The organism is Arthrobacter sp. TMP15, from assembly GCF_039529835.1.
Taxonomy (GTDB): domain Bacteria; phylum Actinomycetota; class Actinomycetes; order Actinomycetales; family Micrococcaceae; genus Specibacter.
This window is the reverse complement of the sequence record NZ_CP154262.1, coordinates 1,667,659-1,725,170: the sequence shown is the minus strand read 5'-3', so window position 1 is coordinate 1,725,170 and position 57,512 is coordinate 1,667,659. Positions and strand designations below refer to the sequence as shown.

Below are 57,512 nucleotides of genomic sequence, written 5' to 3'. Positions count from 1 at the left end.
CCACTTCAGCGGCCTGTTATCCATGGCGGAGGGTAGCCGGAAACCATGGTCCACCAAGGTTCGTTTGCGGGACATATCGCCCTCATACATTGCACCAATTTGTGGAACTGTCACATGGGATTCGTCGATGACAAGCAAGAAGTCATCCGGGAAGTAATCGATCAGACAGTGTGGGGCGCTGCCTTGGGACCTCCCGTCGATGTGCCGGGAGTAGTTTTCGATGCCGTTGCAGAAGCCCATCTGCTCCATCATCTCCAAGTCATAGGTGGTGCGCATGCGCAACCGCTGTGCCTCGAGAAGTTTGTTTTGGCTTTCCAGCTCTTGGGTGCGGATCGCTAATTCGTCTTCGATTTGTTTGACGGCGCGCGCCATCCGTTCCGGTCCCGCTACGTAATGGGAGGCAGGGAAAACATACATTTCATTTTCTTCCCGGATGATCTCTCCGGTTAGCGGGTGCAGCGTATGGATGTTCTCAATTTCATCACCGAAGAACTCAATCCTGATGGCCTGCTCTTCGTACATGGGGATGATCTCAACTGTGTCCCCACGGACCCGGAACGTTCCACGGTGGAAGTCAATGTCGTTGCGGGCATACTGCATGCTCACAAATTTTCGCAGTAGATCGTCGCGGTTCATTTGATCGCCGCGTGTCAGGGTTACCATCCCCGCCACGTACTCTTCTGGAGTGCCCAGACCGTAGATGCAGGAAACGGTGGCAACAACTATCACGTCTCGACGAGTCAGCAGGGCATTGGTGGCCGAGTGTCTGAGCCGTTCAACTTCTTCGTTGACGGAAGAGTCTTTTTCAATGAAGGTGTCAGACTGGGGCACATAAGCTTCAGGCTGGTAGTAGTCGTAGTAAGACACGAAGTACTCAACCGCATTGTTGGGCAATAGTTCACGGAATTCGTTGGCAAGCTGAGCTGCCAGTGTTTTGTTTTGAACCATGACAAGGGTGGGTCGTTGAACTTGTTCGATCAGCCATGCTGTTGTTGCCGACTTACCTGTTCCAGTGGCACCCAAGAGCACCACGTCTTTTTCACCGTTGTTGATGCGCTCAGTAAGTTCTTTAATGGCAGCCGGCTGATCACCGGCAGGCTTAAAATCACTGATGACTTCAAATGGTGCAACTATACGATTGATCTCTTGCGCAAGGCTCATGAGCTTAACGCTACCCCTGGTTGCCATAGTTGGTACACAACTTTTACATCAGTGGGTAGCACTCCCCATGCAACAATGGCGCAAACACGGCCGAGGCATGGCAAACTGTTACGGATAGATCATCACAAAGAACCAACAGAGGAACACATGTCTTCGAATACACCCGAAAAACCCATTCAACCCTCAGCTGCACAGCAGAGTCCTGTTGCACCTCCCGCTTACGGCCAGGCACCCTACGGTCAGCCTGCACCGTACGGTCAGGCACCCGCCCAGGACCCGGGCAAGACAATGGCCATCATCTCCATTATTCTTCCCTTTGTTGGCTTCAGCCTTGTTGGTTTGATCTTGGCAATTGTGGCCAAGGTGAAGTCCAAAAAGGCTGGTCACAAGAACACGTTGGCTTTCGTCTCCATCATTGTCAATGCCTTGATCATGGTCCTGACAATTATCGGCATCATCGTAGCCGTAACCTACTTCGCTGGTTTGGCTAACGAAATCACACAGGCCTGCCAGGATGGCGCGCAGTCTGTCACGATCAACGGGGAAACCATTCCTTGCCCAACCAACAGTTCGTACTAATTTTCTCAACACAAAATGTAGTTCGCTGTTAAACCGTGTTGGCCCGTACCAGGTGGTGCGGGCCAACACTGTTTAATGGGCAACTACTCGCTTGAGTGTCTTTTACCCGAACGTTTTATGCCTGGCCAACCACGCAGCCATGTCAGGCACCACTTCAGCAAAGTAGGGCTCCTTTGCCGTAGCGTAGGCGGCACTTGAAGTATCTTCGGAGTGCTTTCTGGCAAGAGCGCGCTTGAGGGACTCATACTGGCTCGTGGCCTCGGGTGAAGCGTGGAGCCAGTCACGAAATGTCACAGCAAAGACCGCAGCCGGTGAGCCGTCAACCCGAATATGCAGGTTTACCGGGCGGCCAGGGTCGGCCGAGTTGTGGAACCGCTTCTCCCACCGCTGGCCTTTACTCCCCCCAGCAAAGTCATGGCCCGTATCCCACCATTCACCGTTCCGAGACGGATAGCCCGCCTCCGCTAGTGGTTGGGCCAAGGCGTCAGCAACATCGAGACTGCGGACCCTAATTTGTAGGTCTAGAACATCTTTGGCGGCCAGTCCGGGCACGGCCGTGGAACCAATATGGTCTATACCCACGGCATTCTCCCCCGTAGCCTTGGCCAGCCGTGCCATGATCCTTGCCCCCTGGTACGCCCAGTTCGGATCGCTCGGTACAATCATTGCCGAGCCGGGACCAGGTGCGCTGACTCCGCTAGCCAGGTTGGCGGCGAAGGGAAGCAGGCGAAGATGCCACAGTGCATCCAGTTCAGCTAAGGCCTGCTCTGGTGCGCCTTCATTGACTATCACCACATCTGCTGCGGCAGCCCGCTGATCGTCAGTGGCTTGAGCCGCGATTCTGGCCAGTGCGTCTTCGGGGGACATGCCACGCTCACGCACCATCCGTGCCACCCGAACATCCGTGGCCGCCTGCGCCACCACCACGAGGTGAAAGTTGGCACCCTGCCCTGTCTCCACGAGCAGTGGAATGTCCTGAACCACAATGGTGCCGGCTCCCGCCGCACGCTTGAGCGACTCCGCTTCTGCTCGCACAAGAGGATGAATGATGGAGTTAAGCGATTCCCGGGCTGCTTTGTCGGAAAACACAAGAGAACCAAGTCGTGCGCGATCAAGTGAACCGTCGGCAAGGCGCAGCGAAAGCCCAAACTGATTCACCACGGCGTCAAGGCCTGGAGTCCCGGGCGCCACTACTTCGCGGGCCAATTTATCAGCATCTATGACGTGGGCGCCCAGCTCACGGAACCGGGCGCTGAGCAGTGATTTGCCGGCGGCGATGCCGCCGGTGAGACCTAAGGAGAGCATGAGTCCAGACTAGACTGAAATGGTGAGCCAGACACCCGAATCTCAGCGTGCCACGCCCGGCCGCAACACTTACACCACCTTGGCGGCCGGTCCCGATTTCCGCCACGAGCTCAGCATCAAACGTTCCCGTTTCATCACTGTCCTGCGCCGGGTGGAGAATGAGTCCGCAGCGCGTGACCTCGTAGCTGAGCTGCGGCGTGAATTTCATGATGCGAGGCATCACTGTTCAGCGTTTGTGATTGGCGCAGAGCGTGGGGTGCAACGATCAAATGACGATGGTGAGCCCTCTGGGACAGCGGGCATGCCAATGTTGGAGGCATTGCTTAAGCGCCAGACGCGTCCCGGCGGCACCCCGGCGGGAGCCGCCGCTGATCTAAGCGATGTGTGCGCCGTCGTCGTACGTTATTTTGGCGGGATCCTGTTGGGCGCAGGGGGCTTAGTGAGGGCCTACTCAGAATCTGTCAGCTCGGCAGTTAGCAAAGCCCCGCTTGTACGGCGCGAACGGCTGAGCCTGTTCCAAATTGCCCTGCCGCATGCGGAGGCTGGTCGGTTGGAGAACGAGTTGCGCAGTGCGGGTTATACGATGACGGGTAATGAGTACCATGCCGTTGCCACTCATGTGGGCCTGGCGATGCCCGACGATGCCGCAGTGATAGCTTCTGCCACCGCGCGTTTGGCATCGTTAACTGCCGGTCGCTATATTTTAGCCGCTGCTGGTACGCAGTGGGTGGATACCTCAGTTAGCCCTCACCGCTAGGTCAGCTAAGTTACTCCCACAATATTCTTGGTTCCCAACACTGTGGTTTTATCAGCTGTTAACAAGTGTGGGTCCCCCACCCGAAGGTGGAGGACCCGCACAACGCCACTGCGTTGGCTAAAGCTCTAGCGCAACTAGTTTGAGCAAATTACTGTACCGAAATTAGTTTCCGGTCAGCTTTTCGCGCAGCGCAGCAAGTGCCTCATCGGATGCCAAGGTGCCGGCACCTGATTCGGTAACAACAGGCTCGGAGGAGTAGCTGGTCCCTGCGGACTCGCCACCTTCACCGGCGCCGTCAGCAGCTGCATCTTCTGCGGCGTGCTCGGCGACCTGCTTCTTGTGTGCTTCCCAGCGAGTCTGAGCGTCAGCGTACTGCTGCTCCCATACTGCGCGCTGGTCTTCGTAGCCTTCAAGCCACTCGTTGGTTTCGGAATCGAAGCCAGCCGGGTACTTGTAGTTGCCTTCTTCGTCGTACTCAGCAACCATGCCGTAGAGCGCTGGATCGAACTCGGTGGAGTCGACGTCAACACCCTCATTGGCCTGCTTGAGGGACAGCGAGATGCGGCGACGTTCCAGATCGATGTCGATGACCTTGACGAACAGTTCATCACCAACGGAGACAACCTGCTCGGCCAACTCCACGTGGCGTACTGCCAACTCGGAGATGTGGACGAGGCCTTCGATGCCGTCTTCAACGCGAACGAACGCGCCGAACGGAACCAGCTTGGTGACCTTACCCGGTACAACCTGCCCGAGGGCGTGGGTGCGGGCGAAGGTCTGCCACGGATCTTCCTGCGTAGCCTTGAGCGAGAGCGATACACGCTCGCGGTCCAGATCCACTTCGAGAACCTCGACGGTGACTTCCTGGCCAACTTCGACAACCTCGGACGGGTGGTCGATGTGCTTCCAGGACAGCTCGGAAACGTGCACGAGCCCGTCTACGCCGCCAAGGTCCACGAATGCACCGAAGTTGACGATGGAGGAGACAACGCCGGGACGAACCTGGCCCTTTTCCAGCTTGTTAAGGAACGTGGAACGTACCTCGGACTGGGTCTGCTCAAGCCAGGCACGGCGAGACAGAACCACGTTGTTGCGGTTCTTGTCCAGCTCGATGATTTTGGCTTCGATCTGCTGACCGATGTAGGGCGCGAGGTCGCGCACACGGCGCATCTCGACCAGTGATGCGGGCAGGAAGCCGCGCAAACCGATGTCGAGGATAAGTCCACCCTTGACCACTTCGATGACGGTACCGGTAACGACACCATCTTCTTCCTTGACCTTCTCGATGTCGCCCCAGGCGCGCTCGTACTGTGCGCGCTTCTTGGAGAGAATCAGGCGGCCTTCTTTATCTTCCTTCGTGAGGACCAAAGCTTCGACCTGATCGCCAACGGAGACAACGTCTCCGGGATCAACGTCATGCTTGATGGACAGCTCACGGGAGGGGATGACACCTTCGGTCTTGTAACCGATGTCGAGCAGAACTTCGTCGCGATCAACCTTGACAACTACTCCTTCGACGAGGTCTCCGTCGTTGAAGTACTTGATGGTTGCGTCTACTGCGGCGAGGAATTCTTCAGCAGTACCAATGTCGTTGATGGCAACAACGGGAGTGGTACTAGTCTTCTCGGGGGTCGTGATGGTCATGTAGTAGGGGCTCCGATGTGGATAGTTGGTTTCGCCGAACCCGGCAGCAAGGCCGCGAGGTATCGCGTTCTCACCGAAAATGGGTCCGGAATTATTATGGTTGCAGGGGTTCCTGCGGATAGTTCATGCACATAGTTCATGCAAGGTGCGTAGGTGGCCAAGCCAGCATTGCTGACCAAGTAACCCACATATTGCACGACATGCCCATTTAGTCTAGTTGCTTGTGGGTGGGAGCGCAAAAGTGCAGCAAATTGGTCGGTCATCTCCCCCGACCCAACAGTCTTACCAGTCCCAGCAGGCTTCCCCTACCCAGCAGAAGGACCCGAGGAAAGAACTAGAAGCTTGTCAGGCAATGCGGGGAGGCTGCCGGTGCAAACAAAGCGTCGAAGGTAGTTGCAGCCCCTGGAATACGTTCATGTATCCGACCTGCAGCACTGAGAGTCTGAGCTGAGACTGCCCCCAGATAGAGGCTAGATAATTCTGCCACACCCATATCCAGTGCCGGCTCTGAAACATTTGCGTGAGCGGCCTGCCGCGCACGAGTGCCAGAGGCGAGAAGTGGCTCTGCGCTCTCTGCCATTGAATAGTCCTCGCTCAGACGCTTCACTGTTGCCCTGCCGTGAACCACGTCGATACGAAATATGCCCGAGGCGTGCCCCAGCGGGTCACCAACATGAATAGTGATGCTCCCGTCACGCTGGTAATCACGCGCGGCCAGGGCTGCTGGCACGTCCAGAATTCGCAGCCACAAGTGGTCCTCGGTCTTGGTTCGCTTGTAGTCACGTTTTGACTCCATGGCCCACTCCAGCGGATCAATGAGCGGGGCCTCACGCCATTTAATGACATCGATTAGGTCAAGTGAGCCTAAGAAATGCCATAAGCCCAGGTACGCGTCCTGGTTGGTGGCTAGCAGGTCAACCACCTCAACCATGGACGGGGAGCGGTCCTCCAGAGGTTTGTAAGTGACGTATCCATCAACAGTGCCTGCTGCGTTGTAGTGCAGGGCCGCCCGAATGTTCTTCGTTGACTCCATCGATTCGTAGCTGCCCTGACCGGAAACCATCAGCCGGTACATGTCATGCCGGCCGATTGAGCCATAAGTGCCACTGTGCACTTGGGCAAAGATTTCGTTGTGTAGATCCCTGACTACGCAGGCCTCAGCGACTTCCACGTAGCCTTGTGCCGCCGCAGCAGGATTGTGGAACGCTATGCCACCCTTAACAGATACCTCCACTTCGCATTCATGCGTTGCCACACCGAAACCGAAACGTCCATAAATGGTGGCTTCTGACGCCGTCAACGCCGCAATCGGTATCCCTGCTGCTTTGGCTTGGGCCAGGTCGGAGCCCATCATGGCCCGCAGTAACCCACGACGACGATGACTGGGCCGCACTGTCACGGCAGTTATCTGGTGGACAGGAAGTAACGTACCGGCACCAACGTTCAACGTTTTGCGGTGATATGCATAAGTAGCAACAGGGTATTCCACACCCCAGGCCCCGGCAGGAGCGGAGGAGTTACAGAGGTAGGCGCCGATTGCCATGCGTTCATCAACCTGTTCGCATGCTACATATTTCTTTTCTAATTCTGAGGTAGGCGCGTTTCCGTAGAAGCCCATGGCTACCGCCTGAATCCACGAAGAGATCTCATTTGAGACCTCCTCATCCTCGAACCGGATGGGGAATGAGCGCAGCTCGTAGGGAAAAGATCGACTCTGGCGGGTGTTGGCCGGCTCATAACTCTGCTGCTTATAATTCTGCGGCTCAAAACTCTGCGGCATTGACTTACCTTTCATAAACGTTCCAAGTATCAACTTGTGGCGCGCAAAATTTAGTGTCCGGCGTCATTCCAACTGGCGCCAAGGCCCACTTGGACTTCCAAGGGGACAGTTAGTTCCGCGGCTGCGCCCATCTGCTTGATGACGAGTGCTTTCACCGATTCAAGCTCTCCTGGCCAAACCTCAAGAATCAATTCATCATGAACCTGCAACAGCATCCGTGATTTGAGTCCCTGCGATGTGAGTTCTTTGCTGACACCTAGCATGGCGTGCTTGATGATGTCCGCAGCCGAGCCCTGGATGGGCGAGTTCAACGCAATCCGTTCAGCTAGCTCACGCAGCTGCCTGTCGGTGCTTGAGAGATCAGGCAGGTAGCGGCGCCGGCCCTCAATGGTTGAGGTGTACCCATCGACGCGTGCTTGTTCAACAACACCGCGCAAATAATCGCGTACACCACCGAACCTGTCAAAGTAGTCCTTGATTAGCGTGCGAGCCTCGTCTACCGAAATTTCAAGCTGTTTGGAAAGTCCGAAGCTGGTTAGACCATAGGCCAAACCGTAGGACATGGCCTTGACTTTGGAGCGCATGGCGGAGGTTACTTCCTCGGGTGCCACTTCAAACACGTGCGAGCCAACGTACCTGTGCAGATCCTCACCTTCGGCGTAGGCCTGAATCAGTCCGGCATCACCTGAGAGGTGCGCCATGATACGCATTTCAATTTGTGAGTAATCGGCGGCAAGCAGGCATTCGTAGCCCTCGCTGACAACAAAGATATCCCGGACCCGCCGACCTTCCTCAGTGCGGATCGGGATGTTCTGCAGGTTCGGGTTATTTGATGATAAGCGCCCGGTGGCAGCCACGTTTTGCGCGTAGGTCGTGTGAATGCGCCCGTCCTCGGCTACAGATTTTTTCAGGGTCTCAACCATCTGCTTTAGTTTCGACGCTTCACGGTGTGCCATGAGTTGGGCTAAAAATTCATGCCCAGTTTTTTCCAAGAGCGTCTTCAGCGAGGCGGCGTCGGTGGTAAACCCTGTTTTGATCTTCTTGGTTTTGGGCAAACCGAGCTCTTCAAACAGCACTTCTTGAAGCTGCTTGGGCGAGCCGAGGTTAACCTCGTGACCAATCGCGGCAAAGGCACCTTGCTGTGCTGAGTTCATGGCGGCTGTGAAGTCTGCCAGCAGCGTAGCAAGCCGTTCTTGTGAGACATCGATTCCTGTCAGCTCCATCTGAGCCAACACGGCGGCCAGCGGCAACTCCATGTCCCGCAGCAGTTTGGCAGCGCCGCGTTCTTGGAGAATCGGCGCAAAGTGCGCGCTCAGCAGCAGGGCCACGTATCCGCGTTGGACCGCGTCGACAAATTTGGTGTCCTCTTCAAGACCCAGATCAAGTTGACCTGACTCGATGCTGTTGCCGGTGTTAAACCCGGTTTTCAAGTGGACCTGGCTCAATTCAGCCAGTTCGTAGCTGCGCCGATCAGGCTGGATCAGATACCCGGACAGCGCCGTGTCATCAACCACACCAGTTAGCCACAGGCCACGCAGGGACAGCGCCTTCAGTGCATCCTTGTATTCGTGCGCCACCTTGGGGGCATCGGAGACAAGCCATGCGGCGAGAACACACTCAAGCTCATCATCGGCCCCGCTAAGATCAACCACAACAGCTGAATCAGCTCGCACAAGGGCAACTGCTGTGGCTTCCTGAGCCAATCCTGCCTTGTGACTGAGAACTTCTACGGCAACGGATTCTTTCGCCGGTGTTGCAGCAAGCCAAGATTCCAGGGCACTGGCCTCAGCCAGCACTTCATGAGCAGGGATTTGGTGAGCCTCGCCGGCGTCGACCGTCTCCTCCTCACCAAACGTATCGAACAGACGCTTACGCAGCTGGTTAAATTCCAGCGAGTCAAACAATTCCTCTACTGCTTCCCGATCCGGTGACTGCAGGAGCGTATCTTCGATCGCCACGGGCAAGTCCATATCACGCAGGAGATGGTTCAGCCGGCGGTTGCGCTTGACGTCATCAACGTGGGCGCGCAGGGACTCACCCACCTTGCCGCCAATGGCATCCAGGTTCTCAAAAATGCCTTCAAGTCCGCCATACAGGTTGATCCACTTGGCTGCTGTTTTGGGTCCGACGCCGGGTACGCCAGGTAAGTTGTCGGCGGTTTCACCCACCAGAGCGGCAAGGTCAGAATAGCGCTCAGGGGACACGAAATATTTGGCTTCGACGGCCGCAGCATCCATCGGCGGGATATCTGAGATGCCTTTTTTGGGGTAGAGAACCGAAACTTTTTCGGTGATGAGCTGGAACGCGTCGCGGTCCCCCGAAACAACCACAACGTCCCACCCGGCGGCTTCACCCTGGGTGGAGAGGGTGGCGATGATGTCATCCGCTTCAAACCCGTCCACCGAGATGGTGGGAATCTTCATCGCTTCCATGACCTTGATGATCAGGTCGATCTGGCCGTGGAACTCCTCGGGGGTCTTGTTGCGCCCGCCCTTGTATTCGGTGTATTCAAGGGATCTGAACGTTGGAGTGTCAAGGTCAAAGGCCACCACCACGTGCGTTGGCTTTTGCTGACGGATCATTGTCAGCAACATGGCGGTAAACCCATGGACGGCGTTGGTGTATTGGCCAGATTGCGTCACAAACTTATCCACCGGCATGGCGTAGAAAGCCCGGAAAGCCATGGAATGGCCATCGAGAACCAACAAGCGCGGCGTTGGGCATGCATCTAGTCCGGATTTGGACGTGGCAGAGGCTTTGGACAGGGGGGCCGTTTTGGCAGAATCACTCACAAGTGCCAGCCTAGTCATCATGAGCGATAAATCCACACCGCATCCACTGTCCGCCGAACTCCTCGCAGCAGGGGTCCCCGAGAAATACCATCCGATGTTGGGTGGGCATGGCGTGGGAACGCTGGTCGCCAAGATGGGCATTGTGTTCACGCAGATGAGCGTCGAGTCCATGGTTGCCACCATGCCGGTGGAGGGAAACACTCAGGTGACAGGGCTGCTGCACGGAGGTGCACATGTGGTGCTGGCCGAGACGCTGGGATCCTTCGCTGCTGCTTTTCATGCCGGAGTGGGCGGCCGCGTCGTCGGGATTGAGATCAATGCCACACATCATCGCGGGATCGAAACCGGGCTTGTCACAGGATCGGCGACCCCCATCCACCTCGGACGGACACTCACCACGCATGAAGTGGTGATGAGAGATGCACAAGGTCGCCGTCTCTCTACGTGCCGCATCACCAACATGATCTTGGATAGCAAAGGAAAGTAGCCCCTAGCTACTTCGTTAAAGTCCGACGCCGGGCACTCACCTTCCGCAGCTGCGTAACGGTGAGTGCCCGGCGTCGTTGCTTAACAAATTTCTAGAAGAGGTTGCCCAGAATCTTTTCTGCCCCCGCGCTGAATGCGGGCACGATAAGGATAATTCCGGCGGTGACCGCAAGTAAACAAAACCCGAAACACACGTAGGCACCCCACTTGGCTGCGTGGTTGACGCGCCCATGATCGTCCCCGCTGACAGCCGTGAAGCGCACACCCAACGAGTACATGGCCACCACGAATCCGGCGCCAAGCAGTGTTGTCAGTCCGACAATGACAAATCCGAACCAATCAATCATTTCTGCTCCCTAGTGCCAGTACCTGTGCCGGCGTCTTCGGTTGTGCCCAGTCCATCTCCAGGCTCATCACCCTTGGGTCCCTCGGTGTTGGCTACCTTTGCCTTGGGGACACCAGCGGCGGCTAACTTAGCCTTCACTTTAGGTACCACTGCGTTGGCGGACTTGGTTTTGCTCTTGGGCGCTCCAGCACTTGCTGCTGCCTTCGTCATGGCCTTGAGTACGGCCGTGTCCGCCCTGTCCAATGCCACCTGAGCGGCGGCCCTTACAGCATCGGTCTCAGCTGCACGTCGGGCCGCCTTCTCAGCAGCTTTCCGAGCTGCACGAGCCTTGCCAGCCAAACGGTCACGTTCTTTCTTGCTGGGGATGTGCATCGCTTCACCCACTGCGTCAACATCGCTGATCGCGTTGCTGTGATCAACCGTTTCCTGCTGAGAACGATAAAACATAAACAAAATGGAGCCGAGCCCCAGAACGGACACAATAACAATGCCGACGGTCCCCGTACGGATTAGGAGTGCGGCGAGGCCACCCACGATCGCCGCGGCGGGAAGGGTCAGCAGCCATGCGACACCAATCTTGCCGATGGCGCGCCAGCGGACTGTTGAGCCCTTGCGGCCAAGACCCGAACCAATCACGGAACCTGAAGCAACATGGGTGGTTGAGAGCGCGAATCCTAAGTGGCTGGAGGCCAGAATAGCGGCGGCGGTGCTTGTCTCTGCGGCGAACCCCTGTGCGGGCTTTACATCGGTTAGTCCCGAGCCGAGGGTGCGGATAATGCGCCAACCACCAGCGTAGGTGCCACCTGCGATGGCAAGCGCACATGCTGTGATAACCCAGATGTGCGGACCGGTTCCAGCGCTCTGCAGTCCTGATGCGACCAGAACAAGTGTGATCACACCCATTGTCTTCTGGGCATCATTGGTGCCGTGAGCCAGGGCAACCAGAGAAGAGCTGAACACTTGACCGCGGCGGAAACCACCACGTTTCTGCGTGAGCTTGTCGCCAGAGTCTGGATCTGAGCGGCGGGTGATGCTGTACGCCATCTTGGTGCATAAAAAGGCCACCAGCCCGGCAATAGTGGGCGCCAACAACGCGGGCAGCAAGACCTTGGAGACGACGACCATAAAGTTCACGGCACCAAAGGACCACGTGCCAACAATGGCAGCACCGATCAGGCCACCAAAAAGTGCATGAGAGGAGCTTGACGGTAGCCCCAGCAACCAGGTGAACAGGTTCCACAGCACGGCCCCCATCAAACCGGCAAAGATCATCTCCGGAGTGATGGATACCCCGTTGGGACCACCTTCATTGATGATGCCCCCGGAGATAGTTTTTGCCACCTCGGTGGAAAGAAAAGCACCTACCAAGTTCAAGATCGCGGCGAGAGCCACGGCAGTCTTGGGCTTAATGGCACCTGTAGCAATGGGAGTTGCCATGGCATTGGCCGTGTCGTGAAAGCCATTTGTGAAGTCAAAGAAGAGGGCCAGCGCTATAACTAGCACGACCATGAAGGTGAGATCCACCCGCGATCCAATCTTGAGGGGGCAATAAGCGAGACTGCGAAAACGTCTGGTTGGCTACGCGCTGACGGCACACTCTGCACCAAAGGCATCGGTGTACCGGCGAAACCCAACCGCTACGATACTACGACGAAAAGTCACACGTTGTTTGCTCAAAGTTTGCTTTCCTGTTGCCTCATCCTCGAGAAGGCTGAACACGGCGCGGGGCGGAGAGCGTGCTAAGGACAGCAAAGACGTTTGAAACCGTCCAGCGGCGAAGCCCTCAACAGAACAAATACCTCATCAGCTCGGCATTAACGGAGCTGCCAGGTGGCATTTCCGAGCCAGCGAGCTTTCTCTTCGCTAGCACAGAAAAGTTCAGCCTAGGCGGCGTGCCGGAAATCACGCCACAGTCCAGCTCCTAACAACCAACTATTAGCGAGGGCCTACTTTGAGATGAGTGCGGATTTACGCCGATACAGCGCCAAGAAGGACGAGATGCGGCGTATGGCCTCCTCAATGTCATCGATAGAAGGCAGAATCACGAACCTAAAGTGGTCTGGAGTTGGCCAGTGAAATGCTGTGCCGTGCGAGACGAGGATCTTTTGGTCCTGTAGTAGATCAATGACAAACTTTTCATCTGATTCGATCGGGTACATCTGCGCATCAAGTTTCACAAATAAGTACATTGCTCCGGCAGCTGGGACGCAGGAAACACCCGGCAGTGCGTTGAGCAGCTCCGCGGCCCTGTCTCGTTGCTCTCGCAGCCGTCCGCCAGGTTTCGTCAGGTCATTGATGCTTTGGTAGCCACCTAGCGAGGTTTGGATGGCATGTTGGGCCGGCACATTTGAGCACAGGCGCAACGATGCAATCAGCTCAAGGGCTTCCTTGAAGCCGGCCATGGCAGCCCGCGGCCCCGTCAAGGCGACCCAACCGGCACGGTATCCGGGCATCCGGTAGGCCTTTGAGAGACCGCTAAAGGTCAGCACACAAACATCATCGGCAAGGGCTGCCATGTGGATGTGGGAACTACCGTCGTAGATTATTTTCTCGTAGATTTCATCCGAAAAAATAACCAGATCATGTTTTCGCGCCAAATCAATAAACTCATCCAAGATGGCCCGAGGGTAGACGGCCCCGGTGGGGTTGTTTGGGTTAATGATGACAATGGCCCGTGTTTGCGGCGTAATTTTCGCTTCCACATCGGCCATGTTCGGCCACCAATGATTGTCTTCATCGCACAGGTAATGGACGGGAACACCGCCAGTGAGGGTTACCGATGCTGTCCAAAGTGGATAGTCGGGTGCCGGGATGAGGACTTCATCCCCGTTTTCCAGAAAAGCCTGAAGCGTCATGGAGATCAGTTCGCTGACACCGTTCCCGACGAAAATATCGTCCACGCCGATCGTCATCAGCCCTTTGGTCTGGTAATACTGCGAAATCGCGGTTCTGGCTGAGAAGATCCCCTTTGAATCGCTGTATCCCTGCGCGTCACGTAAGTGGTGAATCATATCTGCCACAATGGACTCCGGCGTTTCCAAACCAAACGGGGCTGTGTCGCCTAAATTCATGCGCAAAATCCGGTGGCCTGCGGCCTCCATTTTTTGGGCCGCATGCAAGATGGGTCCACGAAGTTCGTAGCGTACATTGGCTAATTTACTTGAGTGTTGCATGGGGCGCATACCTCCCATCTTCACATAATCAGCCCGCCTTGTTTCCCTTCGTGCTCAATTCAAGAAGGATTCTTGGGCTCAAAATAGGGCGCAAAGTAGGGCAAAGAGAGCTCCTTGACTTGTTTGCGGAGAATCTTGCCAAGCATCGACCGTGGCATGTCCGGGATCGCAATAATGCGGACGGGGACTTTGTATCGCGCCAAAAGTTGTTTGCAGTGGTCGCGGAGCTGGGTCTCATTCAGCAGGGCCCCTGGTTCCAGCTGAACGGCAGCAACAACCATCTCGCCGCCTCGGTCAGAAACTGTGCCAAAAACGGCTGCCTCAACAACGTCTTCGTGCTGACGCAGGACGCTCTCCACCTCTGACGGGGAGACATTGAAACCACCCGTAATGACAAGCTCCTTCACCCTGTCCACGATCGTGGTGAACCCGTCGGCACTGACTGTGACAATATCCCCCGTATGTAGCCAGCCGTCTTCGGTGAGCGTCTTTGCGGTTTCTTCCGGGTTGTTCCAGTAGCCGCTGAACACCTGCGGGCCTTTGAGCAGCAGTTCACCGCGCTCCCCCGGTGCCACAACTGTGACGGAATTTTCCATGTCAACAACTTTCATCTGTGTTGAGGGGAAGGGCACACCTATGGTGCCGTTTTTCCGGCTCGGGTCAAAGGGATTGCCGAGGGCCACAGGCGAGGATTCAGTCATTCCGTAGCCCTCTACCAACAGTCCGCCGGCCACAGATTCCCACAGTTCAACGATGTTCTCTGGCAGGTTCATGGCCCCTGAGATACAAAACTTACAAGAGCGCAGCGAGACACCCTTTTCTTTGGCGGCAAGGGCCGTACGTTCATAAATTGGAGGTACGGCACAGTAGACAGTGGCCGGTGACTTCTTCATCGCGGTCAGGACCAGATCGACGTCGAACTTCGGGAACAACACCAGCAAGCCCTGCTTACGGATGCCGAAGGTGAGGTAAAGGGTCATGCCGAAAGCATGGAACATGGGTAGCACGGCGTACAGAATTTCCTTGCCGACTTGAGCCCCATGCATCCAGGCCTCCCCCTGGAGGGCGTTGGAGTACAAATTGAAGTGACTGAGCATTGCGCCCTTGGGGGCTCCGGTAGTGCCGGAGGTGTAACCAATGACAGCAAGGTCTTGCACATCCGGCCTTGGGTGGGTTGGGTCGATGCTTCCGGTAGACAAGAGTTCCCTCCACGGTGTGGAACCTAGGGCTGGAGCGCTGAGAGCAGCACGACTCTCGCGCATTTTTTTAACCGGAAGTCTGAGCGCAAACCCTTTGAGCACGGGGAATGCACTGAGAATATCTACTGCAATTATGTGCTCAATGGCTACGTCGGCAGGGAATTCGCGGATAGCGCCAACGGCTTTGTCCCAAGCGATCACTACCCGTGCCTGATGATCCTGGAATTGGTGCGCCAACTCCCGGGATGTATACAACGGATTGTGTTCAACCACAACCGCACCCAGCCGCAGGACCGCGTAGAACGCTACGACATGTTGCGGACAGTTGGGCAGGATCAAGGCAACACGGTCCCCGGCCCTCACGCCGCGTCGGCGCAGCCCCTCAGCCGCCCGAGAAACCTGTTCGCCCAGATCGCGATAGCTTGTTTGGCGACCAAAGAACTCCATGGCAGGTTTCTCACCTGCTTCTTTCACCGAGCGTTCGAACATGGCGACCAACGACTCCGTGGGTAGCTCGATCTCTGCTGGAACACCCGGCTGGTACTTCTTTACCCATGGCTGCTGGAGCGGCCCACCGGCTTGACCCTGCTCGCAGGCCTGAGTCGGTGCGGGTTTCTTGAAGTTATCGTTCTCGGAAACTATTTTCGACATGCCCTAATTCTGGTCCCAGGGTTGTCCGGCTGTCGAATGGCATGCCAGCACCGTCTGGGGATGCTCCAATGTCTGGGGAGGCTCCAGGAACGACACGATTCGAACAAGGTGCCCCGAACTCTAGACCTCTTGATCGGATATGAGTACGGTTGATGCATCGGCTCGCATGTGCTTGCGTGGGTCGTCAACAAAAAGAACATGCCAAGTTCATAAACTAGGAGGAACCATGGGTTTCATCGGTTGGATTATTTTGGGACTTATTGTCGGTGCGATCGTCAAGGCGGTCATGCCCGGAAGTGTGGGCGGCGGCTGGGTGACCAGTTTGATTCTTGGTGTCGTAGGAGCAGTAGTTGGCGGCTGGATTGGTGACCTGCTGTTCAACAAGGGTGAAATGAGTTTCTGGAGCCTTGGTTCCTGGATCTTGGCCATTGTTGGTGGGCTCGTTGTCGCCGGTATCTACGGGGCAATCACCGGACGTAATAAGACGGCGGCCTGATCGCTGTGAGCCGCGGCTGCCAACGGAACGCAACGGACAGGAATATCTGTGCCTGATACGGTCGCATCCGTTCCAGCAGCGCGCGGAACTGCAGCAAACAAAGCTGGCGCGCCGGCACCAGATGACGGGCGGAAGCCGCAGAGTCTGGCTGGCGTGCCAGCCATGTCCTGGAAGTATGTAATCAAACGCGCCGTAAACAAGTTCAGCGCCGACGGTTCAACCGATTTGGCTGCATCACTGACTTATTACGGTGTGTTGTCCTTGTTCCCGGCAATTCTTGCACTTGTTTCTATTTTGGGGATAGTGGGTCAGGCCGAGCAGACATCCAAACTCTTGCTGGACATGGTTGAAAACATGACAGACGCGAAGGTGGCTGAAGCCATCAGCGGCCCGGTGCAGCAGCTGACAACGTCCAGGGCAGCCGGTTGGACACTGGCGTTCGGACTTATAACAGCGTTGTGGTCGGCATCGGGCTATGTCGGTGCTTTTAGCCGGGCGATGAACCGAATCTACGGCATCGATGAGGGGCGCCCAGTCTGGAAGTTGCGCCCGGCACTGCTGCTTGTCACGTTGGCCTCAGTGTTAATGGTTGCCACCATGTCACTGCTACTTCTCCTCTCCGGACCCGTAGCCAGAGCGGTTGGGGAAGCCGTTGGCGTTGGCGATCAAGCGATCACCATCTGGAACATTGCCAAGTGGCCTGTTGTTGGCGTCCTTGCGATCGTGTTGATTGCCGTTCTGTACTACTTCACGCCCAACGTCCGCCAACCAAAGTTTCGCTGGATCAGTGTGGGTGCGGCATTCGCCTTGATCGCCTGCATTCTCGCATCAGCGGGTTTCGGTGTGTATGTGGCCAACTTCTCCAAATATGAGAAGACTTACGGGACCATCGCCGGCGTCATAGTTCTGCTCCTCTGGATTTGGATCATGAACCTCGTGTTGCTCTTTGGTGCCCAAATCGACGCAGAGTTGGAGCGTGCCCGGCAACTGCAGGCCGGAATAAAGGCGGAAGCTCAACTGCAGCTGCCACCGCGTGAAACGGCGGCTAGCGTGAAGAAGCGTGACAAAGAGCTGGAGCTGATCGCAGAGGGACGACGGCTCCGGGGGGAACTGCAGGAGGATGACGGGCATCCTGTCATGGGCTCACCCGAAGCAAAAGTGTTTTTGTGGCTTGCCGGGATCGGCGCGGCTGTGGCCGCTGCTGCCGCTTTCCGCAACCGTCGCGGACCCCGGCTCTAAGGCCCGCAGCTCTCACTTCAACATCGAACTTGTGCCAATATAACTGTTGATTTCTGTTGGATTTCTCACAACAACCATCAGAGTGCTCACGTAGCACATACCTGAGCGGCCCAGAGACTCGGGAAGATTGCTATGCTGGAAATTCGGACATACCCCTGCTCGGGAAGCTGCCGCATACACTCTCATCCCTCTAAGGAGATATAAAACTCAATGACATCCGTGGCCACTGAATCACCGCGTGAACAGCTTTGGAATCGCCGTTACGACGAGAACATTGCTCCCATCACCGAACTGTGCGACACCTTGGCGGAAGCCCGGCCGGAGCAACAAGTGGCCTACGTGGATCCGGCTCACGATGTTGATGAGTGCAAGATCATCAGCCTTTTCTCAAACGTTGGTGAGTTGGATGAGTCTGGCTTCATCACAGCTGGCGACGAGCAGGCAGCTACGCGTCTCCTAGGGATTCACTGGCAGATTGGTCTCCGGCCCAGCTATGTCATGCCTTGGAACGTTCACCCGTGGTTCACCCCCGGCCAGCCAAACGGTCGCCTAACGGCACCACAGATTGAGCAAGGGTTGCGCCCCCTGGTTAAGTTCCTGACCCTGGTTCCGCGGGCATCGGCACTGATTGCCCACGGCACAGAAGCACATCGTTTGGCTGATCAGCTCCTGAAGGCGCAAGGTCCCATGTTGTACAAACGCGGTTTCGGTATCTACAAGGTCCGTTCACTGTCCGGGCGCAGCTTTGCCGGTTCCGCAGAACGCCAAGAGCAGTGGCTTCTGGAATCAGCTAACGCCTACTCCGAATCAATGACTCGCAGCGGCATCCTCGTCAAGAGCAACTAACTTCTGACATTCTGCGCCACGTGAGCCAGTTCAAAGGAGAGCCTGAACACCTGGCATGAGAACATCAGCCGCCGTTGCATCCTTTTGATAACTCGAGGTTGAAGGGTGCAACGGCGGTTTTATGTTCTCCTGTGCCGCACGTCACGGAGATGCTGCCAACTAGGGTGCATTCTTGGGAGCCTTGACAGCCCATCCTTCCTGGGTCAGGCTTGACGGACGCTTGAGAACCAGCCCTAGGAAGTGATTCCATGCGCCGTCTTCTAGCATTGACCGTTTGCCTGTCCGGCCCCACAGATACGGCGAGTAGCCCGCCGCCGGACGCAGGAGTTCTTTCCACCGTTCGGGCTGTTGCAGGTAGCGAAGGTCAAGCACCCGAGGTCACTTTTGACACTCCACTAAAGATCCAGGAACAAACTATGGCACTGCTTACCCAAGGTGACGGTGCACAGGTCGCCCCCGGGCAAGAGGTCTCGTTCCGTCACACAGTCATAGACGCTCTCACCGGCAAGACACTCATTCAGACATTCTCCGAGGTAGCCGGTGGAGGGTATGTCCTCAACGATACTTTCAGGCTCCGGTTCCCGAAGATCTTCGACGTTTTTACCAGTGCAAAGGTTGGCGCATACAGTGCTGAAGCAAGTCCCGGCTTCTGACCACTGAAGAGGTTGCTGCCCTGGTGAAGAATGGCCAACTGCCAGTAACCACCTTTGCTGCAAACGGTGAGCCCAGCATCGCGATTCCACCCAATAATGCCCCGCGTGACCTTGCCGTGCAGGTCTTGAGCGAGAGCACAGGGGAAATCATCGGCCCCAATGACACCATCACGGCTTTATATACCGGCTGGACATGGGCCGGGGCCCAACAATTTGATTCGGCCTACGACCGCGGCCAGGCCGCTGACGTTGACCGCCCTGGGGGCCCCTGGTCTACGTCATCAAAATTGTCTCTAAAGTATAGAAACATCCGCATCGTCATTGGCATAGGGTGCCACCAGTTGCCTGTATCGGTCTTTGACACACTCCACCACTTCAGCATGCGGTTGCGCCCATATCTCCTCGTTGAAGATTTCAACTTCAATAACCCCGCTGTAGCCGGCCTCAGCAACCCAGCGTCCAATCGTGGGGAAGTCGATCACGCCGTCGCCCATGAAACCGCGGGACAACAGTGAGTCAGAAGCGATGGGTAGGTTGAAATCGCACACCTGATAGGACGCGATCCGGCCTTCTTGCCCGGCCCGCGCGATCTGTTCTTGAAGGGATGGGTCCCACCACACGTGAAAAGTGTCAATCACCACGCCCACGGCCTCGGCCGGGTACGGCGCGGCCAAATCAAGTGCCTGGCCCAACGTCGAAAGCACGGCGCGGTCCGCTGCGAACATTGGGTGCAGTGGTTCAAGGGCCAACCTGACTCCGTGTTCGATGGCAAAAGGGACAAGCTCACCGAGACGTTCCCCGACACGCTCGCGCGCTGACACCACGTCTTTTCCACCAGCTATTGAACCAGTGGCACCGCCGCCATCAACGGCACCGGGAGCAACGCTGAAGTCAGGTAACCCGCCCACCACCATGATGATTTCTGGCGCCCCAAGGGCTTCCGCCTCCAATATGGCCGCCTTATTATCTGCCAACGCAGCAGCTTGGCCCTGCTCATCTGCAGCTGTCAAGAATCCGCCACGGCACAGGCTTGAGACCTGCAAACCCGACTCACGCACCATTTTTAGTGCGTGTTCTAAACCAACCTCGGCTACTTTGTCCCGCCATAGCCCAATGTGGGACAGTCCAGCGGCTGCAGTGACCTCAAGAGCTTCGGCGAGGGATGCCTTCTTGATAGTTCCTGTGTTGATTGACAGCTTTGCGAAAGTCCTCATTCGCTAACCCCTTCTGAGATCATCGGGGCGCGAGAGAGCTCCGAAGCAACACCCGCAGCGTTTAAGTAACATGCCATTCTGGCGGCGGCTAGTTCAGGTTTGAGAAGGAGGGCTGCCGTGTTGGCCAGTCGGAACAACTTCACCAAGTGGTTCAGGTTGCGTCCGGCATGTAGACCTCCCACCATCTGGAAGCCGGCCTGGTGCCCGTTGAGCCAGGCTAGAAACGCGATGCCCGTCTTGTAGTAATAGGTGGGTGCTTCAAAGATGTGCAAGCCCAAATTTCTTGTGGAATCAAGGATGGCGCGTGCTTCTCTGGGACGCCCTGCATCATATTCCTGTAGAGCGGTTGAGGCGGCAGGGGCAATAGCTGCAAAAATACCCAGCAGTGCGTCCGAGTGGCGAGTGCCATCTCCGTCGATGAGTTCCGGGTAGTTGAAATCATCACCGGTGTACAGACGCACACCCTCTGGAAGGCTCGCCCGCAACGCTACTTCGTGCCCGGCGTCGAGCAATGAAACCTTCACACCATCAACCTTTGTGCTGTGAGCATCGATGAGGGTCTGGAACGTGGCAGTCGCGGAGGCAACATCGCTGCTCCCCCAGTAGCCGGCCAAAGCCGGATCAAACATAGTCCCGAGCCAGTGCAGCACAACAGGTTCCTTCACCTCGCTCAGCAAGGTGCCATAAAGATCTAGGTAATCTTGCGGGCTTGCGGCTACCTTGGCCAGGGCGCGTGAGGCCATAATGATGACCTTGGCCCCTGACGCTTCAACCACTGCGATCTGCTCCCGATAAGCAGCAAGCACGGCGGCTAACCCTTCTTCACCGGGTTCAACGGCGGCCGGATCCAGCTGATCTGTCCCGGCCCCACAGGCAAGAAGATCGCGCACTGTGCGCTCCGGGGTGGCAATGAAAGCGGCCTCAGCAGCACTGCGATTGATCAGTTCCTGCGTTGCAGCCCAGTCCAGGCCCATGCCACGCTGGGCCGTGTCCATGGCGTCGGCAATCCCCACGCCCCAGCTCCATAGCTCACGCCGGAACGCCATGGTGGCGTCCCAATCAATATCTGCGCGGGCTCCGGGAACGTTGTTTCCAAGCACCTTTGGTGTGACATGCGCAGCCGCATAAACTTTGCGGGAGCGCAGTAACTGCGTGGGCTTGCGCCAAGGGCCCGGCGCTTCCAGAGTTAATGCTTCGAGCTGGCCGTTGGCCAGTGGCAACGTGATGGTGATGTTCTCACTGTATTTAGCAGCCATGACTAAAGCTCAATTTCCGGGACGTCGAAGGTGCGGCGTTCAGCAGATGACTGTAGACCAAGCTCGGCCAACTGCACACCGCGTGCGGCCGAAAGGAGCCCGAAGCGGTGTTCACGACCGGCAACAACATCGCGCAGGAACTCTTCCCACTGCAGCTTGAAGCCGTTATCCAACTCTGCGTTCGCGGGAACTTCCTGCCACTGGTCGCGGAACGATTCCGTGACGGGCAGATCCGGGTTCCACACAGGTTTTGGGGTGTGGGCTCGCTGCTGGGCAACACACTTATTCAGACCGGCAACTGCTGAACCAAGGGTGCCGTCAATCTGGAACTCAACTAGTTCATCGCGGTACACGCGCACAGCCCAAGAGGAGTTGATCTGGCCAATGACGGCGTCTCCCTCTGGGGTTTCCAGCTCAAAGATGCCGTACGCTGCGTCGTCGGCTGTTGCCTTGTACTCGTTGCCGGTCTCGTCCCAACGGGCCGGGATGTGAGTGGCTGTCTTGGCATTGACGGACTTAACTTTACCGATAATGCCTTCAAGCACGTAGTTCCAGTGGCAGAACATATCTGTTGTCATGCCACCACCATCTTCCTTGCGGTAGTTCCATGAGGGACGCTGCGCACTCTGGTGGTCCCCTTCGAACACCCAGTAACCGAATTCTCCTCGAATGGAAAGGATACGGCCAAAGAACCCTTCCTCAACTAGGCGGCGCAGTTTTACCAAGCCCGGCAGGTACAACTTGTCATGGACAACCCCTGCGGTGATGCCGGCATCCTTGCCGATCTGTGCCAGTTCAATAGCTTCTTCAAGGGTTTCCGCGGTGGGCTTCTCCGTGTAAATATGTTTGCCATTGGCCATAGCCTTCTTCAGGGTGGCTGCGCGCAGACTTGTCATGGAAGCGTCGAAGACAACATCGACCGTGGGGTCGGCAATGACAGCATCCAGATCAGTTGTCCAGTGCTGAACATTGTGCAGTTCAGCTAGCTCGCGCACCTTCGCTTCGTTACGGCCCACGAGGATGGGCTCAATGGCTACCTTGGTTCCGTCTTCGAGTAGGAGACCAGAATCCCGCAGGGGCAGGATGGAGCGCAATAGGTGCTGACGGTAGCCCATACGGCCGGTTATGCCGTTCATGGCGATACGTATCACCCGCCGGTTGCCCTCGGCATGTGCGCCGGTTTGTTCCGGCGTTGCAGTGGGCTGCTCATTGGCGGTGGTAAGAGTCACTGATTTCTCCTGAATGTTGTGCTCAAGTGTTGTTCTCTGGTGTTGGCACGTACCAGCAAACCCGGCGTGGCCTGAACTTTGGAAAGCGCTTTCCAATATATGCTGAAGTTAGCTCCGGGTCAAGAGATAGCTGTTGACTCATGCATTATTCTTAGAAAAGGACGCCTCTGTGCCGGTAAAACTCACTGAAGTGGCGCGCCAAGCTGGCGTGTCGCTGGCAACTGCCTCGCGGGTACTGAACGGCTCAAGTAGGACTCCTGCGCCCGATATTGCTGAGCGAGTCAAGGCTGCAGCCGAGGAGCTGGGATATGTGGCCAACGCGCAGGCTCAAGCGCTGGCCAGATCAACCACAGGCTTAGTGGGGCTCGTGGTACATGACATAGCCGACCCCTATTTTTCCGCCATTGCCCACGGAGTGCAGCAGGCGGCCCTTGATACCAACCACCAAGTGTTATTGGCCGGAACTGACATAGAACGCGACGGCGACTCCCCCGGCGGTGCCGAACTAGCAGCCGTGAATGCGTTCATTTCATACCGCACTGACGCTATTATTCTAGCCGCATCCCGGCTTTTGGACGAAGATCCACGGCTGATAATGGCCCTGTCTCGATACGTTAGGAACGGCGGGCGTGTTGTGACCTTGGGAGCTTCTGCTATCCACGAAGCACAGGTGGTGCACGTTGAAAACCACGATGGCGCCGCAGCGCTTGCAGGTGCGTTGCTTGATCAAGGAATACGACGCTTTGTCATCTTGGCCGGCCCACACGACCGCAATACTGCACGGATTCGTGTTGAAGGTTTTTCGGATCGTCTGGCACAAGCAAAGCTCCAGCCGCTCGCCGTGGTGCATGGAGCATTTACCAGCCAGGGTGGCTACGACTCCACGTTAGAGTATCTGGATTCTCTGGGTCCGCTAAGTGTTGCCCAAGAATTGAACGCTGCGGTGGAGTTCGGCGATGGCTCCCCGCTGTGCATTATGGCAGCCAACGACGTCATGGCTTTGGGGGCCATGACCGCGTTGAGGTCTAGGGGTTTACGCATTCCCGAAGATGTTCAGGTAACCGGATTTGATGACATCCCTACTTTGCGGGACCATTTTCCCGGCCTTACCACCTACCGTCTACCGCTTGAAAACATAGGGCGCCTTGCCGCGCAAATGGCGCTTGCTCCGCTGGCAAAGCAGCCTCCCAGTGTTACAGGTACTGTTGTTCTGCGTGAGAGTGCTGGTTCTTTACCTGATTTTGGCACTCAGTCTGTTCCATCTAGTTGAGCCAGTAATCCGCCACGCGGCTTGTCCCATGCCATAGCCATAGCGGCCGCCATGAACTGTGGGGCATAATCACAGCATGACTATTGAAGAGCGTCCCGGCGTGAATATGTCCAACGACGATGCATGGCAGTTTCTTGAACACACCCGTTTCGGTCGCCTCGCACTCAGCGTTGCCAATGAGCCTGACATATTTCCCATCAACTATCTTGCGCACGACGGCAAGCTCCTCATTCGAACAAACCCCGGGACAAAACTGGCAGAACTGACTATCAATGATTCAGTGGCTTTCGAAATAGATGGTCTCACCGAGAATGAAGCGTGGAGCATCGTGGTGAAAGGGAAGGCACGCGTCCTTGAATCCCAGTCGGAGATCGATGTAGTGAGCCAGTTGCCGCTCTTCCCCTGGCTACAAACGCTCAAATACACATTCGTGGAGATCGTCCCAAACAGTGTTCGTGGAATTCGCTTTGAGCTGGGTTCTGAACCTGAACGCTACTAGGATTTCATGACCCTGAACGCTGCGATTTCATGACCCCGCATTCTGCTTAGTCGAGGCCGTGTTTAGGTTGTGTTGTGGTGGGCGAGGTAGTGGTTGAGTGTTTGTTCGTTGAGGGTTTCTTCGTCTTCGGCGCAGGGATATGTTCCTGGTGGTGGTGTTGGTAGGGGTGTGGAGTAGGGGTTTGCTTGGTCCATGTTCTGGATGCGTGCTTCTTCGTGGTCCTCTAGGGCGTTGCGGTCTTCGGTCTCGAGGTGTTTTTTCAACCATTTCGGGTAGCTCGGTGCGTGGTCCTCGTGGGTGGCGGGTGGGTAGTACCGTCCACTCGGTGAGGTCCAGGCAATACGGCCCTGTGTGTTCGTGGGTGTCCAGCCGCGAAGTTTCATCGCTTGGCGTTGGGGTGATTGATCGGTGCGGCAAGCACCATTGCGGGTCCGATCGTCCTTGAAGTGTTTCAGGAGATGATGGTGATGACAGAGAGTCTCTAAGTTATTGAAGATAGATCTGCCACCGTGAGCAAATTTCTTGATGTGGTCAATCTGGCAGTTACTTGCTCTGGCTAAACAACCCGGAAATTGGCAGTATTCATCCCTGATCGCCAGCATAGTCCGCATCGCTTTACTGACTCGGTAGCGCTGCGGGGCAGCGTCTAAGGGCTCGTTACTGACCGGGTCTACCAGAACCCGTAACAGGGACTTCGATCCCTGCGTTAGTCGCCGGGCGACTTCCATACTGATAGGACCAGCCCCTTCAAGCCACGCAGGATCCTGTGTAGCGCCCAGCAACGACAACACAGGTATCAGTAACACCGGTGTCACCTGCGGCAACGGCGGCCATACCTCCTCCATAACAACCCCACCACCCACGCCGGCAGCGCCGCTGTGATTGCCCCGACGATGCCCCCGATGACGACCATCGGTAGTCTGTGATGATGAGCCAGGTAGTGGGCCTGATACTGAGCCTGGTGGTGGGGTAAGGGTTGGTGGTCGGGCTGTGGGGTCCCACTGTGGATCATTGCGGATATCAGGGTCTTTGAATCCTGGATCGGTGTAGTGCGGATCATCAAAGACCGGGATTAGCTGAGGATCTACCCGCCATGATCCTTCATCAGCTGTAAGGTCTTCCTGGTCCCTGCCTTCCTGGTCCCTGTCCTCCTGGTCCCTGTGCGGTTCGGAGTCGAGGGTTGAAAACCACGACTCACCACACCCGGATATTTGACCACAGCCGGATATTTCATCACACCCTGGCATTGCCCCATGCTCGGGCATTTCAGCACTATCTTCACTCGCATCGGGTTGCATGGGTGGGGCGGGGCTGTGGATGTGGTTTTGGGCCATGCTTTGATTCAGTAGCAGGGACGCTGCTACATCGGCACGGAGTTGGGTCAGGGTCCGGGTTTCATGGGGGCCTTGGGCGCTTTGAGCAGTGAGGGTGCATTGACTCCAGATTCCTTCCAGAGTTGGTGCTGGGCCATACAGGCTGAGCCAGGACATTCCGTCGTGGCCACGATTGACTCGTAAATACCTATCGCTCAAGGCGCGTCTGGTGCGGGCAGTGATCGTTTCAGGATAGAGACGTTCACGTTGCCGTCTGGCTTTTTCACGGAAGCTAGAGACCGTGCAGTCTTCGGCTTTGCCGAGTAAGACCTGCTCTAGAGAGTCAACCGCAGCCGCAGGGACACCACTTTGACGGACCAAGGCTGTTTCCTGGGCAATAATGACCGCATAGTCCCAGCCTAAAGCGCCCGTACTCATGCATGAGAGAGTGCCTGGCAACTCCCGCACGAGCGTGCGCGAATGAGTCATTAACTCCCCAGCCACACCCTCAGGGATCTGTAAAACCCCGGCTACCTCAGCGCGGAGCCCGGACATGGACCCTTCACGCTGGAACGCATCAAAGGCAAGGATGCTCCCTTCAAGGCCGCCAGCACAAGAAAGACGCTCCATTAAAACGGCCGCAAGAGCTGCACATTGATTTTGATGCACGCGTAGGGCTTCGATAGCCGCGGTGCACTCATCCATTAACGCCCGCACACACCCTAAACGCGAAGTCGGTAACGCTCCACCCACCACAACACCATCAGCCTCAGAAGCAGTAGTCCTGAGATCACCGTTAGGACCCGGGAAGTCTGGCAGTGACACCATCGCAGCAATATCATTGGCCAGCGGCCCGATCACGGGAAGAACTAGCCCAGCAATGAAGTCCGCCACACCCATTGTGGTGGAGGAAACATCCCGACCAGCCGGGAAATTCATTGAACTACCCATACCACAATTATAGTCCCAAGTTACGGGTATTGCTAGTGATTCTTCAAACTGAAGAATATGTATTCTATATTCTCTATGAATCAGGTCTAGAAAGTTGCTTCGGCGCCACCATCAGAACCTGGATCCCAAACGGATGCCCGAGAGGGAAAAGAAGGAGAGGACGAACCAACCAATTGTTGGCATCCGCCCACACGAGATTGTTCCTTTGCCAGCTAGTCAGTTGACCACTAAAAGCTTGTCCCACTATCGTTTGATCCTGCTCTCGTTAGTCCGCTGAAGATGCCGCCGGAGGATACTCTTGAGATAGTCACTTTTCGTTTTGGAGCTCCTCATGACCACCCGTAGTTCATCAAGGCCCGCCCATCAAGGCACTCCGTCCACCAACACTGAAGCAGCTTGCAAAAAGAGCATAGTTGGAGATATTGGAGAAGCTGTTGGTCCCGGAACTGATGGCAAGGACAGCGCACTTGCAGCAAGAGCCACTGGTACCTCTTGGCGCGCCAGAGCTCTTCGTTACTACTCTCTTGCAAAACCCAGAGTCCTCTATGGCAACGTCCTAACCGCGGCGGCAGGTTTTCTTTTCGCCAGTGAGGGCCGTATCAACTGGGTAGTCTTTCTGGCAGTCTGCCTGGGTACCACCCTGGTCATTGCGTCAGCATGCGTGCTCAACAACATCCTTGACCGAGACATCGACACCCTTATGGATCGAACCAAGAAACGGGCATCCGTGACAGGTGGTGTAGGCGTGCGCAACGCCAGCATTTACGCTGCCGTACTTGGCATGCTCGGTATGGCCATCCTTATCCTCTGGACCAACCCCCTCGTCGTAGGAGTGGGACTGGCTGGCTTCCTCATCTACGTGGTCTTTTACGGTATGTTCTCCAAAAGAATGTCACTCCACGGCACGGTAGTAGGGAGCATCTCCGGTGCGGCGCCAATTCTTGGCGGCTACGTTGGTGCCAGCAATTCATTTGATATGGGCGCGGCCGTTGCCTTCATCATGATTTTCCTTTGGCAGTTCCCTGCGTTCTATTCGATCGCTATCTACCGCAGGGCTGAGTACGCCCGAGCCGGCGTACCTGTGATCTCAGTAGTTCGGGGTAATGCTCACACCAAAGTTCAAATTCTTTTTTACACGGTGCTCTTCGTCGCAGTTTCACTCCTCCCCCAACTTTTCGGCTATACCGGATGGATGTATACGGCCGTCATGGCGGTTCTTGGAGTTGGCTGGCTCGTTGCCGCATTGCGCGGTTTCACTGCCCCTGACGACAACGCATGGGCCCACCTAATGTTTCGCTACGCCCTGATAATGATGTGCGCTATTTCCGTCATGCTTGCCATCGGGCCGCGGCTGCTCTAACGGCTCCTGTGAATACGGCTCCTGTGAATGTGCCCCCGAAGCTAGTGTGATGACGGATTGCTCTTGACCTTCCCCGAATTTAGGCCTGCAATGGAGTATGGCCACGAATAGTGTTGGCCCGCTCATTGTCTGCGGCCATCACCGGCCCGACCTTGTGCTAGGAGGTACTGGAAATGGTTGTTATTGTTCTTCTTTTGCTAGTCACCGTGACGGCTGCGGGCACTGTGTGGCTGATCCATACGCGCACGCAACCGGAGAACGATCCCGATTCCACCTTTTGGTATGCGTTCACCGGGCTCTGCGTGTTACTGCCGATGATTATCATTCCGGCCCTAACAAGCAATCTCACATCCATTCTGTTGCTGGTCTTCGCCATGGCAGCGGCTATTACTACTCACAAAATTCTGCAGCGTCAGCAGGCCACCGCCAACCAAGAGAAACGGCGCACCCAGCTCAGTGTGGCTCTGCTTGCGATCACTGCCCAGCACGATGTCTTGATCGCTCAATGGAGCCGGTACGAGCTCGATCCAGGCGCCGCCATCGAATTTCCCAGCATGAGCGATGTCCGAGTTCCGGAAACCTCCGCATTGATCCGCGCCGTAGCCGCAGCTGCTCGCCTCAGACCCAGTGATTTGCTCGCGTGTGGTTTTGGCCCGGTTCGTTTGAACCGACGCGAAATACGCTCCGATGAGCCCCAGTCATCCCAGACGGACCGGTCCCAGACGGCTTTGGGGCAGATAGACAAGGACGACGGCGTTGGCCCCTACCAGCGGGCAGTTACCGATCTGGCGTGGGCTTTGCAAACGGCAGAGGACGCAGCGCAGCGAAGCCACGCTAGCTGCCTCGAAAAACCGGCTTAGTTCAAGTACCAACTAGTTCAAGTAGCAACTAGTCGAGACCCATCTAGCACGGGATGCCACGGGTGGTCCTACGGAACCACCAGTACCGGAACAGTTGCTTGGTTGACTAACGCGCCACTGACCGAGCCAAGGAGCAGGCTCATGAGTCCGCCTTGGCCGCGCCTACCAATAACCAGCATGCGAGCACCCTCTGAGAATGTTGTCAGAGCACCTGCAGCTTGTCCCTTGATTAAGTGTGCAGAAATCGTTGTCGGGACCTGTTCACCAAACGCTTGAAAAAGCGCGTCGCTGAGAACCTTTTGGGCGCCTTCCTCGAAGCTACCAATACCAAGTGCGGCGTAACTTGAATGCTTTGTGGGCATTTCCCACACCGCCACAGCTTCTACAACCCCGCCCAACTCGTCAGCCAATCTGGCGCCTTCCTTGAGCGCGCTGACAGATGCAGTTGAACCATCGACGCCAACAACAATTCGGATCTCTGATGCAGCCTTGACCACGTTATGCTCCTTCGTACAGCGGGCGGTTCCCGTAGGTCTCCATTCTCGCCCAAAGCGGCGCAAAGGAGGAATAGGTGCTCCTTGAGGCTATGAAACTGCGGCAGGTCTAGGGAGCTGCAGGTGGTGCCGTTGGAATCTGCTGAGACGGCGTCGGTGCCGGAGCGGGTTCTACCGGCGCCGGCGGCTGTGGCGCCGGTTTTGGCGCAGGGGCTGGCGCTTGGGTAGGTTGCTCCTGCGGCTTTGCTGGCTCTTCTGTTGCGGGGGGTTGTGCTGGGAGTTGGGCGAAGGCAGGTCTGTCGCCCGGCTTCGGATCAGTTACCCCTGCAATCAGGGGTGCTGTTGGTGCCAACATGTCGGCTGGGGGCTGGGCAAAAGGCACGGGAGCGTAGGACGGGTTTCCGGCCGCTGCGTTCATGATGGCGGCCCATTGGCCACCAGCGAGGTCTGCGCCATCAACACCGGTGAAGTACCTGCCGTTAATGACTATGTCTTGATTTACCCATTCTGGTCCGTTGCCTTGGTAGCTGCCAAACCATGACGCAGTAGCGATGCCTGAGGTTGCTCCGATGGTCCAGGTGTCAATATTTCCATCAGTTGTGCCGGTTTTAGCGAAAGCCATCGATTTATCATTCAGTGGGATGTTGTAGCCCGATCCACGAACCAGCACGCTCTGCAGTGCATAGCTCACTCCGGCTGCTACCTCGGGGGTGATGGCGCGCTGGCAGTCGGGTGCCGGCACCGGAAGTGGTGAACCTGCCGCGTCAGTGATTGATGTCAACGCTATGGGTGTGCATCGAATACCCCCACTGGCAAAGGTGGCAAAAGCCGTCGCCATATCCAGGGGAGCCACATTCTGTGTGCCGATCAAACTGGAAATTTGGGAAACATCATAGGGCTTATTTGTGCGCCCGTCCTTGACTCCGGCAGCCGTTGCAATCTTCTGTATATTACAAAAATCCAGGGTGGTGGCCGTCTGGAAAGTGATGGTATTGATAGAGCTGTAGAGGCCTTGATAAGCGCTCATCGGGTAGTAGTGGTCTGGATCGTCGTTGGGCAAGAGGAACGAGCCCGGAGCGGCTGGATCGTACTCGCCCGCGATGGGTCCACAGCTGTTCTTCCATGGGTAACCGGTTGGATATTTCCGGACCGCACCATTGATCGTTGTCATCATCGAGTGTCCGCTGTTGAGCCACTCCGCGAAAACGAAGGGCTTGAATGTTGACCCAATTTGGAATCCGCCAGCACCGTGCAGCGGCTGTCCGTTCTCATCGTTGACTGGTAAAGCAAAGTTGCCCATATAATTGCCCGGCGCGGCAGCCGGGTCAAAAACGGTGTTCTGGGCCATGGCGAGTACCTTGCCGGTTCCTGGCTGGACACTAACGATGGCGGCGCCTCGTTGGAGTGGGTCTGTGGCGCTCATCGTGGCACTGGCTTGTTCTTGAGCGACTTTTTGAAGAGCCGGATCAAGGGTTGTTTTAATCGTCAGCCCGCCTTGGTACAGGACTTTGGTCCGCTCTTCGGGCGTTGCCCCGAACGCTTTGCTATTGAGGATCAACTGCTGAACGTAGTCGCAGAAGTATGGGGCGGAAGTAGCCGCGGCACAACCCTGCGCTGATTTGGTCACTTGCAGTTCAAGGGGGGTCTTTAGCGCAACGTCGTATTCCTCTTTGCTGATTTTCTTATGTGCCAGCATCTTTGCCAACACATCATCCCGACGTTGCGTAGCATGCTCCGGCTCAGTGATGGGGTCGTAGTAACTGGGCCTATTGACAACGCCGGCCAACACGGCCGCCTGCGCCAGAGTGAGATCTTTTGCGCTGGTATTGAAGTAAAGTTTTGACGCGGCTTCTATACCGTATGCTCCATTGCCAAAGTAGATAATATTCAGATAGCCGGCCAGGATGTCATCCTTGGACATTTTCTTTTCCAGCCCGATAGCCAGCTGGATTTCCTTGACCTTATCTACCACCGTCTTTTCCGCACCCAGTTTGGCCTCGTCGGTTTTTCCGTTGGATACCAACTGCTCGATCAGCATGTTGTTGACATACTGCTGGGTGATGGTGGACGCGCCCTGGCGGCCGCCGTTGATGGTCGCCAGCAGGGCTCGGGCAATTCCCGTGGGATCCACTCCCCCGTGTTCGTAGAATCTGGCATCCTCTATGGAGATGACGCCGTTCTTGATGAACGGGGACATGTCGGTGAGGTCAACAATTTTCCGGTCTTGGGCGTACAGGGTGGCAATTGTTGACCCGTCGGCTGCCAAAACAGTGGTGGCTTGGGAAGGTGCTTCGAAGTTTAAGGACTCTGGAACAACAGAAATGAAGTCATCGGCTCCGCCAACGGCAGCTGTGGCTAGTGCCCCTGCAGGAACAAACAATGCTGCAACTAGGACACCAACTACACCGCAAACAAGAAAAAACCGGCCAAGATTGGCCCACGTGCCATCCGCACCAAGTAAACCAGCCCAAGGGCCGGAGTTCTTTGATCCTGATTGTTTCACTGATTCATTGGCCATTGTGCCGACTTTCCTGTTTCTAGCGTGTGGTGCTGTTCCTGTGTGACCTGCTGCAGCTTTCACGTTTGCGACACAAGTATTTTCAATACTCCTCCTAAAAAATGGGAATTTACTGAAAATGGGGTAACTGAAAGGAAACAAAAGATGTTTCTCCTGCACACATCCCGCGCAAATTCAGGGATAGCGTGCGCAGTAGTCGTATGCTCAGGTCATGGCTAAATTCTTCGACATTCATCCGGACGACCCACAGGCACGCACAGTTGGCCAAGTCGTGGACATCCTCCGCTCAGGTGGCTTGATAGCGTACCCCACCGATTCTTGCTACGCACTTGGGGCTCAGCTTGGCAATCGGGAAGCGCTGGACCGTATCCGTGCCATCAGGGCGCTGGATAGCAAGCACCATTTCACACTTGTGTGCAAGGACTTTGCACAGCTGGGACAGCTTGTCATGGTAGATAATGACATCTTCCGCAGTATCAAGGCAGTCACTCCGGGTCCTTATACCTTTATTCTTCCTGCCACCAAAGAGGTTCCCAAGCGACTCTCGCATCCTAAGAAGAAGACCGTTGGAGTGCGTATTCCAGACAGCCGCCTCATTCAGGCAATCCTTGAGGAACTGGGTGAGCCAATGCTCTCCAGTACGCTACTGCTCCCCAACGAGGAGGAACCACTCACTCAAGGATGGGAGATCAAAGAAGTACTGGATCACGTGGTTGATGCCGTCATAGACTCCGGCGATGTTGGTGCCGAGCCCACAACTGTTGTGGATTTTTCCAGCGGTTACGCTGAGGTTGTCCGTCGCGGGATGGGCGATCCCACCCGTTTCGAGTAGGCGAAGAAATATCTCCCCATTCCCGTGTACGCTCTAGAACTTCTGTCTCAATATGGCTAGCGTGAGAGCACACGTGGATCTGATGCACTGTGCACAGCGTCCACACCGATAACCTGCAATCGCAGCTGACTCGAAGGGGTTCCCATGGCAGTCAAAATACCAGCACAGCCAGGATACACAGTGCCAGGATTGTCAATGAAGGACGGGCACAAAGTGGCCCATCTTTTGCAATCAAGACTCCACGCCTTAAACGATTTGCAGCTCACATTGAAACACGCTCACTGGAATGTTGTGGGCCGAGATTTCATTGGTGTGCATGAAATGCTTGATCCACAGATTGATCTGGTTCGAGCCATGGTGGATGAGACTGCGGAGCGGATGGCCACCCTCGGTGTTTCACCCAATGGTTTGCCCGGCGATCTGGTAGCGAAACGCTCTTGGAATGATTATTCCATTGGCCGCGCCCACACTTCGGCGCATCTTGCGGCCCTGGACATTGTTTATGTTGGTTTCCTCTCCAGCCACCGCAAGACCCTTGAGCAGGTGGGCCAGTTGGATCCCATCACCGAAGACATGATCATTGCTCAATGCGCGCAGCTCGAATTGTTCCAGTGGTTCATGCGCGCTCATCTGGAGGACGACGGCGGAGACCTCGCCAATGCCGGTTCAAAGACAGAGCGTTCAGCAGCTAAAAAAGCCAAGTAACGAAAATGGTTGTCAGGACAAGAGCTACAAGAAAGTATCCATCAACCGCGATCGTGACAGGAGCTGATACTGGGATCGGAAAGGCCACTGCTATTGCTTTGGCCCAGAACGGTTACGATGTTGGCTTTACCTGGCACGACGATGAGGCTGGGGCGGATGATACAACCGCCATAATCCAGAATTTGGGTCAACGGGCCTCATCGTTGTGGTTGGACACTACCGACCTGCACAGCTGCGCGCCAGCCGTGAATACGCTTGCGAAGCAACTGGGATCACTGGGTGTGTTTGTCAATAACGTGGGCGTTGGTTTGCTTAGTTCGGTGATTGATACCACCTATGCCGATTGGCAGCGTATTCTCGACACCAATCTTAACGGGGCGTTCCTGTGCCTGAAAGCCGCAGCGAAACTGTTGGTGGCCGGTGAGTCAGGGGGCCGAATAGTGGTTGTCACCAGCATCCACGCACATCAGCCACGCTTTGGATTTGGTGCATATTGCGCATCTAAGTTTGGCCTTGACGGACTCACCAAAACGCTGGCCGTTGAACTCTCCGAGCATGGAATTACTGTCAACGCCGTGGCTCCGGGCGAAATTGCCACCCATTTGGATGCAACCGAAACGAGGCATCCGCATGAGATTGCACGTCCCGGGATTCCCTTGGGACATGCAGGAACCGCTAAGGAAGTTGCCAGTGTCATCGCCTTCTTAGCCTCGCCTGCCGCCAGTTACGTCACAGGCGCCAGTTGGGAGGTCGACGGCGGAATGGCAGAAGTAGGTGCCCAGGCAAGCTCACATCTGACAAATAATCAGTGGCGTGAGGCAACGCGGGGCGGGACAAGCCACCCTTCGCAGTAAGCACAAGCAGTAAGCACAAGCAGTTCCGCACTAAGGTTCTCTCACATCCGGCTCTTCAGTTTTGCAGTCGCGGGCGCGCTCCACGGGTCTTCCGGCCATGGGTGTTTGGGATAGCGCCCACGCATCTCAGCGCGCACGTGAGCATAAGGTCCGCTCCAAAAGGAGGCAAGGTCGCCGGTGACAGCTAATGGCCGCCTTGCCGGTGAAAGCAAATGAAAAAGTACTGGCACGCGGCCGGCCACCAGATGAGGGGTACTTACCAGGCCAAAGCACTCCTGCAGCTTCACAGCAACAACGGGAGGGCCGCCGTCGGACACGGGCGGGTAGTCAATCATAATCCGTGAACCACTGGGCACAACCAAGGATTCCGGAACCAACTCGCCAAGCTTGGCCGCTTCGGGCCACGGTAGCAGGCGTCGCAAAGGCTCTATCAGAGACAGCGAAGACAAAGACCTACCTGCCGCAACGGATTCAAGTTCGGGCCCCAACCATTCCGGCAGCCGCGCCAGCAGTGCTTCATCACCAACATCAGGCCACGGCTCCCCCAGCTCACGGCGAAGTAGGGCAAGCCTACTTCGCAAAGAACTGGCAGCACGGCTCCACGAAAGCACACATAAGCCCTGCTTAGATATGGCGGCCGCAACCGCGTTCCGTCCCTGGGCAACAGTCGCTTTGATTGGTGTGGAGGAGAGCAGCACAGCACCCAGCCGCCGTTCCCGACGCCCCGCGAGCTTACCGTTGATGAACTCCACAATGACCTCATCGGTATGCATACGAGAGGCGACTTCCACAGCATTTTTCTGGCTCAAAGGACCGGCGGAACGGATAACCGCTCCCGTTCCTGCAGCGTCCCGGCCTTCCGTCCGGGAAACTTCTGCCACCGCCACCCACTCGTGCCCTGCCAGTGAGCTGCCGGCGGGTAGACCCGCACGGGTACCTGAGGAGAATAGGTACTGGTTTCCAGCAGCACCAACAACCAGCCGTGCAACCCTGTCCGGGAAGGCCAGCCCAACAACGTAGCCCACAGCGTCTGCTGCATCAACGCCAATCCGCACCGAATGCTTGAGATTGGCGCTGTCATTAGCGCTCTCATTAGCGCTCTCACGAGTCTTGCGCACTATTCGTTGAAGGCGCCGCACTTCTTGGGCCCAGCGCTGCGCTGCGGGATCGCGTCCGGAGCGCAGCGAAGACAAAGCTGATGTGAGATCGGCTCCGGGGGCCCTGATATCACCGGATACCAGGGCCACAATTTCTGCTGCAGACTTGGAGCCCACCACCTTGGCACCGTCTAGTAGAGCCCGAGCCAAGCGGGGACTGGCGGGTATGAGGGCCAAAGTCTTACCTAGAGCGGTTGCGTGTCCGCCTGAATCCAATGCCCCAAGTTCAGCCAGGACAGTCAACGCCGCTTTCATGGATTGCGCAGGAGGAGTATCGGGCAGCAGGAGGCCCTTGCCGCCCGGCGAACCCCAGCAGGCAAGTGTCAGTGCAGCCGCACTAAGCTCGGCCACGGCTATCTCTGGGGTGGGGTGGGCAGGAGCTGCAGCAAAAGTTTTCTGGTCATAACAGCGCACAACTGTGCCCGGGCCCAATCGTGCCGCGCGTCCTGCCCGTTGGTCAGCGGAGGCACGCGAGGTGGTGACAGTGACCAAGCCTGTCATCTCACGGGTGGCGTCGCGGCGAGGTTCACGCGAGAGGCCGGAATCAATGACCAACCGTACGCCAGGAACTGTCAATGACGATTCGGCCAACGATGTTGACACGATGATGCGGGGCAAGCCGCCGCTTTCACGGGCTGAGACCGCTTTGTCCTGCTCGCGGGCTGGCACTTGCCCGTGCAGTTCAAGTACGTCTGTGCCTTTCACAATCGTGCGCAGACGCGCGGCGATATACCCCACCTCCCATGCGCCCGGGGCAAACACCAGTGCGTCCGTGTCAGCGTTCTGGGCCACGGCATTGGCGTGGGCTGTCGCTGCCGTATCGGCCACATGATTAAGGAACGCTCGGGTTATACCTCGTTGGTCAATCCGAGGTTGCGCTGACGGTGCCCAGAGTGTTTCAAGGGGGTACAGCGCAGACGGGCAGTCAACGATGGGGGCCGGCGGTCCGCCGTCGGCCGCCCCCAAAAGATAGGCAAAGCCTCGTGCGTCCAACGTTGCCGACATAGCCAGCACGGAGAGATCACCGCGTAATGCCCGAACCTCCCCCAGCATGCCCAGGAGCAGGTCAGTGTCAAGACCGCGTTCATGGACTTCATCGAGTACAACGGCGACTACACCTTCCAGCCCAGGATCGCTTAACAAGCGCCGCACGAGGATACCGGGGGTAAGGAACTCGATTAAAGTACCTGCACGGGTGTGACTTTCTCCGCGCACCGTATAGCCAACTTTGGTACCAAGCGCTGTCCCATCCAGCGCGGCCAGACGGCGTGCTGCCGCCCGCACTGTCACCCGGCGGGGCGAGGTGACAAGAATCCTCCTGTCTCCTCCGCCGCTCGCGTTGAGTATGTTAACCAGTAGCGGCGGTACGAGAGTGGTTTTACCAGTGCCCGGAGGTGCCTGGATAACGGCTGCCGTCCCCTCAGGGGGATGCGCGCCGGACTGGGTGAATACTCTTGCCAGCTCGGGCAGTGACGTGGCGAAAACCAGTCCCTGTCCGAGCGTGGCTAGAGTAAATGGGCCGTCGGGAAGTTCCTTGGCAACGGTGTTTGGCAGGTGAATCAGCTGATCTGCAATTCGCCCATGGTGTCCCAGTCGCTGCCGTCAACTTTGCGTGAGACAATCTTCGGAGTCGCCACAAGGACTGGACGCATGGTTTCAAGACCAGCTTTGAAGTGTGCACTGGAGACGTGGCTGCTTGCCGCGTCGTCGTCGCGAAAGGCCTCAATGAGGACAAACTCGTTGGGGTCCTCGACGCTGCGGGACCAATCAAACCATAAGTTCCCCGGCTCAGCGCGCGTGGATTCAGTGTAGTCACCCACCAAACCCATGAATTGTTCGGCAGATTCGGGCAAAACCTGAAATTTCACAACAATAAAGTACATGGACTAAGCGTAGCCGCCGAGGGGCCCCAAGCGTGCGTAGCGGGTTTGGGGAGGTGGGTGCGCGGTAGCCGCCGAGGGGCCCCAAGCGTGCGTAGCGGGTTTGGGGAGGTGGGTGCGCGGTAGCCGCCGAGGGGCCCCAAGCGTGCGTAGCGGGTTTGGGGAGGTGGGTGCGCGGTAGCCGCCGAGGGGCCCCAAGCGTGCGTAGCCCACCTGCTACCAGCCGCGCTCACGCCATTGTGGCAGGGCTGCCCGCTCGTTGCCAAGGGTGGTCGCATTTCCGTGACCGGGCAAGACGATAGCGTCATCCGGGTACTTGTTGAAGAGGCGATCCTGAACATCGTCTAGCAATTGGGTGAAGCGTGCCTTGTCTTCGCCGGTATTGCCCACACCGCCGGGAAACAGAGAGTCTCCGCTAAAAATTAGCGTGTTAGAGCGTTCCGAGCCACCGCTTTGTAGGATGAAGGCCATCGATCCTGGTGTGTGTCCACGCAGGTGCACCGTAGTCAGCTCAATACCGTCTACCGCCAGTGTTCCACCGTTGTGCAAAGAGACATCCGTTGAGACGCCCGCTTGAGTCTTGATCCCTGCAATATCGTCCGTACCAGCCGCTGTTGGGGCACTACTTTGGGCAACAAGGGACGGCAAGGCACGGAGGTGGTCCCAATGTTGGTGTGTGGTTGCAATCATCTTCAAGGACGCCTTAGCGCCGGTATTAACATCGGCGGACGCCTCTTTTAGTAAGGCGTTGATCGCTGGCAAGTCGTCAGCTGCATCAATGAGGATCTGGGCACCGCTGCTCTTAGCCGTGATTAGGTAAACGTTATTTTGCATCTGCGAGACGATTGCACGTCGGACGGTATGCATTGGAAGGTCATGGATGATAGTGGTTTCAACAGTCATACTCCCAGACTAGCCATGACGAGAGAGCAATGGCCCCCAAATCACTGAAATGGGGGCCCTTCCTCTCTAGCCATGCGGGTATAGCTCTAAGTTACAAGCACTAAGTTATTAGCACTGTTAGCAGCACTCCACAGAGGCGCTTAGTGCGCGTCGATTTCGAATTCGCTCCCAGCTGTTTCGGCGGCGCTGTCACTGACGCCATCGGGTTCATTCGAGGAGTCCTTGCCTACAACACTCTGCAACAAGCCTATAATGTCAAGACCAGTGGAGTCCTTGATCAATTGGGTTGTCTGATGCACACCGTTGGAGACGTTCTTGCTCAACTGGCTTGCACCATCGTTGGAGACCACCGTCATGTTCTTGATAGCAGACATGGGCGCAGCAACTTCGCGAGCCATGGCAGGCAAGACTTCTAGGACCTTGCTGAGGATTGCTGCCTCATTGAACTTCTCATAAGCTTCAGCCTGAGCAGAAATACCAGCAGCCTCCGCCACTCCCTTTGCCTTGATTGATTCGGCATCTGCTTGCCCACGAGACTTGATGACATTGGCATCGGTCCGGCCGCGTGCCTCAATCACAGCAGCATCGGCGTTACCTCGCGCCGTGTTTGCAGCAGCATCAGCTTCTGCTGCCACTCGGTCACCCTCCGCCGTGAGCTTGCGCTTGGCGAGTTCAACGGTGGCTTCGATTTCAGCGGCTTCGGAAGCTCGACGTCGTTCTTCCAATTTCGCGTCAGCTTGCTGGATGAGCCTGTACTTCTCGGCATCTGCTGGCTTACGAACCTCAGTGTCGAGTTCTTTTTCACGCAGTTCAGCACGCCGCAAGGCAACTTGCTGATCGCGGATGATGACCTGCTCATTTTGTTCAGCCGCGGCAAGTGGTCCAGCCGCGTCGGCACGGGCCTGACGGGCATCTGCCACTTCTTTGAGCTCTGCACGCTTGATGATCAGCTGCTGCTGCGCGAGGGCAACCTGCTCATCCGCAATGGCCTTAGCCTGCTCCGCTTCCTGCACGGACTGGGCTTCTGCGATCTTGGCGTTTTTCTCGGCCAAGGCAGCCTCGGGACGCCCAAGGTTACGCAAGTAGCCTGTTTCATCATCCACTGACTGAATCTGGAATGTATCGATCTCCAGGCCCTGGTTGTGCATGGAGTGCTCGGCTTCTTCCTTCACACTCTTAGCAAAGGTGGCGCGGTCCTTGATGATTGACTCCACCGTCAACGTACCCACGATTGAGCGCAAAGAACCAGACAGCGTTTCCTGCGTGTAGTGGTCGATGGCGTCCTGCTGATTCAAAAAACGCTGCGCGGCCTTCCGCACGGAATCAGCGTCTCCACCAACTTTCACCTGAGCAACACCGGTGAGGTGAAGTTTGATGCCGTTCTTTGAAATGCCTTCAATCTTCAACGACACCTGACGCGAGGCAAGCGAAAGTGGGTAGGCTCGCTGTGTAAACGGATTGATGAAAATACGTCCAAAAACAACACGCTGGCTGTTCGGATCGGGCTGGTTCTTATTGTCCTTAGAGGAGATAACCAGTGCCTCGTCAGGGCTGGCAATATGCAATGCCATCCGTGAGATGACCGCGGCGATGATAATGAGCACCACCAGCGCAGCAAGACCGATAAATACAGGAATGAGGTTCAGTAACATGAGACCTTTCGAATTTCACGGCGGCCCTCTCGGACTTCACGGTCCGCCTTCTGGGTCCAATCCTACGGACAATAGGATTATTCTCCACATGATGGAGTAATGTTCGCGCAATCTCCCGAATCTATGCGCGAATATCTCACACCAACCCGCTCATCCGCAGTTGAACAACCCGTAAGCACACTTATCGTCTTTACACGGGTGGGCCATTACAACACCCTGTCCCTGTCCCTGTCCCTATCCCTATCCCTATCCCTATCCCTATCCCTATCCCTAGGGCATCATTCCCGACTGCACCGGCACGTAGTCAACGGCGTTGCGGCGATGTATATTCTTGGCCAGTCGGTCAAACCCCTTGGCATCAAGGTTGTTCCCCAACCTGTACGCTGCCAATGCCTCATCATAAATTTCATTCATCCGGCGGCAGCTGAATTCTGCCTGCGTGCCATCTGAAAATGTGATCGAAATTGTTGTCTTGGCGGGGAAATGCCTACTCATGCGAACATATCCGTCGCTGTCCTGTTTCAGTTGGATCATGGTGGTTCCGCCTTGGAATGTGAACGCCTCATGGAGCTAGAAACGTAACTGTTGTCCCCTGCTTCAGGCAAGGGTGAAAAACAAGACTCTCATAGACTCAGCGCTGTGCTGTTCTTTTAGTGCACAGGCATGCTCAGCTTAAGCTCTCCACTTGTGCCTAACACAGCTGCGCGGCCTTGATGGCTTGTGCGGACTGCGCAGCCGCATCGGCGAGTTGCGCACTGACCAGCGAGAGCGCCGTTTCAAAGGCTTCCGCTCGCTGGGCAGCTTTTGCATTCAGGGGTCTGGGCGTACTCCGGACACCTTCATCGGCTACTCGTTCAGCAGCCTTTCGCCGGTAATTAGTTGTGTATTTGTTGCGTGCCCGGCGCACCCGTTTGTGCAAAGCCAATAATTGGTCTTCGTCCAGCAAAGCCAACCGTTCAGACTCAACCTCACGAAGAAGCGAGGCTTCTTCAATTTTAAGTACACCCAACAAATTTTCCACGAGCGCCACTCCTCAACTAACCAATAAACAGGTATGAATCAGTTGCATATAAGCTAGCACGAGCTTTCATTGCAGGCGCTTACGCACCATTTCAGATATCATTTTGCCGTCAAAACGCCCAGCGATTTCGGCAGTGATCGGTTTCATGGCTGAGCCCATTTGCCGCATAGAGAACTTGCCTTGCTCAGCTTCTAGTCCCGTGATGATCCGCTCAACGATTCCAGCCGCTTCATCGGCGCTCAGAGGAAGGGAAAGGTAGGCTTCAATCACCTCCGCCTCTGCTATTTCTGCCGCGGCCCGATCCTGCTCTTGAGCCTGAATATAGATCTCTGCCGTATCTCGGCGTTTGGCAGCCTCTTTTTGCAACAGCGTGATGACCTGCGTGTTGTTGAACTCAATGGGAGTTTTTCCGCCCTTTTCGCGTGTTTCAATTTCACCCAAAACGTTGCGAACGGTGGTTAGCGCGATCTTATTGCCGGCTTTCATGTGCGCGACGACATCAGACTTGAGTTGTTGTTTAAGCGTTGACATGAGCTCCCTTATGATTCTGGTAATCAGCAGTTAGGCTGCCGTTATAAGTAATTATCCTCCCTCATGCCAGTGAACTGGCACCTCACCGGGATCCGGAACTATCAGACTGATGAAATCCTCCACCATCGAGTGGTGTTTGGGGCCGTTTGGTCCATTCTGGGCATGACCTTCGACGTGTTCTTTGCTCAGGACCCAAAGATAAGCTGCAGGCCTTGGCCCCGGAAGCCCCAAGTGACCCCAGAGATGAAAACGGATACGAGCCAGCGTTGGGTCCATAATTTCGCTGCCTACGCATAGGCTTGAAGCAGCAGGTTTTGTCCACGTGTTGCGGGATCAGAACAAAGAACCCGATAGTGCAAGGACGTGCCCTCATGATGGGAGCCCATCACGCTGCCAGCGGTGCCGCGCTCTGGCTGGCCCTGACAACACACTTTGAGGTGAGGCTCAGCGGCCTCTCACAATTACTGCCAGCCGTTCCAGAGCATCTTTCCATCGGGATGGGTATCCTTGATCCGACTCCTGCGGGTGTGGTCGTAGGAGCGTTGGTAACCGCAGGTGCTGCCCTGGTACCCGACGCCGACCACCGAAACGCAACCATTGCCAAGTCCCTCCCACCCCTGTCAAATATTGTGTGTCGAAAGATTGGCACGATATCTGGTGGGCACCGGCACGGAACTCACTCCATTTTGGGTCTCGCCTTCTTTATCAGCATCGCTGCCCTAGCCGGAATGTGGACGATTGAGCTGGCAAACTTCGGCACCATCTATCCGGGAGCGGGTTTGCTAGCTGTCCTGTTGGCATCCTTTGCTGCAAAAGCACTGAAGATCATTCCCGACACCATGCGAAAGTTCCCTTGGGTGCTGGGTATTGCTGTTGGCATTTTCGTCATGATGTTTGCACCCCAAGAACCTTACTGGTTGCCTTTGACCATGGCGCTGGGCGTTGGTATCCACATAATTGGAGACATGCTCACGACAGGTGGCTGTAATCTTATCTGGCCCTTGCGAATCAGGCCCCCGAGTGCTTTGCGCGGGGTTGCTTTAGTAAATATTTTCTGGCGCCCTGGCGGCAGTTTTGCCGTGCCGATCCTCGGGAATGCTGGTTCAATACGCGAATGGCTGGTCCTTGTTCCTGTCAGTGGTTACGTCATCTGGGCTATTGCGGCAACTATTTTCCTTTGAGCGCCTGCGCTCACTAGACCATCTCCGAGCTTGGACCCATAGGAGCCAAAGGGCGGTTCCTGCTGTTAACATGGCAGTTATCTCCCTCGCGAAATTCATACCCGAGTGGCCCCTTTGAACCAGTCAGGACAGTGTCAGCCTTGTATATAAAGATTTGCGGATTGCAGACGCCCGAAACTGTTGCAGCGGCTGTGGACACAGGCGCCAATGCCATTGGTTTTATTTTTGCCCCTGGAAGCCCACGGACAATCACGGCAGCGCTCGCCGCCGAGCTTGGACGCGGCGTCGAAACAGTGTGCGGCGTCGAAACGGTGGGGGTGTTCCGCAACCAGCCCATCGATGAGGTACTCAGGACTGCACAGGGCGCCGCCGTGACAACTGTGCAATTACACGGGGATGAGTCCTTGAAAGACATGCATCGGCTGCGTGAGGAGGGTTTTCGCACCTTGCGGGCATTCTCGGCGCACGCGTACAGCTCTCTAAGCCCCAGCGAACGGCAGTTGTGGGAATCCGAACGCGTCTTGCTGGACGCCGTCGAGCCTGGTGCAGGGGTGAGTTTTGATACAAACATGCTCGCGAACGGTGTGCCGCCAGGTTTTTGGCTGCTGGCTGGGGGGCTGACTCCTGCCAATGTGGCAGGATATGCCAACGCGCTGCGCCCCAGCGGGGTGGATGTCTCTAGCGGTGTGGAATCCAGCCGCGGAGTCAAGGATGCCGGGCTTATTAGAGAATTTATAGAAGCGGCCAGGGCCGCTTAGCTGCAAACATGCGCTAAAGATGATCGAAGCCGGACGTCAATTCGAGGAGTATTTCTTGATGAGACGTTCGAGGGTACCCATGGTGCGGGAAGTTACGGGCACCCCAAGAACCCGTTCCAGCAGCACTGTTGCATCGCCTACCGTTCTCCTCTTTATCCAGCAGGCACTAATGGCATATTGCTGCGTCAGACGCCGTGTTTCAACGAGACCGTTCGTACTTTGAAACGGGACTTCTCTGGGTAGTTCAGTGTGGCAGTAGTCAAAGAACGAGACCATGATTTTGTGAAGTGCCTCATCAGCTGGCACTACTGATTGCTCTGCAACGATGCGCACTAGATCTCCAAGGGGTCTAACAATCACTTCCTGCGAGAACCCGGAGGCTCGGAGTTTAGCCACGGCGGCTCGTGTGAGCGCCTTAGGCGTATCGGAGTGGAAGATAATAGTGCCGTTTGTCTGGTGATTCCTCGCCATATCTGGCCCGCCGAAAGCATCCACCAAATCCTTACTTGTGGGACTGCCCAATTTGCCGAAGTTAACGTACCGGAAGAAGGCAACATGTTTACTCATCGCTCACCAGCCTGTCCACGACTTGTTTCCTGTAGACCAGCATCAACTGTGGCTATGTTAGCGGCAACACGTAGGCGGTGAGCAGATTCATTCATTTTCTTCCGCATTTCTTCTGGTGAGCGAATAAAAAATGGCAGATTCGCGGACAGAAGGTAGACGGCAACAGTTTCGTAGGTGTCCGCACCGGTATGAACAACGCACGAGTTCTCATCCAGTGGCTCGATAAAGACCGCGTCAATCGGGAAAAGTGTGGCAACCTCTGACGCTGGTGCATGGAACACAGCCTCAACACGGAATGCATACGGAGCAGTGGCAATCGAATTGGCCGTGTATTGGGCCATGTCTGATCCCGGGGGCTGGCGAGGCACAAAATGGTGCTTACCAGGTAGGTAGGCAGCAATACGATCAATGCGCAGCGTTCGCCACTCGCCCTCGTGTGGATTCCAAGCAACCAGATACCAAAGGTAGTCATTTTGGATGACCTGGTGTGGCTCATAAAGCTGTGTAGGCTGCGACTGTCCACGGGCATTGTAGGTAACTTCCAGTTGTAGACGAAGCCGACAATATTTGGCCAGTTCCCTTATGGTCGTCGCTGAAGTGCCGGGTACGGCGGCCTGGTATGAGGCAACATATCTGTTAATGTCATCTACAGCCCGTTTATGCTTAGCAGGCAACAGGCGGGACAGCTTAGTGATGAGCAAGTCTCTATCAATGGCAGATGGCTGCAACGACATCGCTGCCGACGACGACAACCCTGCCAAAAGTGCCACGACTTCAGTCTCAGTAGGCAGCAAGGGAGCAACTCTGCGGCCCGGACCAAGCTGATACCCACCATGCGGACCGGGAACAGAGTCGATCCCGAATCCGACCTCTTTTAACGCTGAAATATGTCTTCGAATACTGCGTTCATTGACACCGAGAAGTTCCGCAATACTGCGCGCGGGTACGGGCACAGCAGCAGATTGCAGGACCTCAAGTAGCTCAAAACTTCGCCTCAAATATTCAGTCACGAACATCACTCTAATAACAAACCAGGACGGTTCAGCGCCGCATCTGTTGTTAACGTGGCAATACGGCTACTCCAAGCCCTACACCAGCCAGCAAAGAGGAACCATGAAGACGACACAAATCAGTCTTGCCAACCGTCCGAACCAGCAAATCAGGCCTGAAGACTTCGCCCTCGAAGTAGTGGAGTTACCTGAGCTCTCTGATGGAACGGTATTAGTTAGAAACACTGCCATGGCGTTGACATCGGTCATGGCAGATCTGATGCGAGGAAATGACCTCCCCATGCCTCCTTACTGTCTTGGTGAGCCCCTATGGGGAGGTGCCGTAGGCGTTGTAGAGCAAAGTAAAAGTCAACGCTTCGTCCCAGGTGACATAGTCCAAAGCATGGCCGGGTAGAGAACACGTTTTGTGGCTGATCAGGATACGCTTTTTCCAGTTTCAAGCGCTCAGTTTCCCAATCCAGAAGTTTTGCTCAGTCAGGGGCCCACGGCTTATCACGGCATGGTGAATATTGCAGAAGTCGGAAACAATGACACCGTATTCATTACCGGGGCTGCTGGTGGTGTCGGATCACTTGCGGGGCAGATTGCACGGAAACGTGGAGCCCAGCGCGTGGTTGGCACAGCTGGTTCTGACGAAAAAGTAACTTGGCTCGTGGACGAACTTGGTTTTGATTCGGCCTTCAACTATAAAAATGCCGGAATTGAGGAATGGCTCGGCGAGCAGTTCCCCCAAGGCTTCAGCGTCTTCTTTGACACCGTTGGTGGCGCACAGTTTGAGATGGCGATCAGACATGCCGGCCAAAATGCCCGCTTCGCGCTGTGCGGGACTCTCTCCGAACAATTCTCCAAGGATGGGACGGATCAGCGCCCACGCTTCGACATCATGACGGGGATTCGCAAACAGTTGCATATTCGTCCGTTCAGCACCTACCACACACCGGAACAGATTCATGCTTGGACCACGCACTACGCCCAGTGGCTCGCCGACGGTGACTTTAGTTTTCCCCACACAAGAATTTCGGGCGGCCTAACTGCCGGTCCGGAAGGCCTCATGACACTTATGCGCAGTGCCCATCGCGGCAATGTGATTCTTGATCTCAGCGAGATCATCCCCAAGTCGATTGCGAGATAAACGATGTCCAAATCCCGGGGTTCCACGCGCAGTCTGAGCCAGGTTCTGACGCTGGGCCAGTATCTGCCAGTTAGTGACTTGTGAGAGACTACGGCTCAAGGGCGCACCTTGAGGTTAGATACTCCCACTGTGGTTATATTGGCTGATATGACTGAAGTAATGTTTTGGATTCTCGCAGCCCTTGCTGGTGGCAGACAACACGGATATGGCATCCTGCGCGATGTTGAAGCGCTAACGGCGGGAACCGTCTCGCTACGAGTGACCACACTCTATGCCACGCTCGAACGGTTGGAGCGAGATGGACGTCTTCGTCGTGCAGGTGAAGAAACTGTTGATGGCCGAGCACGCCGCTACTACGAATTGACCGAAGATGGGCATCAAGCACTCATTCTAGAAACCGAGCGGCTCGCGGCAAGGGTTCTGGCCGCACAAAGTCGTCTACTAACGCCACGCCCTGCTCCGGGCAGACCCGCGGTGGCGACAATGTCATGGGCGCATCTCTGATGAGCAACCGCGGCAAGAGTCCTTACGTTCAACTGTTGCGCTGGTATTCAAGAGCGTGGCGGAAAGATCACGGGCATATTATGCTCGATACCCTAGAACAGCACGCAAGCGAACGTGGCAGTGCACGTCCCTCGATTTCCGAGGCTTGGTCTATCAGGGCTCACGGATTGAGTACAAGAGCCACACGACGTTGGGCGGCAATTAGCGCAGGCGCAGCGTTATTCGCCTATTTGATTGCAGGTTGGCTCCTACTCAGCAACGCGATAGTGCTCACAGGCGCAGAGAGTACTTACTACGCGCTAGCTTTTTTTGCTGCCCCGCTGGCACTTGCCCTCTCCGCCGTCGTACTCCTGCACCGGAGTGGGCAACTCTCCGCCCCGGCTGCCCTGTTAACTGCTGTCAGTGCCATACCTGCCTGTGCGTTTACGGCTTTTTCGGCAGCGAGCTTCTCAGTAGGGTTTGATGAAGCGGATGCCGGCCTGGGTTCTGGCTGGTTTGGATCCTCGACACTGATCTTTTTGGGACTGGCATGGATCGCTGGAACGTTCGCTCTTGTTGCACCGGCCAGTTCGGTACTGCCAAAAATTCGCATAGCAGCAATCCGTGTGCTGTTGCCCAGCCTTTTGGCGGCGATAGCTGTTCCTGTCGTGGGAATACTCATACACGCGGGCCAAATAATCGGAGTTATGAGTGCCACCACTCTCCTTGTCATGGCCCTGCGAGGTGACCCGTCCGTTCGGACGGCATCAAAGCGTCAGTACAGTCCGATACTGGGCAAAGATCAAGCAACGATTTTGAACCCGAGGCTGACTCGTCGTGGGTACCTAACAATTAGTGTATGGGCAGGTGTGTCGCTGATTCTTGGAGCAGGCTGCGTAGTGTTCGCGCTCACAGGCAGTCTCATCTCCCCTGTTGCCCGCGATTCCACACATGCCATGAATCTAGGTTTGGCGGCAGGGGCCTTGGCGGCGATTCCAATTGTTATTGCTTACGGATTGACTCTTTTCCAGCGTTATGGCGCGCCTTTCCTAGCCGCCACACTGACCTGTTGTGGGAGCCTGGTCCTAGAATCGGCTGCCCAGGCGCTGGGGGCGGACCATTTGATGCAATGGCCCTTGACCCTCGCTTCGGCGCTACTCTTGGGCACTGCGCTTGCGCTACCTAGTGGACGCCTGCTCCCGGGCCGGGGCTCATTCCGGTTTGGTGTGACAGTAGCACTGGCTTTAGCTGCTTCAGCCATTGGAATCTTCATCGTGACGATGGCAGCCTTCATCGCCCCACTGGGAGCTGCGGCCCTGTTTATCTGGTCATTGGATAAACGCTCAAAACTAATGCAGCAACCAAACTTACCTATGGTCTATCCATCCTGAAACATCCCAAGCTCTTGGCGGGATTTCGGCTCTAAAGTTTGCGTGTAAGACTTAGGGAATGGCTGCGTTCAACGTCTTGACCTCTGCAGAAGTGGCAAACCACGAAATTCTCTCTTTATATGACTCTGTGGGGTGGATTGCGTATACAAATGATCCAGACCTGCTTTTTAGGGCCATCAGCAACTCATCATTCGTTGTTACAGCGCACAACGGCACGGGTCAATTGATAGGTCTTGCTCGGGCAATTTCTGACGACTCAACAATCTGCTATCTGCAAGATATTTTGGTTCGCCCGGAGTTCCAAAATACCGGCGTTGGCCGTGCGCTGATAGACCACGTCCAACAGAGATACCACCACGTACGGCAAACGGTGCTGATCACCGACGATGAGCCGAAGCAACGTGCTTTCTACCAATCACTCGGAATGGTTGAAGGCTCAAATGTCATTCCGAACGCAGTGCGCGTTTTTGTTCATTTTAGATAGTTCAACCAGCAACTCAGGAGGATGTCTTGATGACCCTGCAGACAAAGCGTCTTGTCCTTGAACGCCTGGGGAACGAGGACGCCGAAGGAGAGCACTTAATCCGTAGTGACCCTTAGACTCTGGACACATGTTTGCGAGCATTCGGCACAGTGCAGCCCGGCAGATGACACACAATGCTGAATCGCCAGCTCAGATCGTGGGATCGAGACGAACTTGGGGCATGGATAGGCAGGAAACCCGGAGACTTCCAGATCATTGGGTAGGGCGGTTACTCGATTAGCCTTGGGGCGTATTGTAATCTCGGATATCGCTTCGCGTACGAAGCGCAAGGTCAAGTTTTTGACCACTGAACTCTCGCTTCTCGCCATGGAACAGGCGAGATAAAATCGATTGGCCTCCCGATCGTGGCGTATTTGCTTGAACGAATCCTCTCCTCAGCCCTGGTGGCGCAGAAAGCAGGTCTCTCGCTAGTGCACCGCTGCCTTGATGCTGGCAACCCCGAACCAACAGCTATAAGACTTGGTTATTTAGATCGGGATTTATCTCAGGTAGAACTGACCCAGACTACTGATTTTCGTCTCTAGGACACCGATGGTCGCACCCACGTGTTGACTGGTAACGAAGGAAGGACGTCGAGGATGACCGCATACAGTCAGTTGGTTTTGACTCCAGGATCACTCCTAGGATGGGTATCTGGGATTAGCAAGAGCTGCCAGTCTTCGAGGGTCAAGGTTTGGAGCGCCGAGTCCTGAACGCCCTTGGGGGGAATGGAGATAGCCTGCAAGAATCAAGTGAAAGTGACTGATGTACTTATGAACCTTGAAACGGATCCGGAAACTGCCACCCAACTCTGCCTCGACGCACAGGCAAGATTGGCATCCCGTGTGGCACACCTAACCGAAAAAGACATTCGTTCAGCGAGTCTCCTCCCGGATTGGAGCGTGGGCCATGTACTAACCCATCTGGCCCGCAATGCCGACGCACATGCCCGCCGTTTAGCAGGTGCATTGGCGGGAGAAGATGTACCGAAGTACCAGGACGGTGAACAGCAACGCCGTCACGAAATAGAACAAGGGGCCACGCGTTCCGCTGTTGAGATCATCACCGACCTTCATGCCAGCATGTCCGCACTCGAGCAGACCCTTGCCAAATGCAGCCTGGCGGGGTGGCCAAACGACAATTTTCTGGGTGGAGGAGACTACGGCGTTGCTGGATGTCCCGCGCACAGGTTGCGCGAAGTGGAGATGCACCATGTTGACCTCGGGCTTGGCTATTCACCTCTGGACTGGCCCCAGGAATACGTAGCTTGGGACCTGCCAGTGTTGCTTGCCACTGTTCCGGATCGGTTGGAATCTTCTTCTGAGCGCCACTCCTTAATGGCATGGCTAGCCGGCCGTGGCCCACTAAGCACCACAACCAAACTTGCGTCCTGGTGAGCAAGAGCCCTCACCTAAGCCACGAGGACGAGAAGTCCACCAGCGCCCTGATAAGAGTTTGCGATTCTCTGGAACTGATTGTTTGTACCGGGTTGCTCCGACCTCACCAGTCCCCCGGAAAAGTCTTAAGGATCCGTAGTGTGGCTCCCAGTGAGCTGACCAACTACCCTCACAACCGTGTCCACTACCGCGTCCGGGCGATCGCTACCCGTTTGCACTAACTTCTGTCGGCGTGAGTAGCCCTATGCTGTCCTCATACCGCAGGCAGGAAGATGGAGAACTTCTGACCCAATTCTCGGATGGCGTGAACGCACGAGCTAGTCTGCAGCTTGCTCATAAGCCAACTGCACTTCAACCCAGCTTGATGCCATCATGATTGAAAGTTTAGAACACCACCAACGATCGGCTGAGAACCTGGAGTATCACTGAAGGCACAGATTGCGAACGAGTCAAACTTATAGGATATTCGGACTGTCCGGAGCATTCTTTGAGGCACCATAAAAATGAAAGTGATCTCGTTGATAAAATGCGAGGGCATGAGGATTATTCTTCGCAAACACCGGCGCCGATAGCCGGTCCGGCAAATGCAAACCCGACAATTTCTCCATCGGTTTAAGCGAGTCAAAGCTTACGGCTGGGACGTTCACTTGAGAGGATTTATGTCCCCCAATGCTCCCTTTGCGCTAGGGCGTCACTACCGAATTTGTCCCGGGGAGACAATGCGCCACAGGTTCCCGTCATGCTTCGCTGTGGACTGTGGACTGTGGAATGTGGAATGTGGGATGTGGATTGTCGACTGCGGCCAGAGCGTTGGCTGCGTTCACAGCTAGAGGTCGTATGAGCCTTCCTGTCATGGTCACAGACCAGCCCTTCCACATTGGGTCACTTGGACCGCCGTGTCGATGCCAAATGGTTGACTAGCGGGGCTGGCCCAAACAGTTTCACTTCCTGGGTCTTACGCCCAGGCCGTGACGCGGCCACCACTTCCAGATCCAGCATCTTGAGGTTTGATGGACACCGGATGGGTGTGAGGACTACTCTCTATCCGCCAGCCCTGTACCCTCTGAATTCACTGAGTTCCCTGAATTCACTGGATTTGCGGCGGCCTGAGATGTGGGCGCAGTCCGCACCACCAAAACAGGGCTTTGCGCATGCGCGGTGCAGGCAGTGCTGACAGAACCCAGCAGCAATCCCTTGAACCCGCCCCGTCCTCGTGAGCCAAGGATCAGCATCACCGCAGACTTGCTTCGTTCCATCAAGACCTTTGCTGGTTGTCCACGAAAACACTCTGCGCTAAGTTCTTCGGGCACACTCTCGCCGAAAGCCTTGGATAAGGTCTCCGTGAGTATTTCTTGGGCGATCGCTTTGGGATGCCAGTCAGCTGCTGCGTAGGGACCGTAAACGGGCTCTAGTTGCCATGCGCTCACAGCTACGATCGTAGCGCCCAAAGCGGGCGCCAGTGTCGTTGCCCAGTGCAATGCAAGAATCGATTCCGGTGAACCATCAACACCGACCACAATTTCCGGAATACTATCTGTTGTTGGAACTTTGGGAACTTGTTGCATAGTGTCTGCCGCCTTTTCATGAACCATAGGGCAGATCTCCGCCAGCCCGGTATCTACCATCATTGGCCTCTGGGGCTGATTTGGAAAGGCTTGACCCTCAATTGCCGAATTCCGCACAGTACCTCGCCGGTGGATTCAGAGAAACCAATGATGTCAATGCTGGAACGTACACCACAAATAATTTAAGTCAACAGGCTTTACAAAAGTACCCATGCTAGCTACATAATGGTCAGTGAGGGCCCTTTAAAAACATTGGCAGCCCCATATTTTAACAACTGAAAGAGGGCCCGTGCTCACATCCGATGACGATGTTTTGCAGGCAGTTCGCCGTAGACACGAGCTGCGCGTTCTGGACGCACTGGCAATTCATGGTACCCGCACCCGTCGTCAGCTGGAAACTGACACAAACCTCTCCCGCACAACCCTCTCGGCCATCGTTGGCGCCCTGCGCCAGAACGGTGTGCTTGCTGAACATGACCAACTTATCCACGCCCCTGGACGGAGCGGCCGGCCCACCAAAGTACTCTCGCTTAACCCTAAAACATGCGCCGCAGTGGGCATCGAACTAGGCCGACGCCGTATCAGCATCACCGTCACAGGCTTTGACGGTTCACGCGTCACCCACGAAAGTGCGCAGATCCCCGGAACGCTCGCACTACAGGAAAAAGTCCAACACGCCGCCACCATGCTTCGCGAGCTTATTAGCTCTGGGGCCATCACCGCCGAAACCGTGATTGGCATAGGGGTTGGCATTGCCAGCAGGCACGCCAACCCCCACTCACTCTCAGACGGAGTGCAGCAACAAAGCGACCCTGAGGGCGCTTCCCTCCAACCACTCCGAGATGAACTAGCAGTCCCGTTGTTGTGGGATAACAACATTCGTCTGGCGGCAATGTCATATGTTAAATCCAACGACAACCTCCTCTATGCCGCACTCTCCGCCGGAGTGAGTTGCGCCGTCGTCAGCAATGGCAGGCTTCTGCGCGGTGCAAACGGATCTGCGGGAGAGCTAGGACATATGAGTGTTGATTTCGCTGGTCCCGTGTGCTGGTGTGGACGTCGCGGTTGCTTGGAGAGTTACATCAATGAATCCAATGTCCTGCTCGAATCTGCACGTCGAGGCCAGACCTTTGATTCTATTGCCGCCATGGCCAAAGCGGCCGCAGAGGGCAACAGTATTGCAAGGAGTGTAGTGGACTGGGCTGCTGAACTGCTGGCCCGAGCCATCAGTGGTGCCTGCGTGCTGCTGGATCCGAGCCGTGTGGTCATTGCCGGGGAACTTTCACAGTTTGGCGAACAGCTTTTAGTGCCCATCCGAAATGCTCTGGCAGAACAGTCCTTGGATATTGGTCCACGCTCCACCGATATCAGCACCGCTGTATTCGCGGTCGCCGCCGGAAGCGATGGAGCCGCACAGATGGTCCTCAAACACTGGGCCACGTCGAACCAAAGCTAGCCAAAGTCTCCCTAGAAGCCTTCCTGTGGCTCCAACGGTCAAGGAGGGAAATATGTCCGGACAATTTGGCGTCAACCCTACTTATGTAAATAGTCTTGACAGCATGTGATCTATGCCATAAATTTAAGCCATGGCACCAAAAGACACCGTCAGTCCGGTCTATGACGCACCCGCATCCACCGGCAGCCCAACCTCCGAAGAGGACCAGGGAATTAAAGCGTCGGGGCCAAAGAAGTCGAGTCCACAAAAGACGCGAGGATCTGGCACTCGTAAGCTGAGCCGCCAGTCCATGATTGCGATCAATATAGTTTCTGTGGCGGCTGGCTTGGCAGCGTGGACAATTTTCTCAGCTTCAGGGCTCGTCACCTTGCCCGGACCGTTAGAAGTAGGTGTTCGGGCCGGTGAGGTCATCGCTGACGGAACCTTGGCGGGAGACACGTGGGCTTCACTCTCCCGAGTCTTAAGTGGTTTCTTCCTAGGCAGCCTCTTGGCAATTCCGGTTGGTTTCATCATGGGTTGGTATGGCATAGGACGCGCAATTATTGAGCCCTATGTACAGTTTTTCCGCACCATTCCCCCACTGGCGCTGCTGCCTTTGGTCATGGTCACGATGGGGATTGGCGAGACACCAAAGATCTTTGTTATTTTCCTGGCCGCATTCCTATCCTGCGTTATCTCCACTTATCAGGGAGTGGTGAGCGTTGACAACACACTCATTAATGCAGCCCGAGTGCTCGGCGCGAACAGCTTTGTGATCTTCCGCCGCGTTGTAGTACCTGCATCGTCTCCGTTCATCCTGGTCGGCATGCGCATCGGTCTAGGTGCTGGCTGGGCCACAGTGGTTGCCGCTGAATTGCTCGGTGCCGTCAACGGGCTTGGTGCCCGCATGCAGGCAGCCATGCAGTTTTATGACATGCCAACCATCCTCGTGAACGTGATCGCCATTGGAATTTTGGGTCTGGTCATGGACCGTCTACTACTCATGGTCGAAGCTCATTTGACCCGCTGGCAAGAACGCCGCTAAGGAACCTCAATGCCCACTCTTACCAATAACGCGATGATCCGTTTTGAGGACCTTCGCCAAGAATTCACCCTTACTGGAACCACGTTCACGGCGCTCGATGGCGTGAACCTAAACATAGCCGACGGCGAATTTGTCACCGTTGTGGGCCCGTCCGGCTGCGGGAAATCCACCATGCTGAATGCGGCGGCTGGGCTGCTGGACCCTACCAGTGGCCGTGTGGTGGTCGATGATCGTGAAGTGAACGGTCCCAGCACACGAACGGGTGTCATTTTCCAGCAATACGCACTCTTTCCGTGGCTGACAGTGCGCAAGAACGTGGAATTTGGTCTGGAGCTAAAGAAGGTTCCGGCGAAGGAACGCAAGGCGATCGTGGACCACTACCTTGACCTGGTTGGCCTGACCCGCTTTGCCGAGGCCCTCCCCAAAGAACTCTCCGGCGGCATGAAGCAACGGTGCGCCATTGCCCGCGCCTACGCTGTCAACCCGGAGATTTTGCTCATGGACGAACCATTTGGAGCCCTCGATGCCCTGACCCGAGTGCATATGCAGGAGCAGCTACTTCACACATGGACCAAGGAACGCCGCACAGTCATGTTCATTACCCACGACGTCGATGAGTCAGTCTTCTTGGCCTCCCGGGTCATCGTCATGGCGGCTCGTCCGGGCCGCATCTACAAAGAGATCCACATTGACCTCCCCTACCCGCGAACGGAGCAAATGCGTCTCTCCGATGAGTTCGCAAGACTTCGGGCACAGGTATGGGAAGCCGTCTATCATCAGCCAGATGCCAAGGGCGCTGACGAATAAGCTGCCGTCGCTTACCTCCGCCCGGCTCCATCCAGAACTGCACTCACTAAACCAACTATCGAACTTACCCGGCCAACCAGGGCCAGCAACTACACCCAGGAGACACCATGACTTCATCTCTTTCACGCCGTAACGTTCTCCAGCTCTCCATGGGAGCAGCCGCCATTTCACTGCTGGCGGCCTGCGGAGGCAACACCGATTCCAAACCTGCCGGCACCGGCGCCTCAGCGAAAGATCCCGTGGAGATCAAGGTCGGTTACATCGCCGACTTTAACGGTGCCGCCTTGATGGCCGTTTCCGACCAAGAGGGCTACTGGGCCACCGCCGGTCTGAAGCCGAAGTACATTCCCTTCACTAACGGCCCCCTTGCTATCCAGGCACTGGGCACGGACAACGTGGACGTGGCGTACATCGGATCCGGCGCCCTCTGGCTGCCGGCCTCCGGCAAAGCCGAGATTTGGGCCGTCAACTCAGTTTCCAATGCGGACCGTATCATTGCCCAGTCTGAGTTCAAGACACTGGCTGATCTCAAGGGTAAGAAGATCGGCATCGCTACCGGCACCTCCGGCGATCAGTTGTTCTCCTTGGCGCTGGCCAAGGAAGGCCTTGCCCGGGCCGACTTTGAAATCACACCCATGGACCCGCCCACGATCGTAGCCGCTTTTGCTTCGGGACAGATCGATGGGGCAGCGTTGTGGTACCCGCTGATCGACAGTGCCAAAAAGGGCAAGCCTGACATGGTTGAACTCTTTGGCAACGAGGACTTCATTGACCAGCTCACCTTCCCCTCCACGTTCGTGGCTGGGGCGGGACGTGCGGCAAAGGACAAGGAATTGGCCACTGCGTTCATTTCAGTGGTCAAGAGTGCCAATGACTACCGCAAGGAAAATCTTGACACCACTATTGCGGTGACCGCCAAGTTCCTCAAACTTAAGGAAGAAGACATGAAGGCCCAGGCCAGTGTGGCCAAGCTCTTCACTTCCAAGGAACTGGAAGATCTTTCCTCCAAGGGCACTATTGACACTTGGCTGAACGCCTTGCAGGAACAGTTCAAGGCCGCGGATAAGATCCCTGCTGTTGTGGACCCCAAGACGTTCTACGACTCGGAGCTGTATGCCTCCACAAAGAAGGCCTAACCGTCCATGACTGACAGTTCTCATAACACAGGCGGCTCCCGCCAGAACATGCTGTTCCTGATGACGGACCAGCAACGTATCGACACCCTTGGCTGCTATGGCAACACTTCGCAACACACACCCAACCTCGACAGGCTGGCCGGGCGAGGGACCACCTTTGACCGCGCCTACACCCCCACAGCCATCTGCACCCCCGCCCGGGCCAGCCTGCTCACCGGGTTACAACCGTTTGAACACGGATTATTGGCAAACTATGAATGGAACTCAGGCCATCGTGAGGAGCTTCCTGATGGGCTGCCTACGTTCTCGGCGGCCTTGATTGAGCAGGGATATCGGCTCGGACACGTGGGCAAGTGGCATGTGGGCAAGGACCGTGGCCCCGAACATTACGGCTTTGAAGGAATCCACCTGCCCGGGGCGCTAAACGTCTTTGATGACCCAGGGTACGAAGGGTGGCTGAAGGCAAACGACTTCCCTGACTTCCGTATCTCCAGCCCGGTCTACACCACTCGTGCGGACGGCAGCCAGGGGCATTTGATTGCCGGGGTGACTGACCAACCAACGGAAGCTACCTTTGAGGCTTTCTTGGCGGACCAAACCATCGCGAAATTGCGTGAATTTGCTGCTGGAGCTTTGCAGGAAGGCGGAGATCGCACACCATTTTTCCTGTCCTGCCACATCTTCGGTCCACACCTGCCCTACCTGATTCCGCAAAAATGGTATGACATGGTTGATCCGGCCACGGTGGAACTACCGGGTTCCTTCGCTGAAACTTTCCATGGGAAACCCATGGTGCAGCAGGCCTACGCAGAGTACTGGTCCACTGACTGCTTCACGGTCGATGAATGGAAGAAGCTCACAGCTGTCTACTGGGGCTACGTAGCCATGATCGACCATGAAATAGGTCGCATCTTGGACGTCATGGACGAGCTGGGCTTGAGTGATACAACCGCAGTCATGTTCACTGCAGACCACGGCGAATTCACGGGCGCACACAGGCTCAATGACAAGGGCCCGGCCATGTATGAAGACATTTACCGGATTCCCGCCATCCTTGCCCTACCAGGGGAGCACGGGCGGCGGGAGGACCGTTTCATCAGTCTGCTGGATTTCACGGCCACCTTTCATGAGATCGCCGGGGCAGATGCCTCCGGGGTACGCGGCCGTAGTCTACTGCCCTTGGCTCATGGTGAAGAGGTCTCGGGCTGGCGCGAGAATATCCTGTGCGAATTCCACGGCCACCACTTCCCCTATGCTCAGCGAATGATCCGCAATAAAGAAGTGAAGTACATTGCCAATCCTGAAGGCATTGACGAGTTCTATGACATGGTGGCTGATCCTGATGAGCTGATCAATGTCGTTGATGTACCCGTTTATCGCGACCGGGTGCGCACCATGCGTCTTGCCATGTACCGCCAGTTAGTGGAGCGTGGGGATAAGTTTGCCCAATGGCTAGCCTTTGCCGGTGATATCCCG

General features: G+C 56.0%; 53 protein-coding genes (2 of these 53 only partly in view). 28 read left to right on the top strand and 25 right to left on the bottom strand.

What is annotated here, in order from left to right:
* On the bottom strand, positions 1-1,161 hold the 5' portion of the coding sequence (gene uvrB, locus AAFM46_RS07550; RefSeq protein ID WP_343320227.1) for an excinuclease ABC subunit UvrB. 921 nt of this gene lie to the left of the window's left edge; only the first 1,161 of its 2,082 coding nucleotides appear in the window; the start codon lies at positions 1,159-1,161; its stop codon lies beyond the left edge, outside the window.
* Between the two features lie 147 nt (positions 1,162-1,308).
* Between uvrB and AAFM46_RS07545 the strand changes: the two genes are divergently transcribed.
* Positions 1,309-1,740, top strand: coding sequence for a DUF4190 domain-containing protein (locus AAFM46_RS07545; protein WP_283526770.1), 432 nt, complete (start codon positions 1,309-1,311; stop codon positions 1,738-1,740).
* Between the two features lie 102 nt (positions 1,741-1,842).
* Here AAFM46_RS07545 and coaE read toward each other — a convergent pair whose 3' ends face one another.
* Positions 1,843-3,045, bottom strand: a complete 1,203-nt coding sequence (gene coaE, locus AAFM46_RS07540) for a dephospho-CoA kinase (protein WP_343320225.1) — start codon at positions 3,043-3,045, stop codon at positions 1,843-1,845.
* A 19-nt stretch (positions 3,046-3,064) separates the two neighbouring features.
* Here coaE and AAFM46_RS07535 point away from each other — a divergent pair, with 19 nt between their 5' ends.
* Positions 3,065-3,802 (top strand): YigZ family protein, encoded by a 738-nt coding sequence (locus AAFM46_RS07535; RefSeq protein ID WP_343320224.1) that lies wholly within the window; start codon positions 3,065-3,067, stop codon positions 3,800-3,802.
* Positions 3,803-3,964: 162 nt separating this feature from the next.
* Here the strand turns inward: AAFM46_RS07535 and rpsA are convergent, their stop codons facing one another.
* From rpsA to polA, 3 genes are all read right to left on the bottom strand, one after another.
* The gene (gene rpsA / locus AAFM46_RS07530) at positions 3,965-5,446 is read right to left on the bottom strand and encodes a 30S ribosomal protein S1 (protein ID WP_283526763.1); all 1,482 of its coding nucleotides are present in this window, start codon (positions 5,444-5,446) and stop codon (positions 3,965-3,967) included.
* A 334-nt stretch (positions 5,447-5,780) separates the two neighbouring features.
* Positions 5,781-7,226 carry a GNAT family N-acetyltransferase gene (locus AAFM46_RS07525; RefSeq protein ID WP_343320222.1) on the bottom strand — a complete coding sequence of 482 codons (1,446 nt, stop codon included), beginning with the start codon at positions 7,224-7,226 and terminating at the stop codon, positions 5,781-5,783.
* Positions 7,227-7,276: 50 nt separating this feature from the next.
* Positions 7,277-10,039, bottom strand: coding sequence for a DNA polymerase I (polA, locus tag AAFM46_RS07520; protein WP_343320221.1), 2,763 nt, complete (start codon positions 10,037-10,039; stop codon positions 7,277-7,279).
* Here polA and AAFM46_RS07515 point away from each other — a divergent pair.
* The gene (locus AAFM46_RS07515) at positions 10,038-10,505 is read left to right on the top strand and encodes a hotdog fold thioesterase (RefSeq protein ID WP_283526759.1); all 468 of its coding nucleotides are present in this window, start codon (positions 10,038-10,040) and stop codon (positions 10,503-10,505) included. The two genes, polA and AAFM46_RS07515, sit on opposite strands and share 2 nt — an antisense overlap.
* A gap of 91 nt (positions 10,506-10,596) precedes the next feature.
* Here the strand turns inward: AAFM46_RS07515 and AAFM46_RS07510 are convergent, their stop codons facing one another.
* From AAFM46_RS07510 to AAFM46_RS07495, 4 genes are all read right to left on the bottom strand, one after another.
* On the bottom strand, positions 10,597-10,851 hold the full coding sequence (locus AAFM46_RS07510) for a hypothetical protein (RefSeq protein WP_283526757.1): 255 nt from the start codon (positions 10,849-10,851) through the stop codon (positions 10,597-10,599).
* Positions 10,848-12,374, bottom strand: a complete 1,527-nt coding sequence (locus AAFM46_RS07505) for an inorganic phosphate transporter (RefSeq protein WP_343320219.1) — start codon at positions 12,372-12,374, stop codon at positions 10,848-10,850. The genes AAFM46_RS07510 and AAFM46_RS07505 overlap by 4 nt, the downstream gene beginning before the upstream one ends.
* A gap of 422 nt (positions 12,375-12,796) precedes the next feature.
* Positions 12,797-14,032, bottom strand: a complete 1,236-nt coding sequence (locus tag AAFM46_RS07500; RefSeq protein WP_343320218.1) for a pyridoxal phosphate-dependent aminotransferase — start codon at positions 14,030-14,032, stop codon at positions 12,797-12,799.
* A gap of 50 nt (positions 14,033-14,082) precedes the next feature.
* Complete coding sequence (locus AAFM46_RS07495; RefSeq protein ID WP_343320217.1) at positions 14,083-15,873, bottom strand: long-chain-fatty-acid--CoA ligase; 1,791 nt, start codon at positions 15,871-15,873, stop codon at positions 14,083-14,085.
* A 226-nt stretch (positions 15,874-16,099) separates the two neighbouring features.
* Between AAFM46_RS07495 and AAFM46_RS07490 the strand changes: the two genes are divergently transcribed.
* The 4 genes from AAFM46_RS07490 to AAFM46_RS07475 all read left to right on the top strand — a co-directional run bounded on the left by AAFM46_RS07490 (position 16,100) and on the right by AAFM46_RS07475 (position 19,107).
* A complete protein-coding gene (locus AAFM46_RS07490; RefSeq protein WP_343320215.1) occupies positions 16,100-16,369 on the top strand; it encodes a GlsB/YeaQ/YmgE family stress response membrane protein in 270 nt (89 codons plus the stop codon).
* Between the two features lie 48 nt (positions 16,370-16,417).
* A complete protein-coding gene (locus AAFM46_RS07485; protein WP_343320214.1) occupies positions 16,418-17,608 on the top strand; it encodes a YihY/virulence factor BrkB family protein in 1,191 nt (396 codons plus the stop codon).
* A gap of 210 nt (positions 17,609-17,818) precedes the next feature.
* Positions 17,819-18,454: a uracil-DNA glycosylase gene (locus tag AAFM46_RS07480; RefSeq protein WP_283526745.1), complete on the top strand. Its 636-nt coding sequence runs from the start codon at positions 17,819-17,821 to the stop codon at positions 18,452-18,454.
* Between the two features lie 248 nt (positions 18,455-18,702).
* On the top strand, positions 18,703-19,107 hold the full coding sequence (locus tag AAFM46_RS07475) for a hypothetical protein (RefSeq protein ID WP_343320212.1): 405 nt from the start codon (positions 18,703-18,705) through the stop codon (positions 19,105-19,107).
* Between the two features lie 293 nt (positions 19,108-19,400).
* On the opposite strand, the gene AAFM46_RS07470 is transcribed toward AAFM46_RS07475, so the two are convergent.
* From AAFM46_RS07470 to AAFM46_RS07460, 3 genes are read right to left on the bottom strand one after another with little or no spacing between them, the layout of a single operon-like run.
* Positions 19,401-20,321 carry a sugar phosphate isomerase/epimerase family protein gene (locus tag AAFM46_RS07470; RefSeq protein WP_343320211.1) on the bottom strand — a complete coding sequence of 307 codons (921 nt, stop codon included), beginning with the start codon at positions 20,319-20,321 and terminating at the stop codon, positions 19,401-19,403.
* Complete coding sequence (locus tag AAFM46_RS07465) at positions 20,318-21,577, bottom strand: dihydrodipicolinate synthase family protein (RefSeq protein ID WP_343320210.1); 1,260 nt, start codon at positions 21,575-21,577, stop codon at positions 20,318-20,320. The genes AAFM46_RS07470 and AAFM46_RS07465 overlap by 4 nt, the downstream gene beginning before the upstream one ends.
* A 2-nt stretch (positions 21,578-21,579) precedes the next feature.
* Complete coding sequence (locus AAFM46_RS07460; protein WP_283528538.1) at positions 21,580-22,713, bottom strand: Gfo/Idh/MocA family oxidoreductase; 1,134 nt, start codon at positions 22,711-22,713, stop codon at positions 21,580-21,582.
* Between the two features lie 226 nt (positions 22,714-22,939).
* Between AAFM46_RS07460 and AAFM46_RS07455 the strand changes: the two genes are divergently transcribed.
* Together AAFM46_RS07455 and AAFM46_RS07450 are read left to right on the top strand one after the other, a co-directional pair.
* Entirely contained in the window at positions 22,940-24,076 is a 1,137-nt protein-coding gene (locus AAFM46_RS07455) for a LacI family DNA-binding transcriptional regulator (RefSeq protein WP_343320208.1), read from the top strand.
* A 76-nt stretch (positions 24,077-24,152) separates the two neighbouring features.
* Complete coding sequence (locus AAFM46_RS07450; RefSeq protein ID WP_283526735.1) at positions 24,153-24,575, top strand: pyridoxamine 5'-phosphate oxidase family protein; 423 nt, start codon at positions 24,153-24,155, stop codon at positions 24,573-24,575.
* Between the two features lie 62 nt (positions 24,576-24,637).
* Here the strand turns inward: AAFM46_RS07450 and AAFM46_RS07445 are convergent, their stop codons facing one another.
* Positions 24,638-26,839 carry a DUF222 domain-containing protein gene (locus AAFM46_RS07445; RefSeq protein WP_343320206.1) on the bottom strand — a complete coding sequence of 734 codons (2,202 nt, stop codon included), beginning with the start codon at positions 26,837-26,839 and terminating at the stop codon, positions 24,638-24,640.
* 331 nt (positions 26,840-27,170) lie between these two features.
* On the opposite strand from AAFM46_RS07445, the gene cyoE reads away from it, so the two are divergent.
* Positions 27,171-28,199, top strand: coding sequence for a heme o synthase (gene cyoE / locus AAFM46_RS07440; RefSeq protein WP_343320205.1), 1,029 nt, complete (start codon positions 27,171-27,173; stop codon positions 28,197-28,199).
* 173 nt (positions 28,200-28,372) lie between these two features.
* Positions 28,373-29,059, top strand: a complete 687-nt coding sequence (locus tag AAFM46_RS07435) for a hypothetical protein (protein WP_343320203.1) — start codon at positions 28,373-28,375, stop codon at positions 29,057-29,059.
* 68 nt (positions 29,060-29,127) lie between these two features.
* On the opposite strand, the gene AAFM46_RS07430 is transcribed toward AAFM46_RS07435, so the two are convergent.
* Both AAFM46_RS07430 and AAFM46_RS07425 read right to left on the bottom strand, forming a co-directional pair.
* Positions 29,128-29,556 carry a universal stress protein gene (locus AAFM46_RS07430; RefSeq protein ID WP_283526724.1) on the bottom strand — a complete coding sequence of 143 codons (429 nt, stop codon included), beginning with the start codon at positions 29,554-29,556 and terminating at the stop codon, positions 29,128-29,130.
* Positions 29,557-29,662: 106 nt separating this feature from the next.
* Positions 29,663-32,071 (bottom strand): transglycosylase domain-containing protein, encoded by a 2,409-nt coding sequence (locus tag AAFM46_RS07425; RefSeq protein ID WP_343320202.1) that lies wholly within the window; start codon positions 32,069-32,071, stop codon positions 29,663-29,665.
* A 211-nt stretch (positions 32,072-32,282) separates the two neighbouring features.
* Here AAFM46_RS07425 and AAFM46_RS07420 point away from each other — a divergent pair, with 211 nt between their 5' ends.
* The 3 genes from AAFM46_RS07420 (at position 32,283) to AAFM46_RS07410 (ending at position 34,462) form a co-directional block, all read left to right on the top strand.
* Positions 32,283-32,903, top strand: coding sequence for an L-threonylcarbamoyladenylate synthase (locus tag AAFM46_RS07420; protein ID WP_283526720.1), 621 nt, complete (start codon positions 32,283-32,285; stop codon positions 32,901-32,903).
* Between the two features lie 144 nt (positions 32,904-33,047).
* A complete protein-coding gene (locus AAFM46_RS07415; RefSeq protein WP_343320200.1) occupies positions 33,048-33,608 on the top strand; it encodes a DNA starvation/stationary phase protection protein in 561 nt (186 codons plus the stop codon).
* Between the two features lie 5 nt (positions 33,609-33,613).
* On the top strand, positions 33,614-34,462 hold the full coding sequence (locus AAFM46_RS07410) for an SDR family oxidoreductase (protein ID WP_343320199.1): 849 nt from the start codon (positions 33,614-33,616) through the stop codon (positions 34,460-34,462).
* A 41-nt stretch (positions 34,463-34,503) separates the two neighbouring features.
* Here AAFM46_RS07410 and hrpB read toward each other — a convergent pair whose 3' ends face one another.
* From hrpB to AAFM46_RS07375, 7 genes are all read right to left on the bottom strand, one after another.
* A complete protein-coding gene (gene hrpB / locus AAFM46_RS07405; RefSeq protein WP_343320407.1) occupies positions 34,504-37,173 on the bottom strand; it encodes an ATP-dependent helicase HrpB in 2,670 nt (889 codons plus the stop codon).
* Positions 37,174-37,178: 5 nt separating this feature from the next.
* On the bottom strand, positions 37,179-37,502 hold the full coding sequence (locus AAFM46_RS07400) for a putative quinol monooxygenase (protein ID WP_283526713.1): 324 nt from the start codon (positions 37,500-37,502) through the stop codon (positions 37,179-37,181).
* A 213-nt stretch (positions 37,503-37,715) separates the two neighbouring features.
* Positions 37,716-38,402 (bottom strand): MBL fold metallo-hydrolase, encoded by a 687-nt coding sequence (locus tag AAFM46_RS07395; RefSeq protein WP_343320197.1) that lies wholly within the window; start codon positions 38,400-38,402, stop codon positions 37,716-37,718.
* Between the two features lie 140 nt (positions 38,403-38,542).
* On the bottom strand, positions 38,543-40,054 hold the full coding sequence (locus tag AAFM46_RS07390) for an SPFH domain-containing protein (RefSeq protein ID WP_343320196.1): 1,512 nt from the start codon (positions 40,052-40,054) through the stop codon (positions 38,543-38,545).
* A 270-nt stretch (positions 40,055-40,324) separates the two neighbouring features.
* Positions 40,325-40,588, bottom strand: coding sequence for a hypothetical protein (locus AAFM46_RS07385; RefSeq protein ID WP_343320195.1), 264 nt, complete (start codon positions 40,586-40,588; stop codon positions 40,325-40,327).
* Positions 40,589-40,745: 157 nt separating this feature from the next.
* Positions 40,746-41,075: a hypothetical protein gene (locus tag AAFM46_RS07380; protein ID WP_283526704.1), complete on the bottom strand. Its 330-nt coding sequence runs from the start codon at positions 41,073-41,075 to the stop codon at positions 40,746-40,748.
* Between the two features lie 66 nt (positions 41,076-41,141).
* Positions 41,142-41,606, bottom strand: coding sequence for a GatB/YqeY domain-containing protein (locus AAFM46_RS07375; RefSeq protein ID WP_343320193.1), 465 nt, complete (start codon positions 41,604-41,606; stop codon positions 41,142-41,144).
* Between the two features lie 353 nt (positions 41,607-41,959).
* On the opposite strand from AAFM46_RS07375, the gene AAFM46_RS07370 reads away from it, so the two are divergent.
* Both AAFM46_RS07370 and AAFM46_RS07365 read left to right on the top strand, forming a co-directional pair.
* Positions 41,960-42,787, top strand: coding sequence for a metal-dependent hydrolase (locus tag AAFM46_RS07370; protein WP_343320192.1), 828 nt, complete (start codon positions 41,960-41,962; stop codon positions 42,785-42,787).
* A 131-nt stretch (positions 42,788-42,918) separates the two neighbouring features.
* Positions 42,919-43,545, top strand: coding sequence for a phosphoribosylanthranilate isomerase (locus tag AAFM46_RS07365; protein ID WP_343320190.1), 627 nt, complete (start codon positions 42,919-42,921; stop codon positions 43,543-43,545).
* Positions 43,546-43,581: 36 nt separating this feature from the next.
* On the opposite strand, the gene AAFM46_RS07360 is transcribed toward AAFM46_RS07365, so the two are convergent.
* Positions 43,582-44,112, bottom strand: a complete 531-nt coding sequence (locus AAFM46_RS07360) for a DUF1697 domain-containing protein (protein WP_343320189.1) — start codon at positions 44,110-44,112, stop codon at positions 43,582-43,584.
* Entirely contained in the window at positions 44,109-45,122 is a 1,014-nt protein-coding gene (locus AAFM46_RS07355; RefSeq protein ID WP_343320188.1) for a WYL domain-containing protein, read from the bottom strand. Before AAFM46_RS07355 ends, AAFM46_RS07360 begins: the two co-directional genes overlap by 4 nt.
* A gap of 103 nt (positions 45,123-45,225) precedes the next feature.
* Between AAFM46_RS07355 and AAFM46_RS07350 the strand changes: the two genes are divergently transcribed.
* The 7 genes from AAFM46_RS07350 (at position 45,226) to AAFM46_RS07320 (ending at position 50,048) form a co-directional block, all read left to right on the top strand.
* Positions 45,226-45,516 carry a hypothetical protein gene (locus AAFM46_RS07350; RefSeq protein ID WP_343320186.1) on the top strand — a complete coding sequence of 97 codons (291 nt, stop codon included), beginning with the start codon at positions 45,226-45,228 and terminating at the stop codon, positions 45,514-45,516.
* A 105-nt stretch (positions 45,517-45,621) separates the two neighbouring features.
* Positions 45,622-46,254, top strand: a complete 633-nt coding sequence (locus AAFM46_RS07345) for a zinc-binding dehydrogenase (RefSeq protein WP_343320185.1) — start codon at positions 45,622-45,624, stop codon at positions 46,252-46,254.
* Positions 46,255-46,401: 147 nt separating this feature from the next.
* On the top strand, positions 46,402-46,758 hold the full coding sequence (locus AAFM46_RS07340) for a helix-turn-helix transcriptional regulator (RefSeq protein WP_283526690.1): 357 nt from the start codon (positions 46,402-46,404) through the stop codon (positions 46,756-46,758).
* A gap of 80 nt (positions 46,759-46,838) precedes the next feature.
* Complete coding sequence (locus AAFM46_RS07335) at positions 46,839-48,128, top strand: hypothetical protein (RefSeq protein WP_343320183.1); 1,290 nt, start codon at positions 46,839-46,841, stop codon at positions 48,126-48,128.
* A gap of 58 nt (positions 48,129-48,186) precedes the next feature.
* On the top strand, positions 48,187-48,612 hold the full coding sequence (locus AAFM46_RS07330; RefSeq protein ID WP_343320182.1) for a GNAT family N-acetyltransferase: 426 nt from the start codon (positions 48,187-48,189) through the stop codon (positions 48,610-48,612).
* Between the two features lie 404 nt (positions 48,613-49,016).
* The gene (locus tag AAFM46_RS07325) at positions 49,017-49,196 is read left to right on the top strand and encodes a hypothetical protein (RefSeq protein WP_343320180.1); all 180 of its coding nucleotides are present in this window, start codon (positions 49,017-49,019) and stop codon (positions 49,194-49,196) included.
* Between the two features lie 213 nt (positions 49,197-49,409).
* Positions 49,410-50,048 (top strand): maleylpyruvate isomerase family mycothiol-dependent enzyme, encoded by a 639-nt coding sequence (locus AAFM46_RS07320; protein ID WP_343320179.1) that lies wholly within the window; start codon positions 49,410-49,412, stop codon positions 50,046-50,048.
* 1,034 nt (positions 50,049-51,082) lie between these two features.
* Here the strand turns inward: AAFM46_RS07320 and AAFM46_RS07315 are convergent.
* Positions 51,083-51,613 (bottom strand): universal stress protein, encoded by a 531-nt coding sequence (locus AAFM46_RS07315; protein ID WP_343320178.1) that lies wholly within the window; start codon positions 51,611-51,613, stop codon positions 51,083-51,085.
* A gap of 289 nt (positions 51,614-51,902) precedes the next feature.
* Between AAFM46_RS07315 and AAFM46_RS07310 the strand changes: the two genes are divergently transcribed.
* From AAFM46_RS07310 to AAFM46_RS07290, 5 genes are all read left to right on the top strand, one after another.
* A complete protein-coding gene (locus AAFM46_RS07310; RefSeq protein ID WP_343320176.1) occupies positions 51,903-53,069 on the top strand; it encodes an ROK family protein in 1,167 nt (388 codons plus the stop codon).
* Between the two features lie 130 nt (positions 53,070-53,199).
* On the top strand, positions 53,200-54,093 hold the full coding sequence (locus tag AAFM46_RS07305; RefSeq protein WP_343320175.1) for an ABC transporter permease: 894 nt from the start codon (positions 53,200-53,202) through the stop codon (positions 54,091-54,093).
* 9 nt (positions 54,094-54,102) lie between these two features.
* Positions 54,103-54,900 (top strand): ABC transporter ATP-binding protein, encoded by a 798-nt coding sequence (locus AAFM46_RS07300; protein ID WP_283526675.1) that lies wholly within the window; start codon positions 54,103-54,105, stop codon positions 54,898-54,900.
* 107 nt (positions 54,901-55,007) lie between these two features.
* The gene (locus AAFM46_RS07295; RefSeq protein WP_343320174.1) at positions 55,008-56,036 is read left to right on the top strand and encodes an aliphatic sulfonate ABC transporter substrate-binding protein; all 1,029 of its coding nucleotides are present in this window, start codon (positions 55,008-55,010) and stop codon (positions 56,034-56,036) included.
* Positions 56,037-56,042: 6 nt separating this feature from the next.
* Positions 56,043-57,512, top strand: the 5' portion of a protein-coding gene (locus AAFM46_RS07290; protein WP_343320172.1) for a sulfatase-like hydrolase/transferase. 54 nt of this gene lie beyond the right edge of the window; only the first 1,470 of its 1,524 coding nucleotides appear in the window; it begins with the start codon at positions 56,043-56,045; its stop codon lies off the right edge, out of view.

Bases quoted from the DNA above. Each gene is read 5' to 3' on its own strand.
- AAFM46_RS07545 (WP_283526770.1), top strand. From the start codon at position 1,309: ATGTCTTCGAATACACCCGAAAAACCCATTCAACCCTCAGCTGCACAG.
- coaE (WP_343320225.1), bottom strand. From the start codon at position 3,045: ATGCTCTCCTTAGGTCTCACCGGCGGCATCGCCGCCGGCAAATCACTG.
- AAFM46_RS07535 (WP_343320224.1), top strand. From the start codon at position 3,065: ATGGTGAGCCAGACACCCGAATCTCAGCGTGCCACGCCCGGCCGCAAC.
- rpsA (WP_283526763.1), bottom strand. From the start codon at position 5,446: ATGACCATCACGACCCCCGAGAAGACTAGTACCACTCCCGTTGTTGCC.
- AAFM46_RS07525 (WP_343320222.1), bottom strand. From the start codon at position 7,226: ATGCCGCAGAGTTTTGAGCCGCAGAATTATAAGCAGCAGAGTTATGAG.
- AAFM46_RS07515 (WP_283526759.1), top strand. From the start codon at position 10,038: ATGAGCGATAAATCCACACCGCATCCACTGTCCGCCGAACTCCTCGCA.
- polA (WP_343320221.1), bottom strand. From the start codon at position 10,039: ATGATGACTAGGCTGGCACTTGTGAGTGATTCTGCCAAAACGGCCCCC.
- AAFM46_RS07510 (WP_283526757.1), bottom strand. From the start codon at position 10,851: ATGATTGATTGGTTCGGATTTGTCATTGTCGGACTGACAACACTGCTT.
- AAFM46_RS07500 (WP_343320218.1), bottom strand. From the start codon at position 14,032: ATGCGCCCCATGCAACACTCAAGTAAATTAGCCAATGTACGCTACGAA.
- AAFM46_RS07495 (WP_343320217.1), bottom strand. From the start codon at position 15,873: ATGTCGAAAATAGTTTCCGAGAACGATAACTTCAAGAAACCCGCACCG.
- AAFM46_RS07490 (WP_343320215.1), top strand. From the start codon at position 16,100: ATGGGTTTCATCGGTTGGATTATTTTGGGACTTATTGTCGGTGCGATC.
- AAFM46_RS07480 (WP_283526745.1), top strand. From the start codon at position 17,819: ATGACATCCGTGGCCACTGAATCACCGCGTGAACAGCTTTGGAATCGC.
- AAFM46_RS07475 (WP_343320212.1), top strand. From the start codon at position 18,703: ATGCGCCGTCTTCTAGCATTGACCGTTTGCCTGTCCGGCCCCACAGAT.
- AAFM46_RS07470 (WP_343320211.1), bottom strand. From the start codon at position 20,321: ATGAGGACTTTCGCAAAGCTGTCAATCAACACAGGAACTATCAAGAAG.
- AAFM46_RS07465 (WP_343320210.1), bottom strand. From the start codon at position 21,577: ATGGCTGCTAAATACAGTGAGAACATCACCATCACGTTGCCACTGGCC.
- AAFM46_RS07460 (WP_283528538.1), bottom strand. From the start codon at position 22,713: ATGAACGGCATAACCGGCCGTATGGGCTACCGTCAGCACCTATTGCGC.
- AAFM46_RS07450 (WP_283526735.1), top strand. From the start codon at position 24,153: ATGACTATTGAAGAGCGTCCCGGCGTGAATATGTCCAACGACGATGCA.
- AAFM46_RS07445 (WP_343320206.1), bottom strand. From the start codon at position 26,839: ATGGGTAGTTCAATGAATTTCCCGGCTGGTCGGGATGTTTCCTCCACC.
- cyoE (WP_343320205.1), top strand. From the start codon at position 27,171: ATGACCACCCGTAGTTCATCAAGGCCCGCCCATCAAGGCACTCCGTCC.
- AAFM46_RS07435 (WP_343320203.1), top strand. From the start codon at position 28,373: ATGGTTGTTATTGTTCTTCTTTTGCTAGTCACCGTGACGGCTGCGGGC.
- AAFM46_RS07425 (WP_343320202.1), bottom strand. From the start codon at position 32,071: ATGGCCAATGAATCAGTGAAACAATCAGGATCAAAGAACTCCGGCCCT.
- AAFM46_RS07420 (WP_283526720.1), top strand. From the start codon at position 32,283: ATGGCTAAATTCTTCGACATTCATCCGGACGACCCACAGGCACGCACA.
- AAFM46_RS07415 (WP_343320200.1), top strand. From the start codon at position 33,048: ATGGCAGTCAAAATACCAGCACAGCCAGGATACACAGTGCCAGGATTG.
- AAFM46_RS07410 (WP_343320199.1), top strand. From the start codon at position 33,614: ATGGTTGTCAGGACAAGAGCTACAAGAAAGTATCCATCAACCGCGATC.
- AAFM46_RS07400 (WP_283526713.1), bottom strand. From the start codon at position 37,502: ATGTACTTTATTGTTGTGAAATTTCAGGTTTTGCCCGAATCTGCCGAA.
- AAFM46_RS07395 (WP_343320197.1), bottom strand. From the start codon at position 38,402: ATGACTGTTGAAACCACTATCATCCATGACCTTCCAATGCATACCGTC.
- AAFM46_RS07390 (WP_343320196.1), bottom strand. From the start codon at position 40,054: ATGTTACTGAACCTCATTCCTGTATTTATCGGTCTTGCTGCGCTGGTG.
- AAFM46_RS07385 (WP_343320195.1), bottom strand. From the start codon at position 40,588: ATGATCCAACTGAAACAGGACAGCGACGGATATGTTCGCATGAGTAGG.
- AAFM46_RS07375 (WP_343320193.1), bottom strand. From the start codon at position 41,606: ATGTCAACGCTTAAACAACAACTCAAGTCTGATGTCGTCGCGCACATG.
- AAFM46_RS07360 (WP_343320189.1), bottom strand. From the start codon at position 44,112: ATGAGTAAACATGTTGCCTTCTTCCGGTACGTTAACTTCGGCAAATTG.
- AAFM46_RS07350 (WP_343320186.1), top strand. From the start codon at position 45,226: ATGAAGACGACACAAATCAGTCTTGCCAACCGTCCGAACCAGCAAATC.
- AAFM46_RS07345 (WP_343320185.1), top strand. From the start codon at position 45,622: ATGGTGAATATTGCAGAAGTCGGAAACAATGACACCGTATTCATTACC.
- AAFM46_RS07340 (WP_283526690.1), top strand. From the start codon at position 46,402: ATGACTGAAGTAATGTTTTGGATTCTCGCAGCCCTTGCTGGTGGCAGA.
- AAFM46_RS07335 (WP_343320183.1), top strand. From the start codon at position 46,839: ATGCTCGATACCCTAGAACAGCACGCAAGCGAACGTGGCAGTGCACGT.
- AAFM46_RS07330 (WP_343320182.1), top strand. From the start codon at position 48,187: ATGGCTGCGTTCAACGTCTTGACCTCTGCAGAAGTGGCAAACCACGAA.
- AAFM46_RS07315 (WP_343320178.1), bottom strand. From the start codon at position 51,613: ATGCAACAAGTTCCCAAAGTTCCAACAACAGATAGTATTCCGGAAATT.
- AAFM46_RS07305 (WP_343320175.1), top strand. From the start codon at position 53,200: ATGGCACCAAAAGACACCGTCAGTCCGGTCTATGACGCACCCGCATCC.
- AAFM46_RS07300 (WP_283526675.1), top strand. From the start codon at position 54,103: ATGCCCACTCTTACCAATAACGCGATGATCCGTTTTGAGGACCTTCGC.
- AAFM46_RS07295 (WP_343320174.1), top strand. From the start codon at position 55,008: ATGACTTCATCTCTTTCACGCCGTAACGTTCTCCAGCTCTCCATGGGA.